Origin of the sequence: Alkalimonas amylolytica (assembly GCF_900107845.1) — a bacterium.
In the GTDB taxonomy this organism is placed as follows: domain Bacteria; phylum Pseudomonadota; class Gammaproteobacteria; order Enterobacterales; family Alteromonadaceae; genus Alkalimonas; species Alkalimonas amylolytica.
Genome location: NZ_FNRM01000001.1, coordinates 618,462 through 676,132 on the forward strand (window position 1 = coordinate 618,462; position 57,671 = coordinate 676,132).

46 protein-coding genes (2 of these 46 cut by a window edge) are annotated in these 57,671 nt (G+C 52.2%); 24 read left to right on the forward strand and 22 right to left on the reverse strand.

Annotated elements, in window-relative coordinates; genetic code table 11:
• Positions 1–402 carry the beginning of a glycine C-acetyltransferase gene (locus BLW37_RS02805; protein WP_091339087.1) on the reverse strand. 795 nt of this gene lie to the left of the window's left edge, so the window shows 402 of its 1,197 coding nt (coding positions 1–402); the start codon lies at positions 400–402; the stop codon falls past the left edge of the window.
• A 123-nt stretch (positions 403–525) separates the two neighbouring features.
• Positions 526–1,194 carry a TetR/AcrR family transcriptional regulator gene (locus BLW37_RS02810; protein ID WP_091339090.1) on the reverse strand — a complete coding sequence of 223 codons (669 nt, stop codon included), beginning with the start codon at positions 1,192–1,194 and terminating at the stop codon, positions 526–528.
• A gap of 110 nt (positions 1,195–1,304) precedes the next feature.
• Between BLW37_RS02810 and coaD the strand changes: the two genes are divergently transcribed.
• Positions 1,305–1,787 (forward strand): pantetheine-phosphate adenylyltransferase, encoded by a 483-nt coding sequence (coaD, locus tag BLW37_RS02815; RefSeq protein ID WP_091339093.1) that lies wholly within the window; start codon positions 1,305–1,307, stop codon positions 1,785–1,787.
• 20 nt (positions 1,788–1,807) lie between these two features.
• Here coaD and BLW37_RS02820 read toward each other — a convergent pair whose 3' ends face one another.
• Positions 1,808–2,290: a YehS family protein gene (locus BLW37_RS02820; RefSeq protein WP_091339582.1), complete on the reverse strand. Its 483-nt coding sequence runs from the start codon at positions 2,288–2,290 to the stop codon at positions 1,808–1,810.
• A gap of 218 nt (positions 2,291–2,508) precedes the next feature.
• Here BLW37_RS02820 and BLW37_RS02825 point away from each other — a divergent pair, with 218 nt between their 5' ends.
• Positions 2,509–3,039 carry an RNA polymerase sigma factor gene (locus BLW37_RS02825; protein ID WP_091339097.1) on the forward strand — a complete coding sequence of 177 codons (531 nt, stop codon included), beginning with the start codon at positions 2,509–2,511 and terminating at the stop codon, positions 3,037–3,039.
• Positions 3,040–3,068: 29 nt separating this feature from the next.
• The gene (locus tag BLW37_RS02830; RefSeq protein WP_091339100.1) at positions 3,069–3,431 is read left to right on the forward strand and encodes a DUF6768 family protein; all 363 of its coding nucleotides are present in this window, start codon (positions 3,069–3,071) and stop codon (positions 3,429–3,431) included.
• Here the strand turns inward: BLW37_RS02830 and BLW37_RS02835 are convergent.
• The 4 genes from BLW37_RS02835 to nagK form a co-directional block, all read right to left on the reverse strand.
• The gene (locus BLW37_RS02835) at positions 3,428–4,537 is read right to left on the reverse strand and encodes an acyltransferase family protein (RefSeq protein ID WP_091339103.1); all 1,110 of its coding nucleotides are present in this window, start codon (positions 4,535–4,537) and stop codon (positions 3,428–3,430) included. The two genes, BLW37_RS02830 and BLW37_RS02835, sit on opposite strands and share 4 nt — an antisense overlap.
• 2 nt (positions 4,538–4,539) lie before the next feature.
• A complete protein-coding gene (gene nagP / locus BLW37_RS02840; RefSeq protein ID WP_091339106.1) occupies positions 4,540–5,847 on the reverse strand; it encodes an N-acetylglucosamine MFS transporter NagP in 1,308 nt (435 codons plus the stop codon).
• A gap of 68 nt (positions 5,848–5,915) precedes the next feature.
• On the reverse strand, positions 5,916–7,100 hold the full coding sequence (nagA, locus tag BLW37_RS02845; protein WP_091339109.1) for an N-acetylglucosamine-6-phosphate deacetylase: 1,185 nt from the start codon (positions 7,098–7,100) through the stop codon (positions 5,916–5,918).
• Positions 7,055–7,960: an N-acetylglucosamine kinase gene (gene nagK / locus BLW37_RS02850; protein WP_091339112.1), complete on the reverse strand. Its 906-nt coding sequence runs from the start codon at positions 7,958–7,960 to the stop codon at positions 7,055–7,057. Before nagK ends, nagA begins: the two co-directional genes overlap by 46 nt.
• Before the next feature lie 189 nt (positions 7,961–8,149).
• On the opposite strand from nagK, the gene BLW37_RS02855 reads away from it, so the two are divergent.
• Positions 8,150–10,708 (forward strand): family 20 glycosylhydrolase, encoded by a 2,559-nt coding sequence (locus BLW37_RS02855; protein ID WP_091339115.1) that lies wholly within the window; start codon positions 8,150–8,152, stop codon positions 10,706–10,708.
• A gap of 356 nt (positions 10,709–11,064) precedes the next feature.
• Here BLW37_RS02855 and BLW37_RS02860 read toward each other — a convergent pair whose 3' ends face one another.
• Positions 11,065–11,784: a SapC family protein gene (locus BLW37_RS02860; protein WP_245785585.1), complete on the reverse strand. Its 720-nt coding sequence runs from the start codon at positions 11,782–11,784 to the stop codon at positions 11,065–11,067.
• A 292-nt stretch (positions 11,785–12,076) separates the two neighbouring features.
• On the opposite strand from BLW37_RS02860, the gene BLW37_RS02865 reads away from it, so the two are divergent.
• Positions 12,077–13,699 (forward strand): S8 family peptidase, encoded by a 1,623-nt coding sequence (locus BLW37_RS02865; RefSeq protein ID WP_091339122.1) that lies wholly within the window; start codon positions 12,077–12,079, stop codon positions 13,697–13,699.
• A gap of 48 nt (positions 13,700–13,747) precedes the next feature.
• Here the strand turns inward: BLW37_RS02865 and BLW37_RS02870 are convergent, their stop codons facing one another.
• Together BLW37_RS02870 and BLW37_RS02875 are read right to left on the reverse strand one after the other, a co-directional pair.
• Positions 13,748–15,268, reverse strand: a complete 1,521-nt coding sequence (locus tag BLW37_RS02870) for a tryptophan halogenase family protein (protein ID WP_091339125.1) — start codon at positions 15,266–15,268, stop codon at positions 13,748–13,750.
• 86 nt (positions 15,269–15,354) lie between these two features.
• Entirely contained in the window at positions 15,355–17,949 is a 2,595-nt protein-coding gene (locus tag BLW37_RS02875) for a TonB-dependent receptor (protein WP_091339128.1), read from the reverse strand.
• A 416-nt stretch (positions 17,950–18,365) separates the two neighbouring features.
• Between BLW37_RS02875 and BLW37_RS02880 the strand changes: the two genes are divergently transcribed.
• On the forward strand, positions 18,366–19,394 hold the full coding sequence (locus BLW37_RS02880) for a LacI family DNA-binding transcriptional regulator (RefSeq protein ID WP_091339131.1): 1,029 nt from the start codon (positions 18,366–18,368) through the stop codon (positions 19,392–19,394).
• Positions 19,395–19,445: 51 nt separating this feature from the next.
• Here BLW37_RS02880 and BLW37_RS02885 read toward each other — a convergent pair whose 3' ends face one another.
• Complete coding sequence (locus BLW37_RS02885) at positions 19,446–21,041, reverse strand: AbgT family transporter (protein WP_091339136.1); 1,596 nt, start codon at positions 21,039–21,041, stop codon at positions 19,446–19,448.
• A 351-nt stretch (positions 21,042–21,392) separates the two neighbouring features.
• Between BLW37_RS02885 and BLW37_RS02890 the strand changes: the two genes are divergently transcribed.
• Positions 21,393–22,142, forward strand: coding sequence for a 3-hydroxybutyrate dehydrogenase (locus BLW37_RS02890; protein WP_091339138.1), 750 nt, complete (start codon positions 21,393–21,395; stop codon positions 22,140–22,142).
• Positions 22,143–22,193: 51 nt separating this feature from the next.
• The gene (locus BLW37_RS02895; RefSeq protein ID WP_091339141.1) at positions 22,194–25,676 is read left to right on the forward strand and encodes a sensor histidine kinase; all 3,483 of its coding nucleotides are present in this window, start codon (positions 22,194–22,196) and stop codon (positions 25,674–25,676) included.
• Here BLW37_RS02895 and BLW37_RS02900 read toward each other — a convergent pair.
• Positions 25,673–26,317 carry an energy-coupling factor ABC transporter permease gene (locus tag BLW37_RS02900; RefSeq protein ID WP_091339144.1) on the reverse strand — a complete coding sequence of 215 codons (645 nt, stop codon included), beginning with the start codon at positions 26,315–26,317 and terminating at the stop codon, positions 25,673–25,675. The genes BLW37_RS02895 and BLW37_RS02900 overlap by 4 nt on opposite strands.
• Before the next feature lie 194 nt (positions 26,318–26,511).
• Here BLW37_RS02900 and BLW37_RS02905 point away from each other — a divergent pair, with 194 nt between their 5' ends.
• Positions 26,512–28,041 (forward strand): amidase, encoded by a 1,530-nt coding sequence (locus BLW37_RS02905; protein WP_091339585.1) that lies wholly within the window; start codon positions 26,512–26,514, stop codon positions 28,039–28,041.
• 76 nt (positions 28,042–28,117) lie between these two features.
• On the opposite strand, the gene lanKC is transcribed toward BLW37_RS02905, so the two are convergent.
• From lanKC to BLW37_RS02930, 5 genes are all read right to left on the reverse strand, one after another.
• Positions 28,118–30,802: a class III lanthionine synthetase LanKC gene (gene lanKC, locus BLW37_RS02910; RefSeq protein WP_091339147.1), complete on the reverse strand. Its 2,685-nt coding sequence runs from the start codon at positions 30,800–30,802 to the stop codon at positions 28,118–28,120.
• A 92-nt stretch (positions 30,803–30,894) separates the two neighbouring features.
• Positions 30,895–31,080, reverse strand: coding sequence for a hypothetical protein (locus BLW37_RS02915; RefSeq protein WP_091339152.1), 186 nt, complete (start codon positions 31,078–31,080; stop codon positions 30,895–30,897).
• 318 nt (positions 31,081–31,398) lie between these two features.
• Positions 31,399–32,991, reverse strand: a complete 1,593-nt coding sequence (locus BLW37_RS02920; RefSeq protein WP_091339155.1) for an isocitrate lyase — start codon at positions 32,989–32,991, stop codon at positions 31,399–31,401.
• A gap of 330 nt (positions 32,992–33,321) precedes the next feature.
• Entirely contained in the window at positions 33,322–33,972 is a 651-nt protein-coding gene (locus BLW37_RS02925) for a response regulator (RefSeq protein ID WP_091339158.1), read from the reverse strand.
• An 88-nt stretch (positions 33,973–34,060) separates the two neighbouring features.
• Positions 34,061–36,379, reverse strand: a complete 2,319-nt coding sequence (locus BLW37_RS02930) for a TonB-dependent receptor (RefSeq protein WP_091339161.1) — start codon at positions 36,377–36,379, stop codon at positions 34,061–34,063.
• A 138-nt stretch (positions 36,380–36,517) separates the two neighbouring features.
• On the opposite strand from BLW37_RS02930, the gene BLW37_RS02935 reads away from it, so the two are divergent.
• From BLW37_RS02935 to BLW37_RS02955, 5 genes are all read left to right on the forward strand, one after another.
• A complete protein-coding gene (locus tag BLW37_RS02935; RefSeq protein WP_091339164.1) occupies positions 36,518–37,819 on the forward strand; it encodes a GntP family permease in 1,302 nt (433 codons plus the stop codon).
• Positions 37,820–37,830: 11 nt separating this feature from the next.
• Positions 37,831–38,991, forward strand: a complete 1,161-nt coding sequence (locus BLW37_RS02940) for an E22 family MetX-like putative esterase (protein WP_091339167.1) — start codon at positions 37,831–37,833, stop codon at positions 38,989–38,991.
• A 130-nt stretch (positions 38,992–39,121) separates the two neighbouring features.
• Positions 39,122–39,922: a substrate-binding periplasmic protein gene (locus tag BLW37_RS02945; RefSeq protein WP_091339171.1), complete on the forward strand. Its 801-nt coding sequence runs from the start codon at positions 39,122–39,124 to the stop codon at positions 39,920–39,922.
• A 68-nt stretch (positions 39,923–39,990) separates the two neighbouring features.
• The gene (locus BLW37_RS02950) at positions 39,991–41,880 is read left to right on the forward strand and encodes a putative bifunctional diguanylate cyclase/phosphodiesterase (RefSeq protein WP_245785586.1); all 1,890 of its coding nucleotides are present in this window, start codon (positions 39,991–39,993) and stop codon (positions 41,878–41,880) included.
• 48 nt (positions 41,881–41,928) lie between these two features.
• Positions 41,929–42,558 carry a DUF2799 domain-containing protein gene (locus BLW37_RS02955; protein WP_091339174.1) on the forward strand — a complete coding sequence of 210 codons (630 nt, stop codon included), beginning with the start codon at positions 41,929–41,931 and terminating at the stop codon, positions 42,556–42,558.
• Here BLW37_RS02955 and BLW37_RS02960 read toward each other — a convergent pair.
• The 3 genes from BLW37_RS02960 to BLW37_RS02970 are packed head-to-tail and all read right to left on the reverse strand — an operon-like array spanning position 42,552 to position 46,320.
• A complete protein-coding gene (locus BLW37_RS02960; protein ID WP_091339177.1) occupies positions 42,552–43,616 on the reverse strand; it encodes an ABC transporter ATP-binding protein in 1,065 nt (354 codons plus the stop codon). The two genes, BLW37_RS02955 and BLW37_RS02960, sit on opposite strands and share 7 nt — an antisense overlap.
• A 12-nt stretch (positions 43,617–43,628) precedes the next feature.
• Entirely contained in the window at positions 43,629–45,254 is a 1,626-nt protein-coding gene (locus BLW37_RS02965) for an ABC transporter permease (RefSeq protein WP_091339180.1), read from the reverse strand.
• Between the two features lie 46 nt (positions 45,255–45,300).
• Positions 45,301–46,320: an extracellular solute-binding protein gene (locus BLW37_RS02970; RefSeq protein WP_091339182.1), complete on the reverse strand. Its 1,020-nt coding sequence runs from the start codon at positions 46,318–46,320 to the stop codon at positions 45,301–45,303.
• Between the two features lie 197 nt (positions 46,321–46,517).
• On the opposite strand from BLW37_RS02970, the gene BLW37_RS02975 reads away from it, so the two are divergent.
• From BLW37_RS02975 to mnhG, 8 genes are all read left to right on the forward strand, one after another.
• Complete coding sequence (locus BLW37_RS02975; RefSeq protein ID WP_091339187.1) at positions 46,518–47,570, forward strand: glycosyltransferase; 1,053 nt, start codon at positions 46,518–46,520, stop codon at positions 47,568–47,570.
• A gap of 86 nt (positions 47,571–47,656) precedes the next feature.
• Positions 47,657–50,068, forward strand: coding sequence for a putative monovalent cation/H+ antiporter subunit A (locus BLW37_RS02980; protein ID WP_091339589.1), 2,412 nt, complete (start codon positions 47,657–47,659; stop codon positions 50,066–50,068).
• Positions 50,068–50,511 (forward strand): Na+/H+ antiporter subunit B, encoded by a 444-nt coding sequence (locus tag BLW37_RS02985; RefSeq protein ID WP_091339189.1) that lies wholly within the window; start codon positions 50,068–50,070, stop codon positions 50,509–50,511. The genes BLW37_RS02980 and BLW37_RS02985 overlap by 1 nt, the downstream gene beginning before the upstream one ends.
• Complete coding sequence (locus BLW37_RS02990) at positions 50,508–50,852, forward strand: Na+/H+ antiporter subunit C (RefSeq protein WP_091339192.1); 345 nt, start codon at positions 50,508–50,510, stop codon at positions 50,850–50,852. The genes BLW37_RS02985 and BLW37_RS02990 overlap by 4 nt, the downstream gene beginning before the upstream one ends.
• A 5-nt stretch (positions 50,853–50,857) precedes the next feature.
• Positions 50,858–52,354: a Na+/H+ antiporter subunit D gene (locus BLW37_RS02995; RefSeq protein WP_171907533.1), complete on the forward strand. Its 1,497-nt coding sequence runs from the start codon at positions 50,858–50,860 to the stop codon at positions 52,352–52,354.
• Positions 52,351–52,824, forward strand: coding sequence for a Na+/H+ antiporter subunit E (locus BLW37_RS03000; RefSeq protein WP_091339196.1), 474 nt, complete (start codon positions 52,351–52,353; stop codon positions 52,822–52,824). Before BLW37_RS02995 ends, BLW37_RS03000 begins: the two co-directional genes overlap by 4 nt.
• On the forward strand, positions 52,821–53,105 hold the full coding sequence (locus BLW37_RS03005; RefSeq protein ID WP_091339198.1) for an MrpF/PhaF family protein: 285 nt from the start codon (positions 52,821–52,823) through the stop codon (positions 53,103–53,105). Before BLW37_RS03000 ends, BLW37_RS03005 begins: the two co-directional genes overlap by 4 nt.
• The gene (gene mnhG / locus BLW37_RS03010; protein ID WP_425426598.1) at positions 53,098–53,481 is read left to right on the forward strand and encodes a monovalent cation/H(+) antiporter subunit G; all 384 of its coding nucleotides are present in this window, start codon (positions 53,098–53,100) and stop codon (positions 53,479–53,481) included. Before BLW37_RS03005 ends, mnhG begins: the two co-directional genes overlap by 8 nt.
• On the opposite strand, the gene BLW37_RS03015 is transcribed toward mnhG, so the two are convergent.
• Positions 53,478–53,912, reverse strand: a complete 435-nt coding sequence (locus BLW37_RS03015; RefSeq protein WP_091339204.1) for a methylglyoxal synthase — start codon at positions 53,910–53,912, stop codon at positions 53,478–53,480. The two genes, mnhG and BLW37_RS03015, sit on opposite strands and share 4 nt — an antisense overlap.
• Before the next feature lie 116 nt (positions 53,913–54,028).
• Here BLW37_RS03015 and BLW37_RS03020 point away from each other — a divergent pair, with 116 nt between their 5' ends.
• A complete protein-coding gene (locus BLW37_RS03020) occupies positions 54,029–55,063 on the forward strand; it encodes a glycosyltransferase family 2 protein (RefSeq protein ID WP_091339207.1) in 1,035 nt (344 codons plus the stop codon).
• 131 nt (positions 55,064–55,194) lie between these two features.
• Here the strand turns inward: BLW37_RS03020 and ilvC are convergent, their stop codons facing one another.
• Complete coding sequence (gene ilvC, locus BLW37_RS03025; protein ID WP_091339210.1) at positions 55,195–56,679, reverse strand: ketol-acid reductoisomerase; 1,485 nt, start codon at positions 56,677–56,679, stop codon at positions 55,195–55,197.
• A 145-nt stretch (positions 56,680–56,824) separates the two neighbouring features.
• Between ilvC and ilvY the strand changes: the two genes are divergently transcribed.
• Positions 56,825–57,671 carry the 5' portion of an HTH-type transcriptional activator IlvY gene (gene ilvY / locus BLW37_RS03030; protein ID WP_091339213.1) on the forward strand. 44 nt of this gene lie beyond the right edge of the window, so 847 of the gene's 891 nt are visible here — the first part of the coding sequence; the start codon lies at positions 56,825–56,827; its stop codon lies off the right edge, out of view.

Consider the following 57,671-nt stretch of genomic DNA (forward strand, 5'->3'; position numbering starts at 1 on the left):
CAGCGCATCAGAAATAATGGCATCTTCCGGGCCAAGCAGGGTTTCAAACAGACCGGCATTGGCATCAAAACAGGAGGAGTACAGAATGGTATCTTCCATGCCGAGGAAACTGCTGATTTTTTGTTCCAGTTGCTTGTGAATGTCCTGGGTGCCACAAATAAAGCGCACCGAGGCCACACCAAAACCATGGCTGTTCAGCCCCTGCTGCGCGGCCTTGATCAACTCCGGATTATTGGCCAGCCCTAAGTAGTTGTTGGCGCAGAAGTTCAGCACCTCGCGATCGCCAACCTGAATGGCAGCGCTTTGCTGCGAGCTGATCAGGCGCTCTGCCTTGAACAGGCCCTCGCTTTTAACGTCATCGATTTGCTGTTGTAAGTGCTGCAAAAAAGCAGTGGCTGGCATAAAGGTCTCCTGAGAAAAACGGCATGATTAGTCATGAATACTGCATATTGTACTGACTCGGCCGGACTTCTGCAGTGTTTTTCACAGCAGACCTGTTGGCAAAACGAATGGTTGTAAAGTTCGCTATACGCTGACGCTTTCTGACTGGCGGGCCAGCCGCTGGTAGTGCTGTTGCAGCTGCAGTATTCGCGGCATCGCTGCCGGGCTGGCATAGGGCTTGAACAACAACAGGACTTTCAATACCCCCTGATAGACACTGGCCTGATCAATGATTTGCTCCGGCGCCTGAGTTTTCAGGTAGCTGATCCAAAAGGTCACCACTAGTTTAATGGTATGGGCAAACTCGCTGGTTTCCTGCTCCGGCATCTCAATCACGCCGGCCTGACGCAATGCATTCAGCACCCGGATCACCCGGGCCAGTACGTGCTCCTGCACCGACTGATACTCTTTGTGCAGCGCCGGATCGCGCGCCAGGATATCCGGCAGGTTGGCGTAGAAAAAATGAAAACGCCACATCAACTCAAACACCACATCCAGATAATTGGCCAGCGCATCCAGCGCCTCGGCGTTATCGCCCGGTGGCTGGATACGACTTTCCAGCAAACGGGTATACTCTTTAAAGATATGCCGCAGAATGTCTTCTTTATTGCGGAAATGGTAATACAAATTGCCAGGGCTGATGCCAAGGTGGGCAGCAATGTGATTGGTGGTTACCTGACGCTCGCCCTGCGCATTAAACAGCTCAATGCTGGCCTGCACGATTTTGTCTTTGGTGCGAAGTTTCTTTTCCATCCTGGCCTGTCTTTGTTGTTTTTCTTTGGACTGTTTTCTTTGTATAGTAACGCTAAACTGACTAAAAACTCTAGTCACCATTTTCCTGACCACTGGATGCCTGTTCACTGATGAATATTACCGCCATTTACCCCGGAACTTTCGACCCGCTGACCAATGGCCACGCCGATCTGGTGTTGCGTGCCGCCCGTCTGTTCAGCACCGTGCTGGTAGCGGTAGCCGCCAACCCCAGCAAGAAGCCACTCTTTACTCTGGGTGAGCGGGTAGAGCTGGCACGGGAGCTGTTTGCCCCATATACCAATGTGAAAGTGATTGGCTTTTCCGGCCTGCTGGCAGATTTAGCACGCGAACAGGATGCGCAGGTGCTTATTCGTGGGGTGCGGGCGGTGGCCGATTTCGAATACGAGTTTCAGTTGGCCAGCATGAACCGCACCCTGAACCCGAAACTCGACAGCATCTTTATGACCCCCTCGGAGAAAAACACCTTTATCTCTTCCACCCTGGTGAAAGAAGTCTGCCGCCATGGCGGCGATGTCAGCGGCTTTGTCTCCCCCAAAGTCGAGCAAGCCTTGAAAACCAAGTTTGGCAAATAGTCTTACGGATGGTGAAGGGGCTATTCAACTTCCGCAGCACTATCATTAGGTCGTAATTGCCGCTGCAGCCCCATGAGAAAGTTGCGCAGGATCTGGTTTTGGCACTCGCGGTAATTTTTATGCTCTGGCTTGCGGAAAAAGGCACTGAGTTCATGTTTGCTTAGGTTGAAATCGACCAGCTGCATAATCGCCAGAATCTCTTCCGCCTGCAGATTTAACGCAATGCGCAGCTTTTGAAACACCATGTTGTTGGTGAGTTTGGCTTCCGCTTTCGGCTGCTCACCCTCGCGCTTGCCGCGCTTTAACGCAATCAAGCCATTCAAAAAGGCGGCCAGTTCGTTATCGGCCATGGGTACAAACCCCTCGTCCTCTTCTTTTTTTAGCCAGGCAGCCACCTGTTGCTGACTCACGCTTACTTCGGCTAAAGCAAATACCTCAATCAGGGCACTGTTTTTTAAGTCAAATACATAGCGGATACGGCGCAGAATATCGTTGTTGGTCAAAATAGATCCTAGTCTTAGGTAGGCCAGCAGCATCACCGCGATGGCTGGCGAGCAGATATTTTAGCAGAAGCTGTGCACAAGCCCTATCATTGGCTGATGGCGAACTTAAACAACTTGTCAAAGCAGCTGATCCACCCAATCAGAGGGAGCATTTATTTTTCTGCGAACCAAAACGTCTTGTGTCTCGTCTTTTAACCAGTCAACAGGAGAGATTGTAGATGCATGATGCCGAGATTGAGCTGCTGGTGCTGGCGTTCCAGGAAGGTAAGCGTGATGCTTTTGCTTTCCTGTACCGCCACTTTTACCCTGGGATGCGGCGCTTTGCCGCAGCCCGCTTACCAGACGCCAATCTGGCTGATGATTTGGTGCAGAATGTCTGGCTTAAAGTGAATCAGCGTATTCGTGCTCTGGACGACCCACGGGTGTTTCGCAGTTGGTTGTACCGGGCGCTGCGTTGGGAGCTGCTGGACTGGCATAAAGCCAAAGGCAATCAACCGCACGCTGAACTCACTGACGAGCTCACCGATCAGCACTCTGCTACGCCGTCTGCTGTTGCTGAACCGCCTGCATTGCTGCCCTTGCTGCAACAACTGGCAAAAACAGAGCGCGATGTGGTCGAGCTCTATTACCTGCACGAGCTGTCTGTGCATGAAACCGCTTTGGTACTGCAACTGCCGGAAGGAACCGTGAAATCCCGGCTACACCGGGCAAGGCAGCAGCTAAAAGCGCTCTACCCGGATGACAACTGAGCACCCTGATGAAAACGAAGGAGTAACCCATGAGTATCGACGATAAAATCAAGCAAGATTTGGCCGAACAGGCCAAAGAACTGGATCGGCTGATGCAGCAACAAGATGGCCTGGCGGGTTATCTTAAAACCGGCTTTGTCTCTGGCATCAGTTGGGTGATGAAACTCAGCTATGTCATGGCCGTTGTCCTTACCGCCATTATCTTCTGGTGCGGTTACCAGTTTGTAGTGGCCAGCCCGGAGCAACAGCTGTTCTGGGGGGTCTGGCTGCTGCTGGCTTTTCAGGCCCAGGTGGCCACTAAACTGTGGATCTTTATGGAAACCAACCGCAACCACACCGCCCGTGAAATTCGCAGGCTGGAGCTGCGGTTGCGGCAAAGTGAAATGGCTTAAAGCTTGATAAAAATCCGCCGCTGATACAGCCAATAGGACAGCCCCCAGAACAGCAGCACATGCAGCAGGGCAAACAGCAGCGATGCCAGTTTGGCTGGTAGCAGCACATTGAGACTATCAAAGCCAAATTGGTACAGGCTGATGGGTTGCCCATCATGCGTAAAACGGATCAACTGACTGGCGGCCGACGCCCAGAGCCAGGACAGCATGTAAATAAACAGCGGATTGCTGCCATAGATCACCAGCGGCTGCAGCCAGTTTTTTTGCCGGATATCCATCAGCCAAACCATAGCTGCCAACAACAGCAGAATAAGGCCACTGGAAAAGACCACATAGCTGCCGCTCCAGAGCGGCTTATTGATGGGCCAAAGCAGCTGCCAAAGCAATCCAAGCACAGCAAGCGCAAGGCCCCACAAAGTCAGCAAGTAGACACTGTTGTCTTTGTGAGTGCGCCTTAACTCAACGGCGACCAGATAACCAATCAAGATCGAGCTAACCGCTGGCAGGGTACTGAGTAGCCCTTCCGGATCAAAGGCAGCTCCAAAACCCTGGTATAGATGTGCAGGGCCAAGCAGCCAGAGATCAAAGCGCTGCACGGCATTGCCACTCAGCTCATACGGGTGCTGCAACGAAAATTGCCACAGCAGCCCCCAGTAAAGCAGCGGCAACAGCAAAGTGACCAGCAACAGCGCCCGGGGTTTGCAATACAGCACCAGCAACGCGGCCAGGCCATAGCAAAGCGCAATGCGCTGCAGCACACCAGGAATACGCAGCTCCGCCAGGCTGCTGGTAAAAGGAAACCAGTGCAGCAATAAGCCACAACCAAACAGCAGCAGGGTACGCTTGCTGATTTTCAGCAAGGTCGCCGTTGACACTTGCGCTTTGGCCATGGAAAAAGCCATGGCCGCGCCAACCGCAAACAAAAACATCGGAAAGACAATATCGGCAAAGGTAAAGCCATGCCACTCCGCATGCAGTAAGGGCGCATACACCTGGCTCCAGGATCCTGGCGTATTCACCAGGATCATCAGCGCAATGGCCAGCCCCCTTAGCGCATCCAGCGCCATAAAACGTTCAGACGGGCGCTGAGCAGTTGCAACTGTCATGGTTATTTCCAGCTTTTTAGCTTATGGCCTTTGAGCGCGTAGAACAGAATAAAGGCATAGCATGGCAGCATCACAAAATAAGCCCCTTGTTGGCCCAAACCGGTGTCACTGAACAAGCCCCACAGCAGCGGGCCAAAAGCACCACCGGCGATGCCCATAATCAACAACGCCGAACCGATGCTGGTAAGGTGTCCAAGGCCAGATAAAGCCAACGGCCATACCGCAGGCCAGACAATGGCATTGGCCAGGCCCAGCAATGCAATAAACATCAGCGTATCCGGCAAGGCCACACCACCAAATGGCACCAGTACCGCATTGGCAATGGCGTAGGATTCATTGTTGCCAAAAACCACCGCCAAAGTCAGTGCCACCCCAAGCACGGCCGAAATAGCCAGCGCGGTTTGCTGCGAAAGCACCCGCGGGATCAGCGCAATGCCCAAACAATAACCAACCACCATACACACCATGGTGTAGGAGGTCATCACACTGTAGCGCTCCACACCAAGCGACAAGGCATACATGCCGATGGTATCGCCGGCTATGACTTCCACCGCTACATACACAAACAGAGCGACCATACCCAGCACCAAGGCAGGCTTAGCCAGTACCGCTTTGAGCTGGCTTTGATCGGCTGCGGCTGCATCAGGCTGCGCTTCTTCTATCAGTTCCGGCAAAGGCGAAAAGCGCACCGCCAGCGCCAGCAAGCCAAGAAATACAGCCAGCCCCAGATAAGGCAACACCATGCGATCAGCCATGGTATCAATTTGCCCCTGGGTCAGCTCTGCGCCAGCCGGAGCGTTCAGGCTACCAATCACCAAGGCGGTAAAGACAATAGGCGCCACCACACCGGCCCCTTTATTTAAGATGCCCATAATACTGACCCGCACTGCAGCGGTTTCTTCCGGCCCAAGCCGCACTACATAAGGATTGACCGCCGTTTGCAGCAAAGTTTGGCCGGCACCAATCACCAGTTGAGCAAATAAGAACACCGCAAATATCTGCGTTTTAGCTGCCGGAATGTACAGCAAGCCGGCCAGCATCATCACGCCGATCCCCAGCGCCATGCCATTTTTATAACCGACTTTACGGATCAGCCAGGCCGATGGCAGCGCTGTGAAAGTCACCGCTATGTAGAAAGAGAACAGAATGAGCGCGGCCTGCGTGGTATTCAGTTGCAGCATCTGGGTCAGATACGGCATTAAAGAACCATTTAACCAGGTGGCAAAACCCAGCACAAAAAATAAGATGGCGACAATCACCATCGGCATCAGTTGCGTGCGCCTGACGTTTTGCGTTGCTGCAGCTTCCATAGTTACCCCTTGTTGATGTATGTCCGGTTGCAACCGGATCTGGCTATAGCTGCCGATAGCAGCCTGAATTAGTTCTTTTCATTGCCAAGCCAAAGCGGCTGGCCTTGCCACCAGCTTTGCTGGCACTGCAACTCATCCGTTAGCAGCACCATATCGGCCAGGTAGCCCGGCTGCAATTTACCTCGCACATCCGCACAACCAATGGCTTCGGCCGGATAGAGTGCAGCCATCCGCAGGGCTTCACCAAGCTCCACCCCAAGCACCTGCACGGCATACTGTACTGCTGCGGCCATATCCAGCACCGAACCAGCCAGCGATCCTGTCTGATTGGTCAGTTTATTGCCTTGCCGTGTCACCTTGCCGTCAAAAAATGCAAACTCAGTGTCTGGGGTACCGACCGGCGACATGGCATCCGTAACCAGCAGCACTTTGCGGCTGGGCTTGGCCGCTAACGCCACCCTGGCCGCAATAGGATCCATATGATGACCATCCAGAATAATGCCGCACCAACTGTCGCGATCGGCAAGTGCGACGCCCACCATGCCCGGCTCACGCGAGGTCAGGGGTGACATGGCATTGTACAAATGGGTAAAGCCAGTGGCACCGGCAGCAAGTGCGGCCTGCACCGTCGCTGCATCGGCATTGGAGTGGCCTAAAAATACAATGACATCGGCATCAGCCAACTGACGAATTTGCTCCGGAGGTATGGTTTCCGGTGCCACAGTGACCATACGAATACCTAAGTCCTGACGCTGATAGATCGCCAGCTCCTGCGCAGACAATGGCCGGATCTGACTTGCCGGATGCACTCCTCGTTTTGGCACCGACAAATGCGGCCCTTCAAAGTGAATACCAATAATACCGGGCTCTCCGGCGGCCATAGCCGCGGCAACCGCATCGGCAGCCCGCTGCATGGTAGCCAGGCTATCGGTAATAACGGTAGGCAACATAGCGGTGGTCCCAAAGCGGGCATGCGCCTGCAGCATGGTGCGCAGTGTGGCTGTTGTCGGCTCTGTATTCAACAAAACACCACCACCGCCATTGACCTGAATATCAATAAAGCCAGGAACCAAGCTAGCTTGAATCACGCTATTGGACTCGCATGGCCGAATGCCGGTAACCCGTCCCTGCTCGACACTCAGAGCGACGTTGCTGTGCCAGGTATCGCCATCAAAAAGCCGTGCTACTTGAAGTTCAAAGCTGCTGCTCACGCTGTTTTCTCCTGCTGCTGTGCCAGTTGCCGAGCATACCATACAGCACCCCATTCCGGGCTGGCATCAGCGGCCACAATACGGGCTCGGATGGCTGCATCCAGGTAAGGTTCTACCTTGTAGGCCAAACCACCAATCAGCGCCAGTTTTGGTGGGGCAATACTCATCAAGCGATGCGCTATGGCATTAATATGAGCAGCTCCCTGCCGCACAATGGCCAGTGCAGCAGCATCGCCCTGCTCCGCACAGGCAAAGATCAAAGGCGCATATTTCGCATACAGGGTTGGACTGGCGTGCATAAAGTGCTGCACCAGCGCCAGCTGATCATGACAATGACTGGCCTTGAGTAACGCCTCAGTCATAGCTGTAGGAGCGGCCAGCCCATCCAGACAAAGCAATACCTGATGCACCATTTGCAGACCAAACCAGGCACCACTGCCATTATCACCGTAAGGGAAGCCATGACCTCCAACCTCCAGCACCTGCTGGCAGGATTGTGCCAGGCCGCAGGAGCCGGTACCAATAATAATCACAGCGCCATCCTGCCCATGATGAGCTCCCATGCAGGCAATGTGCAAATCACTGGTCAGGTGAAAAGCGGCAAAGGGGTGCTGCCAGTCGCGAAACAAGGCATGGTATTGGGGCACATTGACCCCGGCGAGGCCAGCACCGACGGTGAGAGCTGCCATGGCTCGCTCTGGCAAGCCCGCGCAAAGCAGCGCCTGTCTGGTCGCATCCATAATCGAAGCTGTAGCAATTTCCATACCCCGCAGCGGATTGCCTGGCCCTGAGATCCCTTCTCCAAGTACCTCAGAATCCTGTGATACCAGGATAGCGCGGCATTTACTGCCACCACCATCAATGCCCAGGTACAACTGCTGTGGCTCTGCTGTTGTGCTCATTCCCCTACCTCAATGCAAGCGGTTGCTTAGCGCTGTCGATAAATTGTGCAAAAAACCAGATTGACAGCGTTGTCATTTTTACCAAACAGCATATAATAAATCTGCAAAATGACAAGAGCCATGATGACTATTTGAGCTTATTATTTTCAGCGGTATGGTATAAGCTTATGAAAATACGGGGAATAGCAGATGATAAAAAACGTACTTTTACTCAGTCTCGGCTGGCTGAGCTGGCTGGTACTAGCCGGACCTTTTCACACTCAGCAGCAATTGAATGAGTTTACTGCCGGCACTGAATGGTTTTTTGCTGTCGAAAGCAATCTGCTGCCTGAAGCCGGGCGCTTCCGTGGCAGGATCGAGCTTCATAATGCCTCTGGTACCGCCCTGCCTGCCGGTATTTCGGATTGGGGCTGGTACTTTCATTCCATCCGCAAAATCGAAACAACCCTAAGCCAGGGCTTACAACTGGAACACATTCAAGGCGATCTGCACCGTATAGTTCCTACCAAGGACTTTGCAGGTTTGCCAACTGGCCAGTCAATTCAGCTTACCTTTACCTCAGCCCCTTGGGTGATTAGCTACTCCGACTGGATGCCCCGGGCCTTTATGGTTGCTGGTGCGCTGCAACCTGCTGTGTTTAGCAATACCGATACCGAGGATTTCAGCCGCTTCGTACGACCCATGACCCGACCAGAGCAACGGCTACGCAACATCGGTGATGGTGATAAATTTGCTACTGTTACTGCAGAACGGCGTTTTGCCACGAATGCCCAAGCCGTCCATGCCAACTTAAGTTTGACTCAGCTGCAACAACGTATTATTCCGCAGCCGGTGCAGTTGCAACATCGCAGAGGTCAGACTGCTTTTGGAACTAGCTGGCAGTTGCAAGCTCAAGGTGCTTTGGCCAATGAATTGGCCTACCTTTCCGAGCAATTAAACCGCTACTTCGGCCAACCATTAAGTGGCCAGACTAGCAGCCCCGTTATTGAGTTACGGCTGGATGCCAACCTGCCAAATTTAAAGCCGGAGGGCTATCAGCTCACTATCGAGCGCCAGCGCATTCGAATTACCGGTTTTGATGAAGCCGGTGTATTTTATGGCATCCAAAGCCTATTGGCGCTGCTGCCTGCAGTAAGCTCTGATCAGGTGCAGCTGCCACAGCTGACTATACTGGATTACCCGCGCTATCGCTGGCGTGGTATGCACTACGATATGGCGCGTAATTTCCATGGCCTGGATGTTACTTTGCGCTTGATTGAGCAGATGGGCCGCTACAAACTGAATAAACTGCATTTGCACCTGACCGAAGATGAAGGCTGGCGGCTGGAAATTCCTGGTTTGCCGGAGCTGACCGGGGTTGGTGCCAACCGCTGCTTTGACCTGAGCGAACAGCACTGCCTGCTTACCCAACTTGGTACTGGCCCCCACAGCTCCGGCTCTGGCAACGGCTACTACAGCCGGGATGATTTCATCCGGATTTTGCGTCATGCCAAAGCACATCATATTGAAGTGATCCCGGAAATTGATATGCCAGGCCATGCCCGTGCTGCCATTAAAGCCATGGAAGCGCGCTACCAGCGCTTGCAGGCGGCTGGTAAGCCAGCAGAAGCTCGACGCTATCTGTTATCAGAGGCAAATGATACTTCCGAGTACCTGACAGTGCAGAACTACAACGACAACTCGATCAATGTCTGTCTCGACTCCACCTATGCCTTTATCGATAAAGTGATGTACGAGCTGCAGCAGATGTACCGCGAAGCGGGGTTACGCCTGCGGGTCTTTCATATGGGCGGCGATGAAGTCGGCGCCGGCTCCTGGCAGGGAGCCCCCGCATGTCAGCAGCTTTTTACGGAGCCACTGAATGGGGTCGCTGGTGCGGCCGATTTAAAACCCTACTTTATTAATCGGGTGGCACAACTCGCCAATCAGCGAGGCCTGGCGATGGCCGCCTGGGAAGATGGTCTGATGGCCGACAGCACCCGGCCATTTCGCCGCGAGCAATTCGACAACAGCGAGGTGATTGTTAACGCTTGGGATAATATCTGGGAGTGGGGCTACGGCGACCGAGCGTATCGCTTTGCCAATGCAGGCTATCAGGTCGTGCAATCAGCGGGCACCAATTTGTATTTTGACCATCCGCAGGAAGCCCACCCAAAAGAACGCGGCTACTATTGGGCCGCTCGCTACACTGATACCGAAAAAGTGTTTTTCTACCGGCCGGATCACCTGTACAGCAATGCCGAATTCACCCGGGATGGCACGCCGATCACCGATCTGGAAGCCTTGCTTGGCCGTGCTCTGCCACAGCTTGAAAAACCCGACAATATGCTGGGTATTCAGGGGCAGGTATGGGGGGAAACCATTCGTACTGCCGACCAGTTGGAGCAAATGATTTATCCACGGTTAATTGCTCTGGCAGAGCGCGCTTGGCACAGAGCCGATTGGGAGCCGAATAAAGGCGCCCCAGCAGCACGCCAGAGCTGGCAGCAATTTATTCAAAGGCTGACCACGGTTGAGTTTCCACGCCTTACACAGGCCGGCGCAGGGCATTATGTACCACCACCGGGAGCTATCCGTGAGCAGGGACAGATCAAAGCCAATCATGCCTGGCCGGCCATTCGCATTGAATACAGCCTGGATCAGGGGCAAAGCTGGCAGCCCTATCAGCAGCCACTGCAACAGGAAGGCGAGGTCTGGCTGCGCAGCCGCAGCCTTTCCGATCAGCTGAGTCGCATGATCCGGCTGTAAAGCAAAATCTCAATCCAGCCCCGCAGCAGCGGGGCTTTTTTATGGCCGAAAAAAAGCCAGCAAAGCAAGCTTTGCTGGCAAGGTACCCTTGGATAAAGGATGGATAATCCACTCAACATCCGTGTCTACCGTACATGTTCATTACCAACTACCAATAACGAACATCAGGGACTTACACTCTGGATCCGGCAACATCAGAGCCCCTCGGGAGCGGGTGCGGTGAAACACCCCAACGCTACCAACCAGGATATGACAGCGCTGTCAAAATATACTATGCTGTTTTTTCGACCAATGCAAGCACCAGCCATTAAAAAAGGGCCTGACAGCCCTTTTTTATTGCTTAAAACCCAGAATAATCAGGCTTTGGCGGTTTCTTTCTCGCTCTGCCAGCGGGTCAGGCGCTGTACCTGCTGTACCGACAACATATGGGCATAAATTGGCGCCAGGTAGCCTTGCTTACGCAGCTCGACAAACTGCTCATCCGTTAGCTCATTCAGCTTTTTCTCATCGATCAGGAAAAGACCGTTGATTTCACGCTTCTGGCCATTGATCTGCACTGTCAGGGTTTTACCTTCCAGCAAGTTCAGCTCGGTCAATTTTTCAACAAAGGTGCGGGTTGCACGGCTGGTATCAAAGAAATCGGCCAATTGCTGTTTGGCGCGTTGCAGCAGCTCAGACTCTTCACCTTGCTCCGTATACAGCGCTTCGCCTTCGTCTTTACCCAGCCGCGGGCTGTTTTCATCGATACCGATGGTCAGTTGCTTGTCGTTTTCCGGATCCGGGGTCAGGAAAAATGGGTAATTACGAGCAGCTAGTGGCACGTAAGAAACCTGCATTTGATCATCTTGCAAATACAGGTTTTGACCTTGCTCCAGGCCCATTAAAGCGACAGGCTGGAAATTGCCGGAGTCGTTGTTTTTGACAAAAACAATGGGAAACACTGCCGCTGTCGGACCAAATTCATGCACCACGAGTGGCAACAAATGTTCAGAAGCAATATGCGCAAAAGGTTGTTTGAAATTAACTCGCAGCCCTTGGTGCTGCTCTTTGGAAAGTGGAACAATCTTAGCTGTCATAGTAAATCCATACGTCATGTTATGTACAAAAAAATCGCCCGCCTACCTTACTGCAGTTTGCAATGTGGCGCTAGACCTGCCTAAAAGAAATTCCAACTGAACATATAAACTTACTTAACCAAGACCTTGACAACGCTGTCATTCGGTGTTAGATATTAAAGTGCAGCAATGGTGCAACCCTAGATTAACTATTTGTCTAAATTGCTACCATTTATTGGGCAATAGAAAGATGTTTTTAATTACATTGCGGCGCAACCTACAAAATCAACCATTTTTTCATTAGGAATACAACATGAGAGCAAAAAATATAAAACTAAACGTGATAGCCTTACTCTGCTTTTTTACCTCGATATCAGTGTGTGCAGATGATGGTTTAGACAACTCAAGTGGTCCTGTAACCAGGGTAATTGTTAAATATAAAGTGGAGCTAGATAATAAACCTTACCTTGGCTCCCCAACTTTACCCAACACAAGTCAACTACAAGAACAAATGCAAATGAAAGCCGGCCAACTAAGTCAGCGTGTGGGGATGCCTATAACATTTGTGAGAATAACGGGTTTAACTAATCATGCTGTTTTCAGTACCGACCGCCGCTTGTCCGCTAAAGAAACTGAAACTTTATTACAGCAACTAGCCAAAGATGATCAAATAGAATACGTAGAAGAAGATGCATTGCATCAAATTGCCCTTACTCCAAATGATACACTGTATGCAAATCAATGGCATTATCACGAAAGCAACGGAGGAATTCGTGCGCCAGCTGCTTGGAATCATGTCAGTGGCCAAGGTGTTGTAGTTGCAGTGCTAGACACAGGTTACCGCCCGCATATCGATCTTAATGCTAACGTTCTGCCTGGCTATGATATGATTAGTAATATCTGGACAGCAAATGATGGAAATGGTCGTGATAGTGATGCACGCGACCCCGGTGATTGGGTGAATGCGGGCGATTGTGGATACGGTCAGCCAACTACTTTTCGACCATCAAGCTGGCATGGGACTCACGTGGCAGGGACTATTGCCGCAGTCACTAACAATAATACAGGCGTTGCAGGTGTGGCTTATAACGCTAAAATACTACCAGTACGAGTTCTGGGTAGATGTGGTGGCTATATGTCAGATATTGCCGATGGTATTATTTGGGCTGCTGGTGGTTCTATCGCAGGCGTGCCGACAAACCCAAACCCAGCAAGCGTTATTAATATGAGTCTTGGTGGTGCTGGTAGCTGCTCTGTGACTTACCAAAATGCCATTAACCAAGCACGTAACCGGGGTGCAATCATTGTGGTTGCAGCAGGGAATAGCAATGGGAATGCAAATGACTTTACGCCAGCAAACTGCACAGGCGTTGTTACTGTCGCCGCAACAAACCGTCAGGGAGGGCGGGCTAATTACTCAAATACTGGAACCAGTGTTGATATTGCAGCACCAGGTGGGCAGATGACCTCAACAAATGATCCTAATGGTGTCCTGTCTACCTTTAATACTGGCACTACAACCCCAGGTGCCGACAATTACGGTTACTATCAGGGAACGTCAATGGCGGCACCACATGTCGCCGGTGTTGCGGCTTTGATAAAGCAAGCCAAGCCTAATGCAACTCCGGACGAAATAGCAAACCTTCTAAAAGCAACTGCGCGTCCGTTTCCTGCCAACTGTAATAATTGTGGCACAGGTATTGTCAATGCGTTTGCAGCCGTTTCTATGGCAATGATAGAAGATGATTATACTTGGCAATATGCACCTGACTTTGTTAACTCACCTTGCCCGAGGGGCTCAATCCCAGTAAGTGCAACCTTACAGGTCCTTGGTTCAGCCTGTTCTACTCAAAATCAAATGGCCAGAACATTTGAAGCTACAACGGCGCACATCCCAACTGGCCCCAGTTGCTACAAAGCTTTGCAGTGCCGATAGATTAATTCTAAATGCCCATCCAAATCGGCTGGGCTTAACCGCCCACATTTAGAGTCTTTGCAGACCATACTGCTTAATTTTGGCCAGCAAATCCATGTGCAAACCCAGCTCTGCAGTCAATGCCATAGCCTGCTGCTGCACCTGCTTTGCAGCCAGCTCTGCCTGTGCCTGGTAGTCTGACCTGAGCAACGGCTTTTTAGTTGGGTACCTCATGCCGTATAGCACATACAGATAGTTCTCCAGATCAAACACTTCAAACTTACTGAAAAAATCTTCTCTGGTGGGGACATGGTTTCGCCAAAGTGCCAGCTTTTGCTGGAGCGATTCTGGTATTGAAGCTGGCTCCCTGTTATCGTGCCAAAAATCGGAGTCGGTACGATCGGAGATGCAGTAATGCAGCTTAATAAAGTCCAGCACCCGATCCCAGGCATGCACCATACGCTGATTAAAACGCTCTGCGACCAAGTTCATTTCATCGCGATCCGCAGGAAAGCACTGGCTTAGCAAATCGGCAGAAAAGTCAGCAAGCAAAATGGCTGTGGCCTCAAGCGGCTCTACAAAGCCCTGAGACAAACCAATCGCCACACAGTTTTTATGCCAAAACTTGGCTCTACGCCCGACCCGCATTGGTATTTTACGCACTGAAAGTGCTGCAAGCTCTGATTTACCAACATAGCGCTCCAACTTCTGGTACGCTTTTTCTTCTGCCATATGTGCCGATGAGTAGACAAATCCAACACCTCGCCGGCTGGTTAATGCAATATCCCAGATCCATCCGGCTTGATGGGCCGAAGCAAGGGTGTAAGGAGGAAGTTGCGGCTCCTGACTGTAGGGTACCTGCACTGCCAAAGCAGTATCGGTAAACAGCTGATCGGCGCAGCTTTGAAATGGGATCTTTAGCTTCTCTCCAAGCAATGATGCCTGAAACCCAGTACAGTCGACCACAAAGTCAAAGGCTAATGCTCCATGCTGCGCGGTCATTAAGTGCGTGATAAAGCCAGCTTCATCCGTGCGGATATCAGTTACATCGGCTTGCAGATACTTCACCTGAAACGATCGGGTCGCATTGGTATGGAGCAAACCAGCAAACTTACGGGCATCGAAATGATACGCATAGGGCACTGTGCACTGATATTCGGCGGTCGTAATCAACTTCGGTGCCAGTTTAGCGGCAACAACAGTGGCTTGAGGTGAAACAAAGCTGGCGTAATCGCCCCCTTGCTGCAACCACAAACTTGTTAGATCAAGCCCACGAAGCAACGGATTACTGAACAGATGATGATAGCCATTGTCTCCGTGTTTATTCCTGTCGAGCCAGTTAATGAAATGGATTGAGTGCTTGAAGGTGGCATCGCACTGGTTGAATAAGTCGGTTTCTGACACACCAAACTTCTTCAATGAATAGCGAATAGCGGGGACTGTCCCCTCACCCACGCCTATGGTCGCAATGCTGGGTGACTCTATCAACGTGATTTGATAATCAGGCAGATGCCGAAACGCTTGTCCCAGATGGTTAGCGACCAACCAGCCGGCCGTTCCACCACCCACAACAGCAATATTTCTTATCATTCTGTACCTCTTTGCTGATTCGATTGCATCCAATAAAAAACCCGGTAAGTGTGACCTTCCGGGTTTTCGTTTAGACGCACTAGTGCTTAAAACCGGTAGCTCAAGCCAAATTTAATCCGGCGCTCTCCTTCAAAGAACCAAGCCGGATAACCATTTTTCAGCTCATCTTTCACTTCAGCACCAGCAGGCGCCACCCCTAACTGCACACTGTCCTCTTCCAGCAGGTTTACCACTTCGAAAGTCAGGTTCAAATTGTCCGTGACCTTGTAGCCGGCACTCAAATCCAGGCTGCCATAGCTTTGATGCTCACGGTTACCGTAAAAACCAGGCAATTCACGCATCATAAAAGCAGAGCGCCAGTTGTAAGCCAGACGAATACTGTAGTCGTCTGCTTCATAATAACCAACTAAATTCAGTGTATGCCGTGACGAATCACTGAATTTACCAACCTGATCCGGGTAATTTCCAGCCGGTGAACTGGCATCAACGAAGGTGTAGTTGGCTACATAACCAAAACCATTGGCAAAGGCATCTTGCAATTGCAGTTCGACACCAAAAATATCGCCCCCCTTGCCATTGAGGATGGTAGCCACAGTCCAGTTATCGACACCAGAATCCGGATCGACCACACCAATTTGCTGATTCAGCAACTGCCCGGAAGTAACAAAGGTATCAACATTTTTAAAGAAGAAAGTCGCACTGGTCATACCATGACTACCAAAGTAGTACTCGACCCCCAGGTCACCTTGCGTTGCTTTAAATGGTGACAAGCCAACGTTTCCTCTGGTAACCACCTCATTTCCAGGCGTTCCATCCGCATAGCCGGAAAAAGACGAGCGGGAAAACATATCGTAGTAATTTGGTCGCGCCATTACTTTTGCCAGTGAAGCACGCACAATCACATCATCGGTCAGGTTGTAGGCAATGTTGAAACTTGGCAGAATCTCACTGTAGCTGGCTTTATCCGTCGATAAAAAGTCATCGTACACACCAGCGGTGAAATTAAAAAAGTCCGACTCGGCATTGGTACGAATATAGCGTACACCAAAGTTACCCCGAACCCGATCAGTGAAGTAATCGGCCATCAAATACAACGCCACATTGCGCTCTTTAATGGTGCCATAACCAGAACGATAATCGATGGAGGTATCCACAAAGTTGGCAATGGCGGCATTGGCATCGGCAATCATATTACTCAAATTAGCTCTGGGTAAGGTAAAGCCAGCTGCTGAGGATACAGTGCCAGAGTAATAACGACTGGCCGGGTTATTTGGAACCGTGCTGGCCATATCAACCGTAAAGGTTTCGGTCTTCACTTCATGATTGGTCCAGCTTGCCCCGGTATGCAGTTCAGAGACGATACCCATGGTGACAGGAATGGATAGATCCAACCTCGCATAGCTCTCTTTATCACTGTTAGGCTGTTTCTTCAGTGACCAGCCTTCTGGTCCAAGATTTGCCTGAAAATCATCGGCAGTGAAATACTTGTTGGCAATGTTGATATCAATGACTTTCCCGGTCGCAACATAAGTGCCGGCAAAATCAGCAGGCTGCCCCAGCCAGAAACCGTAATTTGCGGTTAAATCAGTTCCACCATCGGCTTTGGTGTGGCCCGTTCGGCCTCTTAATGTGTAGCTATCCGCCTCATATGTAAAGTTCAGATCAACCGTATCCGAGCTCATACTGGCAATCCGGGCCCAGGTTTGCCCCCAGCCTGGATTCTCGTCATCTGCACCACGGCGATAGAAAGTACAGGTCCCAGATACGTTTCGAGCTTCACAGGCCGCATCTTTGTCATCCGGGAAAATCAGGAACAAGGAGGTATTGGCATTGTTTGCTTTCATATCCAGGCTAAGCAGGTTCAGCCCAATCTCAAAATTCTGGGTTGGCCGGTACTGGAAAGTGGCATTAAGTGCGGTGCGTTCACGCTCTTGCTCAAAAGTTGTTGGAACGATATCCCCCCAACCAAGCAAGGACTCAATGCCATTGCGCTGATAACTGGTTTCGGCATAAGCGGCGGCAAACAAAAAGCCGAAAGTTTCATCGTCATTTTTCCAGCTGTACAGGCCTGAAAGCTCTGGATCCGTCTTCTTGGAAATGCTGCCATAATCCCCTTTCACGCTGAGAAAAGCCGTATTGGCATCCAAACTGAGTGGTTTGCGGGTATTCACAATCACAGTACCACCCACGCCACCTTCAGGCAGATTGGCTTGCGAAGACTTGTACACTTCCACCTCACCCACCAGCTCTGGCGGTAATAACGAGTAGTTGAAGCTCCTGTCAATCGACTGTTGGTCATACCAACCTGTCGAGGCAATCGAGTGCCCATTTAATAAGGTAGAGGTTAACTGGCTGGAAGCGCCCCGGATAGACACCTGCTGCCCCTGACCGAACTGGCGACTAACAGCAACGCCAGAGATGCGCCCTAGAGTTTCACCAACATCACTATCCGGAAACTTACCAATATCTTCGGCTGTAACCACATCCACCGTGGCATCACTGAAGCGCTTGGCATTCATACTGGCGACTTGCGATGCACGAATACCCCGCACCTGAATCACTTCGACATTATCTTCAGTGGCACCCTCGTTGGCCATCACCGGCATGCTGAAGCCAAAGGCCCCAACCATCAACCCCAGTTTTACCGCCAAGGCACATTTATTTAGTTTATTGCTGGACATAAGCCTCTCCCGTTCCTCTTATTGGTCTTGTGCTGTCTATTGGTCTGATCCTGAATGACAACGCTGTCATTGAAATTTAACTTACACAAAAAAATCCGGTATTGCAAACCAAAATCGATGAAAATTTCAACTATTTTGCTGACAACATGGCTATCCATAGCTCTGGAGCCTTGCTGAAAGAGCCAATTCACCTTGAAGTTACCGAGTAAAAGCGACTTTCCGAGAGCAAAAAATCTGCCACAAAATCCAGGCTGGATGGCCAGATTGCTTGCGATTTTGCCAAAAAAAGCGTATCACTATCACACGAATGCTAATTTTTTGACCAGCGCTGTCATCATTTAAGGCCCACAGTAACCTTACTGACCGGCTATCGATACTGCGAGCTGTCAACGCAACCTACCAATCAAGGAAGCTGCATGAAAGTCACCATCAATGATGTAGCCAAACAGGCCGGGGTGTCGATTAAAACGGTGTCCCGGGTGATGAACAATGAGCCATCCGTTCGCAAAGACACCTTTGATAAAGTGATGGCAGCCATCAATGAGCTGCATTACCAGCCCAACTCTGCCGCCCGCAACCTGGCCAGTACCCGCTCCTACAGCATTGGTTACATCTATGATAACCCCAATGCCTATTACATTATTGATATGCAAAAAGGCTTGCTGGACAGCTGCAAAAAGCACGGCTACGAGCTGCTGATCCACCCAACCAATGCAAAATCACCCGGTATTGTCGAGGAAGTTAAAGAGCTGGTGAGTAAATCGCGGCTGGCCGGTTTGATTTTGACGCCGCCTTTTTCAGAAATGCCACATATCGCGCAGGCACTCGAAGAAATGAAGGTCGACTTTGTCCGTATTGTCTCGGGCTCTACCCCCTCGCCTGGCGTGCATAACTGCGTATTGATTGATGATTTTACCGCCGCTTTTAAAATTACCAACCACTTGCTGGAGCTCGGCCATACCGAGATTGCGTTTTTATGTGGTGATGAGGAACACAGCTCCAGTGGCGAGCGTTTGGCCGGCTTTAAAGCCGCTTTAACCAAACGCGGTTTGCAGGTAAATCCAAAATTTATTGTGCCGGGCCACTACTCCTTTGAATCAGGAGTGGAGGGTGCGAAAAAGCTGATGACACTGCCCAAAAAACCGACCGCTATTTTTGCTTGTAACGATGAAATTGCGGCCGGTGCCTTGTTCAGTGCCCGGCTGATGAATATCCGGATCCCGGAACAATTATCTATTGCAGGCTTTGAAAACAGCCCGTTTTCGCGTCAGACCTGGCCGCCGCTGACCACAGCGCACCAGCCAAACAGCATCATTGCCTCACAGGCGGCTGAACTGCTGTTTAAACACACCCGGCCCAATGCCAATAAAGCGCAGATCAACGCCCAGCCGGTATTTATTCCGGAGCTGCTGGTAAGGGAGTCCACCTGCCCAGCCAGTTGCTAACCCACCCGGCATGCAGCTTTCATGCTGCATGCCTTGCCAAACTTGCGTAGCTTAGCCTTCGAAGCTGTAATAGGTCGGTGAACCCGGCCCGACCGGCAAGCCCAACACAAAGACCCAGACACAGAACAACGTGACCCAGCCAATAAAGAACACCATGGTGTAAGGCAGCATGGTCGCAATCAAGGTGCCAATACCCATGTCTTTTTTGTAACGCGCCGCCACCGCCAGAATCAAACCAAAATAGCTCATCATTGGTGTGATCAGGTTAGTGACCGAGTCACCTATGCGGTAAGCTGCCTGAACGACTTCAGGTGAATAGCCAATAATCATCAGCATAGGCACAAAGATAGGCGCGGTAATGGCCCACTGCGCCGAAGCCGAACCCAGCATTAGATTGACGAAGCCGCACATAGCAATAAACAGGATAAACAGCAAGGGACCGGTCAACCCCATCTCCTGCAGGAAAGTGGCTCCTTTCACCGCAAAGATAGTGCCCAGGTTGGTCCAGCCAAAGAAGGCGACAAACTGGGCGGCGAAGAACACCAACACGATATAAAGCCCCATCGAGCCAATACTTTTCGACATGGCGTTGATGACGTCTTTGTCGTTTTTCATGGTGCCGGCAATTTTGCCGTAAACAAAGCCGGGAATGGCAAAAGTAATAAAGATATAGACCACAATACCGCGTAAAAAGGGCGAACCCAATACACCACCAGTATCCGGGTTACGCAAGACGCCATTTTCCGGCACCACGGTCAGTGCCAGTAAACCCAGCAAGGCTGCCAGCGTCAGACCGGCACCAATCAGGCCGCGCTTCTCTTCCGGGCGCAGTGGCTCTAACCCCTGGCTTTCCAGATCAATCGATGCTTCCGAGCGATCGTATTTGCCAAGCTTCGGCTCGACAATTTTCTCGGTCACAATGGCACCTAAAATCGCAATCACAAAGGTGCTTACCACCATAAAGAAGTAATTCGCTTCCGGGCCCACGGTATACTCAGGGTCAATCAAGTGAGCGGCAGCTTCGGTAAAGCCGGCCAACAGCGGATCAATGGTGCCTATCAGTAAGTTGGCGCTGTAGCCACCGGATACACCGGCAAAGGCTGCAGCCAGGCCTGCCAGGGGATGACGCCCTAAAGAATAGAAGATAGCGGCCGCCATCGGGATCAAGACCACATAACCAAGCTCTGAAGCGGTATTAGAGACAATGCCGGCAAAGACGATAGTTACCGTGACCATGCGCGGTGACGCATTCATCACCATGCCGCGCATAGCAGCTGAAATCAAACCAGAGTGCTCTGCGACACTGACCCCCAGCAGTGCCACCAGCACCACACCGAGCGGTGGAAAGTTGGTGAAGTTGGTCACCAGGTTGGAGACGATACGCTGCAGACCATCAACACTGAGCAAGCTGACCACGGTAATAACACCATCAGGCGCTCGACCGGCAGCCCCTTCAGGCCGGGGATCAATGGCACTTAACTCAAAAAATGACGCCACACCACTGCCCAGAATCACCGCCAGAGCAAAGAGCGCGAATAAAGTTACCGGATGCGGCAGGAGATTACCCAGCCATTCAACCGTATCTAAAAAGCGGGTAAACCAACCACGCTTTTCGGTTGGGGTAAAGGATTGCTGTGAACCAGCCATAAAAGCCTCTTCTTTTATTTATTGGTCATTCCGCTACAGCCTTGCGCATGCCTGAACTGATGAAAATGATACTTTTAACACCTTATCGCTAAAAACAGGTAAAACAGCGCAAATTCAGCATTAAAATCAGCAAGAAGCAAGCGGAAACGACACTTTAATCGTGATAAACCGCCAGACTGTACCATAAATTAAGCAAGCCAGAAAAGCCAACCAGCTGAATCCGGCCATCACAGACCTCCAGATGGCTAAGACGGCCTGAGCGACAGGCACGAATAGCACTAAAGTACCGTTGTCGAACCCACTGCTTCTGCCTAGCATAAGTGGTGATCAATTATGAAAGGAGCCACCGCCATGCGCGTTGTAATTACCGGAGCGACCGGTGGAATTGGTTTTGCCGTTGCCGAGCATTTTGCCCGCCAGTCCCATCAAGTGATACTGGCAGATTTGTTGCCAGAGCGCATCGAGCAATGTGTCGCGCAATTACGCCAACAAGGCCTGGCTGCAGAAGGTTTTGAGCTGGATGTGACCGATGCCGATGCCATCGCCCGCTGCGCCGCAGACTTTCCGGCCGATGTGTTGGTGAACAATGCGGGCATTCAGCATGTCGCCCGCTTAGAAGATTTCCCTGCCGATAAATGGCGCCTGTTGCTGGAAGTCATGCTGACCGGTCCGGCTATGCTGAGCAAAGCCATGCTACCTGGCATGCAGCAGCGTAATTTTGGCCGTATTATCAATATTGGCTCCATTCATGCGCTGGTTGCTTCGCCGTTTAAATCGGCTTATGTCGCTGCCAAGCATGGGCTGATTGGCTTTAGCAAGGTGGTCGCATTGGAAAACGCCAGCCATAACATCACCATCAACACCATTTGTCCCGCTTACGTCAAAACACCTTTGGTCGAGCAGCAAATTGCCGCCCAGGCCAAAGAGCATGGCATCAGCGAGCAGCAGGTGATCGATACCATTATGCTGGCACCCATGCCACAAAAAGCCTTTATTGATGTGGCAGAAATTGCCGCCAGTGCTGCCTTTCTGTGCTCAGATGCGGCCCGCCATATCACGGCCCAAACCCTGGTACTGGACGGTGGCTGGACCGCACGGTAAGCTCAACAGCATCAGAAACTGGCGCACCACTGTGCTGCCACCGGAGCCTGCATGAAAGAACCAGCCGAATTGATTGCGGAGCAAGGCCATATTGGCCTTGGTACCATCGCTGCCATTTCGGTGCTCTACCTGGTGGTGTTGTTCAGTGTCGGCTATTTTGGCCGGCGTATCGATGGCAAGCATCCGCTGGCCCCCTGGGTGTTCAGCTTTGCCTTATCGATTTACTGCACTTCCTGGGCTTTTTATGGGGTCACCGCTCAGGCGGCCGTGAATGGCTGGTGGATCCCACCGACCTACATCGGCTCTTTTATACTGTTCTGGTTTGGGTTTCAGTTGATGGCGCGCATCGCCATTGCCTGCCGGCGTTATCGCATTACTTCCATTGCCGACTTTATCGCCACCCGCTTTGGCCACTCGCGCCTGCTGGCTGTAAGCATTACGCTGATTTTATTTCTGGCGGTGATCCCCTACATCGCCTTGCAACTGCATGCGGTATCAACCAGCATCAATGTGCTGGTGGCTTCTGAGCAAGCCAATGACTGGTTTCGTGATACCGGGCTTTATGTCAGCCTGTGGATGGCGGTGTTTGCGCTGCTGTTTGTCAGCAAAAGCGCCAAGGCCCACCAGCCCAATCCTGGCCTGATGACCGCCATTGCCTTTGAGTCCCTGGTGAAACTACTGGCGCTACTGGCCATCGGCGCTTTTGTCTGTTTTGGCATTTACGATGGCGTCCAGTCCATTTTTGCAGCCGCCCGCGAGCATCCGGGCTTGCTTGAACTGCAACGCCAGGCACTGCCTACCCACACCTACTGGGTGCATGTACTGCTGGGCTTTACCGCTACGCTTTGTTTACCACGGATGTTTCATGTGTCTTTCGTCGAGAACCAGCGGCTGGGACATTTACGCAGCGCCCGTTGGATTTTCCCGCTGTATTTGCTGCTAATGAGTATCTTCACGCTGCCGCTGGCCATGGCCGGTGTGATGCTGCTGGGGCATGAGGTCAATATTGATCTGGTGGTGTTGCAACTGCCGCTGGCAGCAAATCGCACCGATATCGCACTATTGGCCTATTTGGGCGGCTTCTCCGCTGCGACCAGCATGGTGGTGGTGGCCACTGTGGTGCTGGGCATTATGATCACCAACGAACTGCTGACCCCACTGCTGTTTCGCGCCCGCCAGACCGAACTGAGCCCGCCCAGCCTGTTAAAAATTGCCAACCTGCGGCGCGGTTCCATGCTGCTGGTGCTGATGCTGGGTTTTGTCTATTACCGCTGGATAGGCACCGATACCGGGCTGGCCCAGCTTGGGCTAATGGCTTTCACTCTGGTGGCTCAGCTGGCACCGGCACTCATTCTGGGCCTGCTGTCACGCCGGGTTAACCAGCAAGGCGCCCTGGCAGGCTTGCTCAGTGGCGCAGTGGTCTGGGCTTACATCCTGCTGCTGCCTGAACTCAGCCGGGCTGGCTGGCTAAGTACTCAATGGCTAACTCAGGGCCCCTTTGGCATTGGCTGGCTGGCGCCGCATCAATTGTTTGGCTGGCAGGTCGATGCTATTACCCTTGGCGTCTTGCTCAGCCTCACCTGCAACCTGCTGATGGTACTGCTGGTCAGCCAGTTCACCCAAACCCGGGTTGGCGAATGGCTGGAAAGTGGTCGTTTCTTACAAAAACAACAAAGCGCCCCAATAGCCAGTCGCCAGGCACGTTTGTCGGTGCAGGATTGCTATTTGCTGCTGCGCCGCTTTGCCGGTGAGTCTGAAGCCAACCGGGTATTGCAACGCACCGTGCGCACCACTCAGCTGGAGCAGTATGCGCCGGCACCAGCCAATCTGGTGCAGGCATCCGAGCGGGCTTTATCGGCAGTGATTGGTGGTGCTTCAATGCGGCTGGTGATGGATGCAGCCAGCCGGCACAGTCAGTTGCCGCTGGAGACGGTAGCCCGTTTTGTTGATGAAGCCAGCCAGGTGTTTCAGTTTAACCAGGCTTTGTTGCAAGCCACCATCGATAACATCAGTCAGGGCATCAGTGTGGTGGATGCCGATTTGCGGCTGATTGCCTGGAACCAGCGTTATCTGGATATGTTTACCTACCCGCCAGGCCTGGTGGATGTTGGCAGGCCGGTGGCCGATTTGATCCGTTTTAACGCCGAGCGCGGCCTTATTCACAGTGCCGATGTCGATAGTGAGGTTGAAAAGCGCCTTAGTTACCTGCGCCAGGGCAGCAGTTACAAGTTTCAGCGGCCACAAAAAGATGGCCGGGTGTTCGAGATGCAGGGTAATCCGTTGCCTGGCGGCGGCTTTGTGACCACCTTTACCGATGTCAGCTCCTTTATTGAAGTGCAGCAGGCGTTGGAGCAAAGCAATCTGACACTGGAACAAAGGGTAGCGGATCGCACCCGCAAACTGGAAACCCTGAACCAACAACTGCAGCAGGCACAGCAAAAAATTGAAGCCAGCACCCAGGCCAAAACCCGCTTCTTTGCCGCCGCCGGCCACGATTTGATGCAACCCTTCAATGCCGCCGCGCTGTTCGCCGGCCTGCTGCGGGAAAAAGCCGATTCGGTGGAACAAAAGCAGCTGAGTGAGCATTTGATAAGCTCACTGGATTCCGCTGAAGAGTTGCTGACCTCTATCCTGGAACTGACCAAGCTGGACGCCGGGGTGATAAAAGCCAATCATCAGCCGGTAGCACTGAGCGAATTGCTGGACGACAGCGCCCGCGATGCAGCTGCACTGGCCGCCGAAAAGGGCCTGGACTTTCATTACCTGCCAAGCAAGTTGGCGGTGCTGACCGATCGAAAATTGCTTAAGCGGGTGGTGCAAAACCTGCTGGCCAATGCCATTCGCTATACCGATCACGGCCGCATTGTACTCGGCTGCAAGCGCTATGGCCAAGCACTGGAAATTCGGGTAATCGATACCGGTATCGGCATCGCCCAGGAGGATCAACAGCGGATATTTGAAGAGTTTCAGCAAGGTGACAGTCAGCATCACAAAGGGCTGGGGCTGGGGCTGGCTATCGCCCACCGCATCACCGGCATGCTGCAACACCCGCTGACGGTGCGCTCCGCTCCAGAGCGTGGCAGCTGCTTTAGTATCCGTTTATCCCAGTGTGCGCTGCCTGCCGCCCCCATCAAACCGGCCAGCAGCCCGGATATCAAAGCCAGCTTCGCCGGCAAAGCCGTATTGCTGCTTGATAACGATGAGCAGCTGCTGCAAGCCGTTACCGAGTTGCTGCGCAGCTGGGACTGCATCGTGCACCCCATAAGCCGGCCAGAGCAGGCGCTGCAGGCCATTCGTGACGGTTTAAAACCCGATGTGCTGCTGTTTGATTACCATCTGGATAATGGCGCCACCGGCGTGATGGTGGCCGAACAACTGAGCAACCATTTCTCGCTGCAACTGCCAGTCGTTATCCACTCCGCCGATCACAATGAGCAGATCCGCGAACACGCGCTGAACGCCGGCTTCCACTTCCTGCTAAAACCACTAAAACCGATGGCACTAAAGCGCCTGTTCCAGCGTTTACTGCGCTAACCGCTTGTTTTTAAATACTCGTTTTCGTAAAACGTCCGCAGCCAGTGCGGTCGATACAGCGCCATCAGGGTGACGGCCATGCCATTAAGCAACGCTTCGGGGAAGCTGATTAGCAGCGACAGCACCAGGTAGTTGTCCAGAATTATGTGCCAGGGGTAGCGGCCGTCCAGGTAAAACCAGGCGGATGTCAGCCCCATATGCAGCAGCATGGTCAGGGCACTGGCAAAAAACGCCGCCACAAAGATGTAAATAAACAGATGGCGTGGCAGGAAGTAATAACTAAACCAAAAGATACCGGCACTAAACAGCGCTGGCAGCACAAAAGTGCAGATGGCATAAAGGCCGCCATCGGCCAGCGCTAGCTGCCCCAGCGCCAGCAATACCAGCAGCGGCAACAAACAGATCCAGACCGCAATACGCCAGCCATGGCAAAGAGTCACCAGGGTAATACCCAGAAAGTGCACCGCCAGCCCATCGACGATGCTGGCCTGCAGCAACCAAAGCAGCAGCAACACCGCTGCCGAGCCAAACACCAGATGCTGGTACTCCAGCTCGGCTTTCAGCTTAGGCCAGAATTCACGTGGAAAGCTGAACCAAAGCACAGCCAGCAAAGCCCCCCAGCCTAATCCGCTTAGTACCATTGCCGCTTCCTCATCCCATCGCTACGCCCTGCTATGGTAGCATCTTGCGCAGCGATCTGCTTTGAGCTTGTCAGAGATCCGGCAATGGCGCTTAATACCCACTGCGATAAACAGCAGGATTCAGTCCATGCAATCACTGGCTTCCGGTCAGCAGCTGGATTATGCTGCTGTTTTGGCCACCCACAGAGAACTGTATGAAGTCCTTCATTGCCCTAATAGTAAGCTGTTCCCTCCCTTTGCAGGCAGCAATCAACCCTGCCTGGCTGGATGCCAAAACCGCCCAACAGGCACTTAAGGATGGCAGCCTGAGCAGTGAGCAACTGGTGCAGCATTACCTGAACCAGATTGAGCAGCACAACCAGCAGGGCCATCAACTGGCCGCTATCATCGACGTCAACCCTGATGCCCTCACCATTGCCCGCAAGCGCGACCAAGAGCGCGCTGCTGGTAAAGCGTTATCCCCGCTGCATGGTCTGCCCGTAGTGCTAAAAGCCAATATCGCCACCGCCGATGCGATGCCAACCACAGCCGGAGCGCTGGCATTGCAAGGCTTTATCACCGAGCAAGATGCCGAGCTGGTGGCGCAGCTACGGGCGGCCGGGGCGGTGATCCTGGCCAAAACCAACTTATCGGAATGGGCCAATTTTCGTGGCACTGGCTCGGCCAGTGGTTGGTCGGCACTGGGCGGCCAAACCCGCAACCCGCATGTACTTAGCCATACGCCCTGCGGTTCCAGCTCCGGCTCTGGTGTAGCCGTAGCTGCCGACTTCGCCCTATTGGCAGTGGGTACTGAAACCGATGGCTCCATCATTTGTCCTGCAGCCATCAATGGCGTGGTGGGCATCAAACCCACCCGTGGCAGTGTATCCGGCCATGGCATTATTCCGATTGCCAGTGCGCAGGATATTGCCGGGCCCATGGCCAGAAAGGTCTACGATGCGGCCTTGCTGCTGGATGCCATGCTAACCACTGAAGCCAAACAACAGTTTGCTACCCCCTTAAGTGCAGCCAGCCAGCAAGCAGCAGCAACGCAGCAGGTAGTTGTGATCCGGGCTTATGACGATAGAGACGAGGCAATTGGCCCTATGCTGGACCAATTGGTAGAGCAACTGCTCGATGCCGGCATTGCCGTGCAGCAAGTCGATTCATGGCCTGTACCGGCAGAGCTTTATCAGACCGAGCTGGAAGTGCTGGTGTATGAATACAAACGCGATCTGGAGCAGTGGCTGCGTGATTTTAACGTGCCGGCGCCGGTCAACAGCCTGCAAGGCATTGTCGATTTTAACCATGGCAAAGGAGAAGAGGCGCTGGCATTTTTTGGCCAGGAATACCTGCAACAGGCCGCTGCAGTGAACCTGAGTGAGCAGGCGCCTTATTATCAAAAAGCATTGGTTCAAAGCCGCGAGCTGGCTGAAGCTTTGCTCGACGAGCATTTGACCAGCGCCAGCGCGATTATTTTACCCTCGTATGGCCCAGCCTGGCCTATAGACCACCAACAAGGCGATCAATTTAACTTTGGCACCTCAACCGCCGCCGCTGTGGCTGGCTATCCGTCCATCAACCTGCCGGCGGGTTTTAGTGGCCCTTTCCCGCTGGGCGTCAGTCTGATTGGCAGCCCCTGGAGCGAACCCGAGCTATTGGCTCTGGCCCAGCTTCTGGAGCAGAAGCTGGGAGCCTATCGTCAACCTGCATTCTTACCAGATGTTGCGGTATCTGCTGATTAGCTCCCATGCTTAAACACCTGCAAAAAATACACTGATTGTGCCAGCTGAGGCCGGCACGGGCAGTCGCTGAAAACAGCTAGACAGTGCTTGGCTGCCTGCTAGCTGCAATCTGTTTTTCTGCTAACTGCAAACTCAGCCTGGCTTGTATCACTTGATCCAACATGCCTAATGGATTGCAACCACCATAGACCAGACGATGCAGAAATAACCCCACTCCGGTTGAACCAGCAGCAAAGTCACAACTTACTTTAGTTCTGTTATCGTCCGGGAAAGCCAGCCCTTCGCTTTTTGGCAAGGCAAAAAGTTTCAGGCCATCGGCAACGTGCCAGGCCAACTGCAGACTGTGATCATCGTTAAGAAAAAAGTGTGCATCCAATAAAAAGTGGCCAATCCCTGCCAGACCTATCATCAGGCCAGACGTTATCGCATATTTCTGCGCAACCGAGGCTTTGGTTTTTGTGACAACCTCCAAATAGTCTGGGTTGCTTGTAACCAGATAATAGCGCATAGCCACACTGGCAACACCTGCACTGCCGTAAGCAAAATAGGGGTAGAGTATGTTGTCTTCACTGTGCCGGGGAAATCCATAAGAGCCTTTGGTTTCCCTGCCATGAGCTATATCGAACTGCAAGGCGGATTCACCGACAGCCAAGTACTCTGCTTTCTCTGTTTCACAGTACATACAGAGTAAGAACAAAGCCACACCACTGGAGCCTTCAAGAAAGCCAATGTCATGCCCAAGGTCTTCAGCCTGCCCCCAGTAACAACCATGTTCACTGTGCTGCGCTGTGTAGCAAAGCGCTTCCGCCATTTGCTGCGCCAATTCCAAACAACCCGGCTCAGCGGTTTGCAACCAGAGCTTCAGTGCAGCCTGGCCTATACCTGCCACACCATATCCCAGCGACATCGATTGAAACAAGTAGCGGTGATGCTTTACCAGCGGCAGTAATTGCAACGCTTGCTCATGCATGCCCAGCTCTGACAGAGCCCAAACAGCACCAGCCAAACCATCCATCAAACCTACCGGTGCCTGCCCATTTTGAAAGCGAACCTGTTGTTCAATCCAGCGTTTCAACTCAGCCGGAATGCTACCGTGCATTAATTGCCAGCCATAAGCCACACCAGCTATGCCATAATCCAATGCCAAAGGGTAGTCCAGACCAGCGCCAAGTGGCAGCAATCGCTTGGTTTTAGTGCAATCCAGCAGAGTACTGTGGTAACGCAGAATGTCAGCAATACTTTGGGTGACATTCTGACGCGCGGAGGCACTAACCTTCATCGTAGAGACCGTTTTCGCTTGAAAGCGCAAAGCGTATTGCAAAAGCTCAATGCAAGGCTTTAACGATGTTAACTCGCCAGATAACAGCTGCAAAGTACAATCCATGTAAGCCTGCGGTAAGCCTATATCCTGCTGCAGCTCCTGTAAAAAGACCCTGGGGTATTCTGGTCGAAGGTTTATTAACGTCGTATTCGGCACCAGCATCGCCAACAGCACGCAACCTAACGCATAATAATCATCCTGCCACGAGACTTCGTCCGCACCGGTTCTTTCCCATCGGGCATAACCAGGCGTGCAAATGTTGATAGAAGCATCAACCCCTGGTTCAAATGCTGCTTCAAAGTCAATCAGCTTTAATTGCTTGGTATCAAGATCGATCATGATATTGTTGAGGGATAAGTCACCAAACAAAATATTCGACTCATGCAACTGCTCCACCATGTTCAGGAGCTGTTTAGCAAGCAAGATAAGCTCTTCCAACCAAGCCTGCATCTCCTCCCGGCTACTTCCAGTATGGATCAGCTTGTTCTGGCGAACTTGATAAACCCGTAAAGTTTCCCCGGATAGAAACTCTTGAGCTAAAAAGGTGTGCTGCCACTCACTAAATAATTTCAATGGCTTAGGTGCAATATTCAACGAAGAAATTTTATCTAGTAGGCGATACTCTTTTTGCAGCAAGCTAATGCAATCTGTGTTCTGACCATGACCGACGTAAGGCCGGGCTTCTTTAATTAAGGCTTTGCACTTGGCTTTCGGATAATCGGCCTGATAGACACCACCAGCATTTGAAAACTTAATAGCGCCTTCCATGACAAAGTCACCACCAAACAACTCGTCATCCTCTTCGAACTGTATTTGCTCATGCAACTGAGGGAATACTTCCGTGATGAATTCCGGTCGCCAGTAGTGCGGTACACGCTGATCCTCTACAAAGTGATAGTTATCATCCAGGATTTGAGCAACACGTCCCTTACGGCTGCGCTTTTCGGATAAGCTTTGGAAGCCTCCGTAACGATAAAATACGATGGAAGAATCTTTGTACTGGGTGTCTGAGAAGATGTAAGGGCCAGGCTCCCCATCTACAGCCATGGCGAGTGTCTGGATCAATTGCTCGAATTGGTCCTTATCACGAGGATACACAGTGATAAACTTTCCTGAAGAAGCTCGACTGCAATTTTTGCTGAGTAGCTTCTTCAAAATACCATCGTCACTGGCGAACTTGAACTCCACCTCGGCAGCCAACAAGACTGGAACCACTTTGCCAAGGATCCTTACAGCGGACTCCTGCGTGGCGGAAAGATGAATTTTCCAACCTTGCACGATTTCGGATGGAGAAGGAGGGCGAGCATAGATCCAAAAATAATCTTGCTGCAAGCGCCAGGTGGGAGGTAACAATGATGCAACGGCATCCCGATAAATTTTCCCAGGCTTGCGCCACTCATAGGGGATGTAGAAGTCCTGATGGGCATTCAGATCTTGCATGCAGTATCCTCTGCAGGTAATTTGACAGACAACAGTCGAAGACTAAAAGCACTGGCTAAAGACTAGCTTTAGCCAGCAAGCTTCCTGCCAGCTTATGACTTAACCACCTCACCACGGCAGTCATTACTGCGAGTGCTCCACTCGTTTGATTTGACTCCACCACAGCCATTGCTCCAGGTACTCCAGGCTGCTGGCGCTAAATCAGCTGCAGTACGACCACCATGAACTTGCTTTAACTCTTGCAAACCCAATACTTTCATTTTGTTGTTCTGTTTCATAATGCTTCCTTAAACGTATTCATTTGATTGAAATAAGTAAGATTGTTAGCAACGCATGGGATGAGTTCAGATGGCAATTCAAGCGATTAACAACGTTCATCTCAGTTCATCCACATCAATGATTCTCACTTAAAAAACAATTAATACAACAAGGAAGCTTGAATATCACAACTTAATCATTAAATAATAACCATTATATCAGTCGCTAACTTGATGACTTTGCAAAGCAGTCAATTTCTGTGCAAAAAACAGACGATTGCTATCGCAGCCATAAAAAAGGGCAGCCCGAAAGCTGCCCAATCAAGCCCCAACCAAGGCCTAGAACTGGTTCATGGTGTTGTCTTTACCAGAGGCTTTTAGCGCTGCATCACCCGAGAAGTACTCTTTGTGATCGTCACCCATGTCCGAACCGGCCATATTCTGATGCTTAACACAGGCGATTCCCTGGCGGATTTCTTTGCGCTGCACCCCTTCGACATAACCCAGCATGCCAGCTTCACCAAAGTACTCTTTCGCCAGGTTATCGGTCGAAAGGGCTGCCGTATGGTAGGTTGGCAAGGTGATCAGGTGATGGAAAATTCCGGCCTCGCGGGCACCATCGGCCTGGAAAGTCTGAATACGACGGTCGGCTTCAATCGCCAGCTCTGTGCTATCGTATTCAGCGCTCATCAGTTTGACGCGATCATAGGCCGACACATCTTTGCCTTCCTGCTGCCAGCCATCGAACACCTGCTGACGGAAGTTCAGCGTCCAGTTAAAGGATGGGCTGTTGTTGTACACCAGCTTGGCATTAGGCACCACTTCACGGATCCGGTTTACCATGGCTGCGATTTGGCCAACATGTGGTTTTTCGGTTTCAATCCACAGCAAGTCGGCACCGTGCTGCAAAGAGGTAATGCAATCCAGAACCACCCGATCTTCGCCGCTGCCTGGGCGAAACTGGAACAGACCACTGGCAAGGCGTTTTGGCTTTAACAGCTTGCCATTGGCTTTTACCACCACATCGCCATTGGCAATGTCATCGGCGCTTTGCACGTAGTCGCCATCCAGGAAACTGTTGTACAGATCACCCAGATCACCCGGCTCTTTGGTCACGGCGATTTGCTTGGTCAGACCGGCACCCAAAGAGTCGGTGCGGGCCACAATGACACCATCCGGTACGCCAAGCTCTAAGAAGGCGTAACGCACAGCGCGGATCTTGGCCAGGAAATCAGCATGTGGCACCGTCACCTTGCCATCCTGGTGACCACATTGTTTTTCGTCCGACACCTGGTTTTCGATCTGAATGCAGCAAGCACCAGCTTCAATCATTTTCTTTGCCAGCAGGTAAGTGGCTTCTTCGTTGCCAAAGCCGGCATCAATATCGGCAATGATAGGCACGATATGAGTTTGGTGGTTATCGATTTGCTGCTGCAACTCTGCCGCTTTGGCAGTATCACCAGCGGCTTTGGCAGCATCCAGCTGACGGAATAAGCCACCCAGCTCACGGGCATCGGCCTGGCGTAAGAAGGTATAGAGTTCTTCAATCAGCATTGGCACTGCGGTTTTTTCATGCATCGACTGATCCGGCAATGGACCGAACTCCGAACGCAGCGCTGCAATCATCCAACCCGAAAGGTACAGGTATTTTTTATGGGTATTGCCAAAATGTTTTTTGATGGCAATCATCTTTTGCTGGCCAATAAAGCCATGCCAGCAGCCCAGCGACTGAGTGTACTGACTGCTATCAGCATCGTAGTCAGCCATGTCGCGGCGCATAATGCCGGCAGTGTAACGGGCAATATCCAGCCCGGTCTGAAAACGGTTTTGCAGTGCCATACGGGCGGCATATTCCGGGCTGATTTCCTGCCAGCTGCTGTCTTTGCTGCCGATCAGGGTGGCGAATTGGTCCAGGGTGCTTTGGTAAGTCATGGGATCTTCCTCAGGGCTTTTGGCTGTTGTGATTTTAATCTAGCCCTGTTCGAACCATAAATGAAATCAATAAATACCATCCCTGACATTCATTAGAAATATGGCGCTAAAGTGATTTAAAGCCTGTAGCTTCATCAGCCAAAGATAGTGCAAGTAGTTGATGATAAATGAGAAAACAAATATAAGCGTGAGCGCTCCTCTCGAAGCCATGTCGTTAAACATAGCTCACGCCAAGCAACGGCGGTCTGGGACAGCATTTTTACCGTGAAAAGTGACGATTGCCATAATTTTGCTGAATGCATAGCATCACCGACATTGATTGTAAGAATATCAGGAGTGACTGTCAGGCAGCTTGAGCTTTTCGAATAGAATACCGGCCTGGGTGCGGTTATTGACATTGAGCTTGCGCAAAATGGCAGACACATGCTGCTTGATGGTGGTTTCCTGCACATTCATCTCATAAGCGATTTGCTTGTTTAATAAGCCATCGGCGATCATCTTCAGCACCCGAAACTGCTGCGGCGTTAGTTGCTCCAGCCGGTTGGCAAAATCATCATCAATCAAACTGGTGGCATCGGCCACTTCCTGACTAAGCTCGGCAGGTAACCAGGTATCGCCCTGCTGCACAGCGTCGATGGCAGCAGACATCAGCTCCAGCGGTGCCGACTTGGGCACATAGGCAGCAGCCCCTAGTTGCATCGCCTGCTTGATCACCGCAGGCTCCTCAACCGCCGACACCATCAGCACGGTCACATCCGGGTACTCGGTACGCAAAGCCGTTAACCCGGCAAAACCATCGGCGCCAGGCATTTTTAAATCAAGGAAAATCAGGCTGGTATCCGGGTGCTGGCGCAATAAAGCCCAGACCCTTTCCATGTTCTCGGCCTGCAGCAAAAGCGCCTGGTCGCCCAAAATGGTTTGGGCAGCCTGTGACAGGGCAACACGAAACAACGGGTGATCATCAGCAATGATGGCAATCATGGCAGCTCTTGGTTCAGGTTCATGAGAAGGTAAAGCTATCATAGCCGGAACTGCCCTTAGCAGTACAGTTCCGGCCATCGTTGCAGGCTTAGAAACGGTAACCCACCGTCAGACTGATGGTGCGAGGCGCGTCGTAGTAACCAATCAGGGTGTTGTCACCACCCAGGCCGGGTACAAAGCTGCCATCATCCGCCACCGAGATAAAGGCATAGTTCCCCACCAGATACTGCTTATCGGTCAGGTTTTTACCATGCAGACCGACGGTCCAATGACCATCGGCACTCAACCAGTTCACCGACAGGTTCAGCAAGCCATAGCTGCTTTGCTCCAGCAGGTTGTTCAGCTCGGTCAGGGCGTACTTGCTGCGGTAATGGTAGTTGCCGTTAAAGATCAGATCACCACCGGAGGCCAGCTGCATTTCATAGCTAAACCCCAGATTCGCAGTGGTTTTCGGCGTATTGGTCACCACAAAACTATCGGTAATATCTACCTGGCCGCCTGTGCTTGGATCAAAACTAAACACATTTTTAAACTTCGCATCAATCAAGCCCAAACTGCCATACACTTGCAAGTTACGACTGGCCATCCAGGTAAACTCAAACTCAGCACCGGTGGCATCGGACTGACCGACGTTACCCAGCCGCTGATTCAGCACCGAAGCATCGTTCGGATCCGGGATCACCGAGATGTACTGGCGATCTTTGTGATCCAGCATAAACAAGGTGGCGTTCAGACGGAAGGTATTGGTTAAATCGCTTTTCATGCCAATTTCGTACGACAGCACATCTTCCGGGTTGGCTGCAGGTTCCGCCCTTTCGGCCCGAGGATTAAAAGTACCGGATTTAAAGCCCTGACTGAAGCTGGCAAAAAACATGGTGTCCTGGCTGTACTGATATTCCACGCCAAGCTTCGGTGTCCACTTGCTCCAGCTGGCGCTGTCATCCAGCACGATCGGGGTTTGTAAACCATCCGGGCGCACATAACCTGGGATCCAGCCGGACTCCGGGTACACGGTATCAAAAATCAAACCATTGCGGACCAGCGCATCTTTTTTGTCCTTGGTGAAGCGCAGGCCTGCGGTAAGCGACCACTGATCGTTCAGTTGGTAGGAACCCTGGGCATACGCAGCCGAGCTATCACTGTCGCTGCAACCGGCCACTTCCCGGGTTAAACCCGGGGTGCCAAAGGCGGTTTGACCCAACACTTCCAGAATGGCATCAAAAACACCGCAGGATTCAGAGGTGTAGTAATACAAACCTGACACCAGATTGAGGTTGTCGGTACGGTAATTCAGCTGCAGTTCCTGGGTAAACCACTTATCCTCGTAGATAGCCGGCACATCGAAAATCCGCAACGGCGTATTATCAAAGTCAATATTTACCGGTGAGTAGTTTTCACGGCGCGACGTAATGGATTTCAGGCTCAGGCTGTCGTTGACGGTCCAGTCCAACAACAAGCTCACCCCTTCGGTTTCTACCCTGGTCCAGGTTGGCAAGCTGGTGTACGAATCGTACACGCTATCCGGTACAGGCGCATCCGTCAGTAAGCTTGGCAGCAAGCGGAAGCCCCCTTTGGAGTTCGACTTATCATCGGTCTTATCGTAGCTCAGCCGCATAAAGAAATTATCGACCGGGCGATACTCCAAAGTGGCACGGAAAGCCTGGATGTCTTTGTTGTAGTTTTCTTTATCCTGGTTGGCTAAATCAGAAATCAGAAACTCACCATAGCCATCGCGTTGCAGATTGGCATAGCCGATGCCCAGATAGAGCTGATCCTGGATCAGTGGCAATTGGCCCGTCACTTTCACATCGCGCTGATTAAAACTGCCAACGGTGCCACTGATAGCAAATTCGGTATCGCCGGTCATTTGCTTGGTCACGTATTTCACGGCGCCACCTATGGTGTTCTTACCATACAGCGTGCCTTGTGGGCCGCGCAGTACTTCCACCCGCTCAATATTCAGAATATCCAGTACAGCGCCTTGTGGCCGCGCAACATAGACATCATCGATGTAAATACCGACTCCAGGCTCATACCCCCACAGCGGATCCTCCTGGCCCACACCACGGATAAAAGCGGTTAAAGTCGAGTTGGTTCCCCGGCTTTGCTGCAAGGTGGTATTGGGTGAGAACTGCTGAACTTCAATAATGGTGGATAGACCACGCTGCAAAATATCATCTTCACCAATCGAGGTTACCGCCACCGGCACCCGCTGTAAATTCTCGACTGTGCGACGTGCTGTGACTTCGATGCGCTCTAACCGCAGCTCAGTCTCTGCTGTATTTTCGTCGTCTGCAGCGATAGCTGTTGTGGCGATAATTCCGGTACTCACCGCCAAAGCCAAAGCGCTCAATGTAAATCCCCGTCTTGCTGCAGTGCTGTTTTTTAGTTTTTCGTTCGTTGCCATCATGGCTCTCCTGCTGAGTCGTTAACAATACGCTTCTACTGTAGGCCTAAATGCAGAATTTTTAACCTGTACCTTAGTACTATGGCTTGAGGGCTGTTGTTGTATCACACTGAATCAAAATACAACGAGGAATTTTGCATGCTGGGGTTATTCGGCTTGATCCTTGGGTTGCTGCTGCTGATCGTGTTAACCATGCGCGGCTTCAACCTCTTTATTACCGCACCACTGTGTGCCTTGCTGGTGGCCGCTACCAATGGCATTCCTTTTTGGGATATCGCCGACAAAGTGGACTTTGTTCATGGGTACATGACTGGTTTCTCCGGTTTTGTTGCCGCCTGGTTTTTGATGTTTTTGCTTGGCTCTTTGTTCGGCAAGCTGATGGAGCACACCGGTGCTGCCGATGCCGTAGCGCTTGCCATTGTCAAACGTATTGGACATACCCGGGCTGTGCTGGCCGTGGTAATGGCCTGTGCAGTACTCACCTACGGCGGCGTCAGTGTCTTTGTGGTGGCCTTTTCTGCCTACCCAATGGCAGTCAGTTTATTTAAAGGTGCCAACCTACCCAGACGCTTTATTCCGGCAGCACTGGCACTTGGCTCAGTCACTTTTACCATGACCTCGGCCGGCTCACCGGAAATTCAGAACTGGATCCCTATCCCTTATCTTGGCACCACCCCTTATGCCGGCTGGGAAGTCAGCCTGGTGGTAGCTGTTATTATGGCCATCAGCGGTTACATGAGCCTGATGTGGATGATTCGAAAAGCCGTGGCCAAAGGCGAGCACTTTATTCAGCGCGCCAGCGATCCTGTGGTCGAAGATCGCAGTCTGCCTAATCCGATCTTTGGTATTATCCCACTGCTGGTGGTGCTAACACTATCGTTCTTTTTGCATGAATCTCTGCAGCAAGCAGCGCTGATTGTCGCCCTGGCTGGCGGAGTCAGCAGTTTGTACCTGCTGAATATGAAGTTTTTACGCAATCCGGCGGCCGCCACCAATGAAGGCGTACTGGGCGCCTTGCTGGCTATTGGCAACACAGCAGCGGTGGTGGGCTTTGGTAGCGTTGCCAGGCTAACACCTGCCTTTGCCGGCGTGGTGGACACCATGACTCATCTGCCTGGCCCTGAACTGCTCGGGGCCGCGGTAGCGGTCAGTGTGATCGCAGGTCTGACCGGCTCGGCCTCTGGCGGCCAAGCCATAGCGCTACCGGAAATCGCCCCAACCTATCTTGATCGTGGCGTTGATCCTGAGCAGCTGCACCGGGTAGTCGCGATTTCATCCGGCGCGCTCGATTCTTTGCCGCATAATGGCTACGTGGTCACTACCATCCGTGCTATCTGTGGTGAAACGCACCAGAATGCCTACTGGCCGGTTGCTGTCGTCAGCGTACTGGTGCCTTTGGTCGGTGTCTTTATCGCCATTGGCCTGTTTCAGTTATTTTAAGGAGAAACCCCATGCTGTTACGGATTCTGTTCCTTAGCGCTTTGTTGTTCAGTGGCCTTACGCAGGCCATGTTGGTAGAAAAGCAGCGTTTTGAAATTGCTAAGTTTACCACCGAGAACGGCCAGCTGATTGCACCGGTTCAGGTTGGCTGGGAAGCTTATGGTCAGCTGAACGAAGCCAAAGACAATGTGATCTTAATTACCCACTTTTTCTCCGGCAGCTCGCATGCCGCCGGCAAGTACAGTGAAGAGGATGCCCTGCCCGGCTACTGGGACAACATCATTGGGCCAGGTAAAGCCATTGATACCGATCGGTTTTATGTCATTAGTGTCGATACTTTGGTCAATGCCAATGTGTTTGATCCCAATGTGATTACTACCGGGCCCGCCACCATCAACCCGGCCACCGGCAAGCCTTGGGGGCTGGACTTTCCGGTGGTGACCATTGGTGACTTTGTCGAAGTACAAAAAGCCCTGCTCGACAGTCTCGGCATTGAGCGCCTGTACGCAGTGATTGGCGCATCGATGGGTTCCTTTCAAGCCATCGAATGGGCCACCCGCTATCCGGAGCGGGTGGAGCGATTGGTACCGGTCATTGGTACTGCCTTTATCGATGCCTGGGCTGCAGTGCGGCTGGAGCGCTGGGCTTACCCGATTAAAGCCGACCCGGCCTGGAAAAACGGGGATTATTATGCCACCGGGCAACCCACTGAAGGCCTGATCACTGCCCTCTCCTACATTATTCAGGATGCGGTCTACCCGACCGGCTTTAACCTGCGCTACCCGGCACCTTTCACCGATGCAGCACCCCATCAGGATATTCGGGCCAGCTTCTCGGCCTGGCAGCAACTGCGCGAGCATGCTGCGGTCCGGGCGGCCTATCAGGATGCCAATCATATTCTGTATCTGGTACGCGCTTCCCAGCTGTTTCGTGCCGGCATGGGCGACAACTGGCAGGCGGCCCTGAAGCGAGTACAGGCCCGCACCTTGCTACTACCAGCTACCGGTGATCAACTGCTGCTGCCACAAATGAGCCGAACCACACAGCAGGCGCTGGAAGCGGCCGGCAAAGAGGTGCACTACCATGAGATCCCGGGCATCTGGGGCCATCTGGATGGCGTAGTCGGCATGCCAGCCGTAGCGGAGGTACTCAGCGAATTCCTGCAGCAATAATTGTTCATCATATTTTTTCACTGCTTTGCCCACTTTGACGCCCTTCGGGGCGTCTTTCTTTATCTGCCCTCAAAAACACCTTGGCGAACTTCTGCCATACTTACGGCATGTTCAGTCTTTGGTGCTGTGAATGAAATCACTCTGTGCAGGCATTGTGCTACTGCTATCCAGTTGGTTGCTCTGGGCTGAGCCCATTCTGCTGGCCAGTTCAGATTACACGCCCCATACCGGAGAGCATTTACCGGAGGGGGGCGCTCTTACGGCCATTGTGCAGGCAGCCTTTGACATTATGGGTCAAGAGGTGGAGATCCATTACATGCCCTTTGCACGAGCCATGCAGGCTACCCGGCTGGGACAATACGCCGGCATCATTGGTGTTAAATATACCCCTGAGCGTGAGCTGGATTTTTATTTTCCTGAGCCTGTTTATGACACTTCCATTGTATTTTTTAAACGGCGCAATCAGGATTTTGACTTCGAGTCCTATCTCGATCTGGTGCATCTAGGCGTTCGTTATGGCTCTGTGCTGGGCTATTCACATCCGGAGGGCTTGCTGGAAACCCGCATCCGCCATTACCAGGTGGCCACTGAAGAACAATTATTCCGCTTACTCAGTGCTGGCCGGGTCGACCTGATGGCAGGCGACAAATTAAACGGCATTTATCTGCTGTTGCATGAGTTTCCGGAGTTCAGCGCTCAGATTGATTGGCTGGAGCCACCCATTGAAACGCAGCCCTTGTACTTACTGTTCTCCCGTCAACATCCAAAGGCGCCTGAGCTGAACAAAGCCTTTAGTGCCGCCATTACTCAGTTAAAGCATTCCGGCGAGTTGGAGCGGATAAAAGATCGTTTATTACCCAGTCTGCAGCAGTTGCAACAAAGCGGAACTTCAGTAAAGCCCCCCCAAGCCAACCAGAGCCAGGTACAGTGATTGCACTTAACCGCCGCTTGCCTTACTCTTGGTTGCTCAACTTTGCTTTGCCGGAGTAGCCTTCCCTAATGAGTTCAGACTGGCAACCCAATGCCATTCAAGCCCAAGCCTCTGAACCGCAGAGCATCCAGTTACTGCGTGTTCGGCGTTTACTGCAAATCTCTGGTGCAACCTTGTTTGGCTTGCTGCTGGCAATGTCAGTAGCTTCAGGCATGACGCAATGGATGCTCCTGCTAGGCAGCAGCTGTCTTGCCATCGCCTTTTTGGCCGCTTGGAAGCAGCGTCCCTTGCTTGCTGCTTATGTCCTGCTTTGGTCGATGGCACTAATGCTCACAGGTCTGGCCCTGGTATCCGGGGGGATCCGAGATCTGGCGGTGGTCGGTTATCCCGGCGTACTGGTATTTGCCGCTATTTTAGGCAGCCGCAACCTGTTTCTGTCCTTGCTAAGCTTTATCCTCCTTGCTGCCGTCAGTATGGGATATGCCAGCATGCAAGGCTGGTTCACCCCGTTTTTACCCGATGACAGCTGGCGTCAGGTGCTGTATGTGAGCTTAATTCTCAGCATCACCGGATTTAGTGTGCTATTGATGGCGCAGGATCTGCACCGCTCACTAAGGGCGCTACAGGCAGAAAATAAGCGCGTGCGAGATACCCAGCAACAATTACAGCGTCTGGCAATGCACGACAAACTGACCGACTTACCCAACCGTACACTCTGTGAGGAGCTGTTTCGCACCATGCAGGCACAGTGCCTGCAACAACAACAGCGCCTGGCGTTGTTATTCCTGGATCTGGATAACTTTAAACCCGTAAATGACGCCCTGGGTCATGCTGCCGGTGATGTATTGTTACAGCAGCTGGCTGAACGTTTGCAGTCGGAGCTTAGCACGCAGGCGGTACTCTGCCGTTTTGGCGGGGATGAATTTATGGTGCTCTGCCCGGCAGATGCGGATGATGCGCCTTTGGCCGATCTGGCCGACCGTTTGCTTAAGCAGACTACCGAGCCATTTACCCTGATGCAAACCAAAGTAGAAGTTTCAGGTTCTATTGGAATTGTCAGCGCACCAACCGATGGCATTGAGTTCCATGTCTTGTGTCGCAAAGTGGATCTGGCCATGTACAGCGCCAAAGAGCAAGGGCGTAATACCTGGCGCTTTTACAGTGATGTGATGGATCAAGCCAATACCGACAAGTTTAATTTGCTGCAGCGCATCCGCGATGCGCTGAAAAACAACGAATTTAAGCTCTATTACCAACCAAAAATCGACCTGCAACATCAACAGGTGCAGGGTGCAGAAGCCCTACTGCGCTGGCCTCAGAATGATGGCAGTTTTATCAACCCGGCAGAAGTCATCGAGCTGGCAGAATACAGTGGTCTCATTCTTGAACTGGGTGCCTGGGTTTTGCAACAGGCTTGCAACGACTGCCAGCAATGGCGACAACTTGGATTTCCAGATGTAAAAGTAGCGGTCAATTTATCACCGATTCAGTTTCGCGACGGCAGGCTGGAGCACACGGTGCTGGATGCACTGCGACAAAGCGGCTTACCACCCTCAGCGCTGGAGCTGGAGCTTACCGAGTCCTTGTTGATTGACAACAGTGACTTTGTGCAGCAACAACTGAGCAGCCTCGGCGCTTTAGGCATTAGCTTCGCCATTGATGACTTTGGCACCGGCTACTCCAACTTGGGGTATCTGCGTCAGTTTAATGCCTCCAGCCTGAAAGTGGATAAATCCTTTATCAGCTCTTTGTCGATATCGCTGCGGGATGAGCCCTTGGTACGCGCCATCATTCAACTGGCAAAAAGTCTGGAGCTAAGCACGGTGGCAGAAGGAGTGGAAGATGATGCCACCTTTCAGCTGTTAAAACAGCTGGGCTGCGATGCAGCTCAGGGATATTTGTGGTCCGCGGCTTTACCACCCGATCAATTTACCCGCTATCTGCAAAAGCAGCGTTAAAATCTGTTGTCGGTAATCACCGGATATTTTAAGGTAGGACAAAATTCAATGTCAGAGAAAACCATGCGCTTAGTTGCTGTGTTCTTTACCGGGCTGTTGCTGTCAGGCTGCGCCACTTTAAGCAAAGATGAGTGCCTGCAAGCCGACTGGCAGACGCTGGGCTATGCCGATGGCGTTCAAGGTCGCTCGCCAGCGCGTATCGATACCTACCGCCAAGACTGTGCTAAACACCAAATTGTACCGGATCTGGCCCTGTATCAGCGTGGTCATCGACAGGGTTTGCAACTATTTTGCCGCACCAGCAATGGTTATGAGTTTGGCCGCAAAGGCCAGAGCTATCAGGGCGTTTGTCAGGGGGAGGCCGAAGTCGACTTTTTACTGGGTTTTGATGCTGGCAGACGAATTTTCCTGCTGGAGCAACAAGCGCAGCAGACCGAACGCAGCCTGGCACAACATGAACGGGACCATCAGCAGCTGGCACAGACTATCACAGAAAAAGAAGCGCTGATGTTTGGCGATGGGCAAACCCCGGAAGGCCGCCAGCAATTGTATCGGGAAATCAGTCAGCACCGCCAGCAACAGGCGGAGCTACTGCGAACGCGCACCCAGCTTGAGTACCAACTGGCGGGCTTGCAACACCAGATCCTGGAGCTGGAGCAGACTTTTAGCTTTTACTGAGCCATGGCCTGGCTGGCAGATGCCAGCCGTGGGTACACCACCATGTGATCCAGATCGAGCCGGATGCCAATCATCTCGCCAACCGCGTGGTTGTGATGGCTCAAAGCCAGACAGTAGACCTGATCACCGCTTTGTAGCTCCAGGCTGTACAGGATATGCGAGCCACGAAAGGACTTTTCCAGCACCTTTGCGGTAACGCCACTGTCATCATCGTGCACGATATCATCCGGTCGAATCAACACGTCAACCAAATCGCCCTGCTGCAAGCCTGGCTGGTAACTCTGGCGAAAGATGCCAAACGAGGTTTTCACCTGCTGCGTATCCAGCATCTGGCCAGCCAGCAGCACGCCGCGGCCAATAAAGTCGGCTACGAAGCGATTCACCGGTTTATGGTACAACTCATAGGGCGTGGCCCATTGTTGCATGCGGCCATGTTCCATCACACCGATCAAGTCCGCCATGGTAAAGGCTTCAAATTGATCGTGTGTCACCATCACGGCGGTCATCTGTTCGTGCTTTAAGATCTGGCGGATATCCCGCGCCAGAGACTCACGCAGGTCTGCATCCAGGCTGGAGAAGGGCTCATCCAGCAGCAAGACTTCTGGCTTAGGTGCAATGGCACGTGCCAGTGCAATACGTTGCTGCTGGCCACCGGAGAGCTGGTGAATGTAGCGCCCGGCTAAGTCGGGCAAGCCAACCAGTTGCAATAACTCCCGAATGCGCAACTGACTCGCGCTTCGGCTTAAATGCTTTAAGCCAAAACCAATATTCTGTGCCACCGTTAAATGGGGGAATAAAGCAAAATCCTGAAACACCATACCCAGCTGCCGCTGCTCAGGTGGGCACTGCACACCGGGCGCACTGACCACCCCCTGCGCTAAACTAATTTTTCCACTGGCGACCGGCTCAAAACCAGCAATGGCACGCAGTAAGGTGGTTTTTCCACAGCCAGAAGGACCAACCAGACAACCGATTTGGCCCTTTGATAACGACAGATTGATGTCTTTCACCACGGTATGGGGGCCATAGGCCACCGCAAGTTGTTCCAGTACCAGCATTTTTGGTCCGCTTTAGTGGACCCGCTCCATCGAACGGGCCAGAATAATCACAGGCAATAACCCCACCAACACGATGGCCAGTGCCGATAAGGAAGCATCGGCCAAGCGCTCATCCGAGGCCAGTTCAAACGTCCTTACAGCCAAAGTGTTGAAATTAAAAGGCCGAAGGATCAAGGTAGCTGGCAGCTCCTTGAGCACATCAACAAACACCAGCAATAACGCCGTTAATACACTACCACGCAACAAAGGCACATGCACCCGCCATAGCACCTGGCGCGGTGAGCAACCAAGCGAGCGGGCCGCTTGATCCATATTGGGCCGGATGCGCTGCAAACCGGCCTCCACGCTGTGCAGCGACACCGCCAAAAACCGGACGCTGTAAGCCAGCAGCAATGCGAACAAAGTGCCGGAAAACAGCAAACCGGTCCGCACACCAAACCACTGCTCTGCCAACAAGTCGATATGGCGATCCAACAAAGCCAGTGGCAGCATTACGCCAATGGCAATTACAGTACCAGGAATAGCGTACCCCAGTGCCGCCAGCCGAACGGGCACCAGCACTAGCCAGTCGCGACGCAAGCGTCTGGCATAGGCAAAGATCACCGCCAGCAGCACAGCCAACAAAGCTGCCAAGGCCGCAAGCGAAAAGCTGTTCCACACCAACTGCATAAAACGCTCATCCAAGGTCTGCTGCCAGGTGGCCCAGGCCCACCAGCTCAATTGCACCGCAGGCACCACAAAGCCAAACAGCAATGGCAGCAAACACAGCGCCAGCACCATCAGTCCTCGCCCACCTCTTAGCTCTTTACGCGGAGCCCGGCTGTCTTTTTGTCCTTGATGATAATAGCGAATTTTGCGGCGGGACCATTGCTCAAGCACCAGTAAAAACAGCACAAAACTGGTCAGCATGGCCGCCAACTGAGCCGCTGCCAGGCTGTTATTGAGGCCAAACCAGGTACGGAAAATGCCGGTAGTAAAGGTATCGACACCAAAATACTGCACGGTGCCGTAATCAGCAAAGGCTTCCATCATTGCCAGGGCCGTCCCGGTTAAAATGGCCGGCCGGGCCAATGGCAAGGCCACCTGCCAGAAATGCTGTCGGGTGGTGAGGCCTAGGGTGCGACTGGCTTCCTGCAACGAGGCAGCCTGCTCACGAAAACCATTGCGTGCCAGCATATACACATAGGGATACAGCACCAACGACAACATCAGAATGGCGCCGCCTAACGAACGGATTTCGGGAAACCAGTAATCGCCATAGCGCCAGTCAAACCAGGCACGTAATTGCGTCTGCACCGGGCCGGCAAAGTCCAGCAAACCGGTGTAGGTATAGGCGATGATGTAAGCGGGAATGGACAGTGGCAACAACAGCATCCACTCAAGCAAGCGGCGGCCGGGGAACTCGTACTGCGACACCAGCCAGGCGCTGCCAGTGCCCAGAAATAGCGCACCGAAACCCACGCCAAAAGCCAGCAGCAGCGAGTTGCTGATATAGAGCCAGAGCACAGTCTGACGCAGATGCGACCACACCTCCCACTGCGGTTGCAGCAGACTTAGTAGAATCACCAGTACCGGCACAGCAAGCAGGCTGGCGGGTAACAACACCAGCCAGCGCCAGGGGTCTGGTCGCCACTTCATCGGGTTCAATACTGCTCGCACTTAGGCCCTCGGTTCGAGATAGGCACTAGCGCCAACGAGCCCGATCCATTAAACGCAGAGCTTCTGCATTCAACTCACCCAAACGCTCAAGTGGCAAAGTATCGGCTGTAAAATCACCATAGGACTGCAAGGCTTCGCTGTATGCTACCCCGGGACGCACCGGGTATTCATGGTTGGCTTCGGCATACCATTGCTGCGCGTTTTCACCGAGCATAAACTCCAGTAGTTGCAGTGCAGCAGCAGGATTGGGGGCATGCACAGCGACGCCTGCGCCAGAAATATTAATGTGTGCACCTCTTCCGTCTTGCTCTGGCCAGTAGACCCCAATGCTGGCTGCCGCTTGTTGATCGCGCGGATCATTTATCATTCCAGCCAGATAATAAGTATTGGCAATCGCCAGATCGCAGACGCCAGCAGCCAGGGCCCGAATTTGGTCGCGATCGCCACCACGCGGTGGTCGGGCAAAGTTTTGTACCAGGCCACGCACCCACTGCTCGGTCGCAGCGGTACCATCATGCGCCAGTTTGGCAGCCACCATCGACTGGTTGTAAATATGGCCAGAGCTACGCACACAAATCCTGCCACGCCACCGTTCTGCCGTGAGATCCGAAAGCTCTGCTTTATCGGCTTCACTCAGACGCCCCTTGGCATACATCACCGGCCGGGCCCGCACGGTTAAGCCAAACCAGTAGCCGGCTTCATCACGCAAGTGGGCCGGGATAGCTTGCTGCAACAGCTCAGAGCTTTGAGGCTGCAGTAGTTGCTGCTGTTTAGCGCGGTACAAACGGCCAACATCGGTGGTGATCAGTAAATCGGCCGGGCTGTTACGTCCTTCGCTGGCAATACGGGTGATCAATTCATCGGCATTGCCGGTTATCAAATTAACCCGTATCCCTGTGCTGGCATTAAACTCATCCAGTACCGGCTTAATCAGCTCCTCCTGGCGCGCTGAATAGACATTAACTTCAGCACTGAACACCGCAGCACTCTGGCTGGCAAGCGACAACAAGGCACTGCAACACAACACCATCGAAACAAGACGCATAGGAAGCTCCGTTCTGAACAAACTGACAGCACAAACAATGGCGGCAAGTATAAACCTAATGAGAACCATTCTCAATATTGTTTTGATACTCTATTGGTGTTACTCAGCGATGTTTTTATTGCATTAATCGCGGTACCTTACGCTAAGTCCGATAGCTGTGGTAGGCTGCTCATTGTTGATGATTGACGTGAGTTTGCATGAAGATAGTTCATTTGATCCTGACCACCCGCTTTGCTGGCAGCGAACGCTATGCAGTCGAGCTGGCCAATGCCCAGGCCGAGCAGCATGAGGTCTATCTGATTCTGCGTAAGGTAGCAGCTGAGCAAAGACCGGATGCTATAGCGCACCGGGTCAGCCAAAACGTGCGGATCATGCTGGTGCATGACTTTGCGCTGTTCTCGCACTTTCAAATCCGCGCTTTACTCAAAAAAATCCAACCCGATGTAGCCCATGCCCATTTAAGCCGCGGTTGCCGGGCACTGGCCAGCTTGCCAGCCAGTGCCATGCTGCGTACCGCCACCTTGCATATTCATTACAAACCGCAGCAACATGCCAAACTGGATGCGCTGATTGCGATAGCCCCGGCGCAACTGGATACATTGCCTGCTACACTGCGCAAACACAGTTGCCATCTTGATAACTGGACGCACGCTTTGCCGGTAGACCGACAGCAAGGACTGCTCCTGCGTCAGCAACACCAGATCCCGGATCAGCATCTGGTCTTGGGTAGTTTAGGCCGGGTCGAGGCCAGCAAAGGTACTGAAACCCTGATTAAGGCCTTTCTAAATACCAGACTGGACAATACCACTCTGGTCATAGTGGGCCAGGGCAAGGACTGGTCCGTATTGCAACAAAAATATGGTCAGCAGCCAAATCTGCGGTTGGTTGGTTTTAGCGAACAGCCGCAAGCCTGGCTGGCGGGCTTTGATTGCTTTGTCAGCGCAGCCCGTTCTGAGCCTTTTGGCCTGGTGTTTCTGGAAGCTATGGTCGCAGGCCTGCCAATCATCGCGACCAAAACCCAGGGAGCCTGCCATCTGGCAGATTACTTTCCCTACCCATTAGTTGAGGTGGATGATGAAGCTGGCCTTGGCGCCGCATTACACCACTTTGCTGAGAAGCCACTGCCACGCCTGCAGTACGATATGCTGGCATTTAATTATGAGGCTCAGGTTGCCAAGGTTGAGCAGTTTTATCAACAGCAGCGGGCTCGTCTTGCTGAGGTCCGAGGCGGTAAAGCTCTGCCGGGCTGAGTTCGGCATAGCTAGCAAGCCTATAGAAATTAAGCCATAATACAATTCGTTATACACTGTGTGAGTGTTTTAAGGAGCGACACATGATGCTGATAGCCGTGCTGTCATGCTTTATTTTAGCCTGTTTTGCCCCCTGGCTGCATCGGCTGGGTGGTCGTCATAGCGGCTGGTTGCTGGCACTTTTGCCAGCCACTCTGTTTGCCTATTTCGCCAGCATGTTGCCGACGATTAGCCAAGGTCAAAGCCTGCAATTTGCCTACGCCTGGTTTCCTGGCATGGGTATTCAACTGAGCTTTCTGGTCGATGGCCTATCCTTACTCTTTGCCCTGCTGATCACCGGCATTGGCTTCTTTATCCTGGCCTACGGTGGTCGCTATCTGGAAAAACACAAGGATCTGGGGCGCTTTTTCGTGTTTTTGCTCGGCTTTATGGGTTCCATGCTGGGTGTGGTGTTATCCGATAACCTGATCAGTTTGTTCGTGTTTTGGGAGCTGACCACCGTCACCTCCTTTATGCTGATTGGCTTTAACCATGAGCAGGAAGACGCCCGCAAAAAAGCTCATCAGGGATTAATGATCACTGTGATGGGTGGCCTGGCGCTGATGACTGGTTTTATTATGCTGGGCATGGCCGCGGGCAGTTATGAGCTCAGCACCATTCTGAACAGCGATGGCTTGACCGAGCATGCGCTTTATCTACCTATGTTGCTGCTGATATTGCTAGGCGCTTTTACCAAGTCGGCCCAGGCACCGTTTCATTTCTGGCTGCCCAACGCAATGGCAGCGCCTACACCGGTATCGGCTTATCTGCACTCAGCCACCATGGTGAAAGCCGGAGTTTACCTGCTGGCACGGCTCAATCCTGGTCTTGGCGGTACTGATACCTGGCTGCTGATGCTGACCCTGTTCGGTGCTTTAACCATGTTGACCGGCATTTTCCTCGCCAGTCGCGCTACTGGCGTCAAAAAGGTGCTGGCCTACTCCACTGTGATGGCCCTGGGTACGCTAACCATGTTGCTGGGCCTTGGCACCGAAACGGCTGCATTAGCCGCAGTGACCTTTTTACTGGCGCATGCGCTCTACAAAGGGGCGCTCTTTATGGTGGCTGGCATTCTGGATCACTCCGCCGGGGTCAAAGACTTTACCCAGGCTGGCGGCTTACGCCACAGCATGCCAAAAACCACGGTAGTGGCGGTATTGGCCTCCCTCTCCTTGGCAGGCATTATTCCGCTATTTGGCTTTGTTGGTAAAGAGTTGCTGCTGGAAGCCGTGCTCAGCGCTTCCAAATGGCACATTGGCCTGACCATCGCTACGGTGATTGCCAATATCCTGGTGGTTCTGGTCGCAGCCATCGTTGCGTTACAACCCTGGTTTGGTGCCGTGGTTGAAACCCCTAAAAAACCGCACGACCCGGATATTGCTTTATTGATTGGACCGGCCGTACTTGCCACTTTGGGACTGGTGTTTGGCCTGATGCCTTTTATTGCCGATAAGGGCCTATTGGCAGCAGCCGCTGGCGCTGTCTATGGTCAACCGGTTGAGCTCTACCTGGCGCTCTGGCACGGTATCAATCTACCACTGATGCTCAGCCTGAGCAGTCTGCTGCTTGGCTTGTTGCTGTTTAAAGTCTGGAGCGGCTGGCGTCAGTTGACCAACTTTATGCACAGTGCCGAAAAAATTGGTCCTGAAGTGGTGTATGAGCGCCTGATGCTTGGCATGACCCAGTTTGCCGCCTGGCAGACGAATACGCTGCAAAACGGCTACCTCCGTAACTACCTGATCACCACCCTTGGCACCGTGATTATTGTGGTGGGCTGGGCTTTATTGCGGGTCAACCAACTGGAGTTAAACATCAGCTTCCAGGACATGCGGGTACATGAGGTTGCCATTGCAGTGCTGCTTATTTTCTCGGCTCTAATCGCTGTGCTGGTACGCTCTTTCCTGGCGGCAGTGGCCATGTTGGGAGCTTTGGGTTTTGGTGTTGCGTTGCTCTATGTCTTCTTCAGTGCCATCGATGTCGGCATCACCCAGGTATTGGTAGAAACCATCACCGTGCTGTTGTTGGTGCTGGTGCTGTACCGGCTGCCAGAGTTCCGTAGCCTGTCTTCTACTGCCAACCGGATCCGTGATGCCATCATCGCCGGTATGACCGGACTGCTGATGACCATCCTTATTTTGGCGATCACTGGCGCCCGCCAGCTGGAAGGAATTTCTGATTACTTTCTGCAAAACAGCGGACCTCTCGGCCATGGGCGCAACATAGTCAATGTTATTTTGGTGGACTTCCGGGCACTCGATACTCTGGGCGAGATTTTCGTGCTGGCGCTGGTGGCCATCGGCGTTTATGCCATGATCCACTTGCGCACCGGGGCCCTGCCGGTGACCAACTCGGACCGCCGGGCCGCTTTTAATCTGCGTCGAACGCAAAAGGACAAAGCCAAAGCCGATGCAAAAGCAGAAGCAGACGCAAGCGCTGTAGCTAGTAAGGGAGAGGAATGATGAAACCACGTCGCTTTAACATGCGCTCCTTAATTTTGAATACCGGTAGCTCCTTGCTGCTGCCCTTGCTGGTGTTGTTTTCACTGTTCCTCCTGTTGCGCGGTCATGATGAGCCAGGAGGTGGCTTTATCGGCGGTCTGGTTGCTGCCGCAGCGGTCGCTTTAAAGCTATTTGCAGAGGATTACAAAGCCGCCCGTGATATGTTGCGAGTCCACCCATTGCAGTTGGTCGGTATTGGCCTGGTGCTGGCGGCTGTGGCTTCCTTACCACCTTTGTTTGTCGGGGAGTCTTTCTTTACTGCTCAGTGGTGGAGTCTGGATTTGCCGATTTTTGGTGAGTTAAAGCTAAGTACGCCCTTGCTGTTCGATATTGGTGTCTTTCTTGGCGTGATAGGCACCGTGCTGACGGTCGTTTTCACTCTGGCGGAGGCAGAACACTCATGACAACTTTAATGGCTATTTTAATTGGCACCTTCTATGCGGCTGCCATCTACATGATGCTGCGTCGCTCTGTGGTTAAGTTGGTGATTGGATTAATTTTACTTTCCAATGCCGCCAACCTGTTGATCTTTACCGTAGCAGGCATGGACAGAGGCATTCCGCCTCTTATCCCAAAAGGGGAACTGCTGATTGAAGGCCCGGCGGCGGATCCGTTGGCGCAAGCGGTCATTCTGACCTCCATTGTGATTGGCTTTGGTGTACTGGCTTTTGCTGTGGTGTTGATCCACCGGGCTTGCGAGGTGGTGCAGACCGATGACATGAACGAAATGAAAGGAACCGATTGATGGATCTGGAAGTATTGGTTGCACTCCCGATTATAATTCCGTTACTGCTTGGTGCCCTTTCGCTGACGGTGCTCAGTAATCACAGTGCTCAGCGCTGGTTAGGTGCCATTGGTACAGCTCTGTTGCTGCTTTGCTCAGTCTGGTTATTGCTGCATACCCGCGAGGTTGGCATTCAGGTGTTGGAGGTTGGCTCCTGGCCTGCGCCTTTTGGTATCGTGCTGGTATCCGATATGCTGGGTGCCATTATGGTGGTGCTGGCTTCGATTACCGGCTTCGCGACTGCCCTGTACAGCTTAAAAACCGTCCGCAAGCGCTTTGAACGTTTCGGTTATTACCCGCTGCTGCACTTGCTGTTGGCCGGGGTGAACGGTGCTTTCTTAACCGGCGATATTTTTAACCTCTATGTTTGGTTTGAAGTCTTGCTGGTTGCATCCTTTGCCCTGTTGATCTTAGGTGGCGAGCGGGCGCAGATGGAGGGGGCCATCAAGTACGTCACACTAAACCTGCTCTCTTCCGCCTTATTCCTCACCGCCATCGGTCTGACTTATGGCTTGGTGGGTACTCTGAATATGGCCGATATCGCTGTGAAAATGGCCAGCCTGGAAGATCAGAAGATGGTGACGGTGATCGCCAGCCTGTTCCTGATCGCTTTTGCCATCAAAGCCGCTGCCTTCCCACTGTTTTTCTGGTTACCAGCTTCCTATCACACGCCGCAGGTGGCGGTGTCAGCTATTTTTGCCGGCTTGCTGACCAAGGTAGGTGTCTATGCGCTGTACCGGGTATTCACGCTGATTTTTACCGCTGATACGGGCTTTACCCATGAAATTTTGCTGTGGATTGCTATTTTCACCATGTTGACTGGTGTACTGGGTGCTGCCGCTCAATTTGAAGTGCGACGGATTTTAAGCTTTCATATCATCAGCCAAATTGGTTACATGATTCTGGGCTTGGCACTCTTTACCCCGCTGGCATTGATCGGTGGTGTCTTTTACATCATGCACCACATCATTGTGAAAGCCAATTTGTTCCTGGTGGCCGGTTTGATGTATCGCTTGGGTGGCAGCTTTGAGCTGAAAAAACTCGGTGGCCTGTACCGTAATCATCCTGGTTTGGCCGTGTTGTTCCTGATCCCTGCGTTATCACTGGCTGGTGTGCCGCCTTTGTCTGGTTTCTTTGCCAAGTTTATTCTGATCAAAGCCGGTGTTGAGGCTAGCGCTTGGTGGGCCGTAGGGGTTGCGTTGCTGGTTGGCCTGCTGACACTGTTCTCCATGATTAAAATCTGGAATGAAGCTTTCTGGAAAGCCTCGCCAGAACCCAACCCAGCGGTCCCAGCACCAACCAGGAATGCTCTACTGTACTGGACTATTGGTTTGCTGGCAGCCATGACAGTGTGCATAGGTCTGTTTGCTCAGCCGATTTACCAGATGGCCGAAATGGCGGCAGCACAGCTGCTCAATCCGGCGGGCTATATTGAAGCAGTATTGGGAGGCACCACACCATGAATGTATTGCTTTCAAACCTGGTTTTGGCCCTGATTTGGGCTGCACTGACCGACACCATGAATGCTGGCGGTCTGGTGATTGGTTTCTTGATTGGTTATCTTGTGCTGGTATTGGTGTTTCGTCAGCACCCTGATGTTCGCCAGTACCGCCTGCGGGTTCCTCGCATGTTCAGCTTTGTGGTGTTCTTCACCAAAGAGCTGATTATGGCGAACCTGAAAGTTGCCTACGATGTGCTCACGCCGATTCACCTGATGAAACCTGGTGTAATTGCCATGCCGCTGCGGGCAGAGTCTGACCTGGAAATCACCATGCTGGCCAATGCAATTTCGTTGACGCCAGGCTCACTCAGCCTGGATGTTTCTTCTTATAGAAAGGTACTTTATGTGCACATAATGTACCTAGACAATGAAGAAGATGTGATGAATGAGCTCAAACGAATGGAAACTAAAATTTTGCGGGTGATGCGATGAATCCAGTACTCGATTATACACTCTGGCTCTGTTTTGCTGTGCTGAGCGTGGCCATATTTCTGGCACTTTGGCGTTTATTTAAAGGGCCGACCCTGCCCGACCGAGTGGTAGCACTGGAGCTGATTGCCTCGATGACGGTTGGCTTGATTGGTCTTTACGCTATTCGTACCGGCCGCGACGCCTTTATCGATGTGGCCATGGTACTGGCGCTGACCGCCTTTCTGGCTGCAATTGGTTTTGCCCGCTATTTAGAAAAAGGGAGTCACCGCGATGATCATTGATATTCTGGCTGCCCTGTTCATAGCAGCAGGTAGCTTCTTTATGCTGGTAGCATCTTTAGGTGTGTTCCGTATGCCCGATTTGCTGACCCGGATGCACGCCACCACCAAGTCGGGTGTACTGGGTGCTGGCCTTATTATGTGCGGTGTGATGCTGTTTTTTGTTGATAGCGGTGTCACCTTAAAAGCACTGGCAGTGATGGCCTTTACCACCCTGACTTCGCCCATTGCAGCACACGCTATTGGCCGGGCTGGCTACTTTATTGGCGTGCCCCTGTGGGATAAAACCGTGAAAGACGAACTGCATGGCCGCTATGACGAAGAGACCCATGTCCTGCGCAGCCCCGGGCAAATGCGCGATAAAAAAGACCAACCTTAGCCTTTTGACTTAAAGCGGTTCTGATAAAGATTAAAGTCCGGTACGTCACGTTGATAGTCTTGCTGCAACAAAGTTGAATGCACAATAAAATCTGCGGTGGCCCTGTTACAGGCCACCGGGATATTCCAGACGACGGCCAGACGGATCAGCGCTTTGACATCCGGATCATGGGGCTGTGAACTTAGCGGATCCCAGAAAAACACCAGCCAATCGACCTGTTGCTCGGCAATTAAAGCGCCTATCTGTTGATCGCCACCCAGTGGACCGCTGGCAAAGCAATGCACACTTTTACCAAGCGTGGCTGCCAGTAAAGAGCCCGTGGTGCCAGTGGCATAAAGCGCTTTATCGGCAAAAAAATCAGCATGAGTTTTCACCCAGTCCAGCAAATCCTGCTTCTTACCATCGTGTGCAACCAGTGCAATTGTTTTCATGTTGACCTCCTTTTGCATAAATCACCAGCAAACTGTTAACTTATTGACACTTTATTACAGTTATTTACAGGCATAAAGCGTAACATCAGATTTTCATTTTTACCGGAAATCCACGAATGACGCCCTGGTTAAGCATTCTTATCCCTGCCTACAAAGTCGCTGACTACTTAAACGAATGCCTTGCTTCCATCATGCCGCAATTAGACAGCGGCTGTGAAGTGCTTCTTTTGGATGATGCTTCACCGGATAACTGTTATGCCATCATGCAACATTGGCTGCAGCAATACCCGGGGCAACTCAGGGTCTTCAGGCACGAACACAACCAGGGCCTCAGCGCTGCACGGAATACGTTGTTACAGCATGCCTGCGGTGATTACCTTTGGTTCTTCGACTCCGATGATGTGATGACGTCAGGTGCCATTGGGCAATTGAAATCGATCCTCACCACGCATGCTCCCGACCTGGTGCTTTGTGATTTTGAACTGCTCAGAAGCAAACGCTCATTGAAGCATTACCTGCGTGGTGAGCATCACCGGAGTAGTTTTCATGGTATCAAACAACAACTATGCACCGATAAAGAAGCTTTAATCGCTGGCCTTTTCGCCGCCGGGCAAATGCATATCTGGTCTAAAGTCTCCAGGCGCAGCCTCTGGCAGCAAGGGTTACTCTTCCCTGTTGGCCGTTATTTCGAAGACATTCATGTCAGTCCTAAATTGGCCTTAAACGCAGCCAGTTACTACTATCAACCCGCTACCTGGGTGAAGTACCGCCAACGTGCGGGCAGCATTTTATCCAATAAAACACCTGCGATGCAGCAAAAGAAAGCCACAGATCTGGCAGAAGCACTGCTGGGTTTTGAGAGCAGCCTGCAGCAGATCTTGCCCCATCGGCAGGCTCGTACCAACTTTTACATCAGCTATTTTTGTAGTCGTAACTTTATTGGCGCGTGCAAAGCAACCACGGCAAGCCAGGAGGCTCCTAACCAACAGCTGCAACAAAATCTTGCCGCCCTCAAAGCATCCATTGCAATGCCCTTGCCTGCCCTGCTACTTGCCTGTTGCCGTCAAGGTTGGTTGGTGCGCGCGCTCAAACTTGGTTATTGGCTGCATAAAGCGCAAGGCTCAGCGCGCAATACGGCCTGGCAACACTAGGTAAAAAAAAGCCCTGCAAAGCAGGGCAAACAACCAAGGTCCACGTATAACATCGTTATTGGTCCGGTAGTTGCTGCGCTTCTGGCGCTGTGCAACTCACCGTTGACCACATCATTCGTTGACGGCTGAGCTTATTGCTCGGCCGCGACAATTTTCTTCATCGCCGTCATATAACCACGCAGTGCTTTACCCACCACTTCGACCGGATGGTTGCGGATCGACTCATTGATAGCAATCAGCTCCAGGTTATCCACGCCAGCCTGCGGTGACGCTAGCCCCTTACCGACCAGCTCAGCTGGTAAGCTATTAACAGTGTCGCGCAGCAGTGGGATAGCAGCGTTGGCAAATAGATAGTTGCCATACTCCGCGGTATCCGAAATTACCACATTCATTTCGTACAAGCGCTTACGAGCAATGGTATTGGCAATCAATGGCGTTTCATGCAATGACTCGTAGTAAGCAGACTCAGCAATGATGCCAGCATCCACCATGGTCTCGAATGCCAGCTCAACCCCAGCTTTAACCATGGCGACCAGCAGGATCCCCCGATCAAAGTAGCTCTGCTCTGCAATGTGCTCATCCGACACCGGTGCTTGCTCAAAACCAGACTGGCGGGTTTCTTCGCGCCAGCGCAGTAAGTTGGCATCATCGTTGGCCCAGTCAGCCATCATGGTGCTGGAGAACTCACCACTGATGATGTCATCCATATGCTGCTCAAACAGAGGACGTAACTGCTGCTTCAATTGCTCGGCCAGCCGGTAAGCTTTCACTTTGGCCGGGTTAGACAGCCGATCCATCATGTGACTGATACCGCCATGCTTCAATGCTTCGGTGATGACTTCCCACCCCTGCTGTATCAGTTTGCCGGCGAAGCCTGGCTCGATACCATCCGCCACCATGCGATCGAAGGCCAGGATAGAACCGGTTTGCAGCATACCGCACAGAATGGTTTGCTCACCCATCAGATCCGATTTCACTTCGGCAATAAAGGATGAGTGCAGCACGCCGGCACGGTCGCCACCCGTCGCAGCCGCATAGGCTTTTGCGATGCTCAGCCCCTGGCCTTTTGGATCATTCTCAGGATGAACAGCAATCAGGGTTGGTACTCCAAAGCCACGCTTGTATTCTTCACGGACTTCGGTCCCAGGGCACTTCGGAGCCACCATAATCACCGTTAGGTCCGGACGAATCTGTTTACCTTCTTCAACAATATTAAAACCATGGGAGTAAGCTAGGGTAGCGCCTTCTTTCATCAGTGGCATGACCGCATCGACCACAGTACTGTGTTGCTTATCCGGCGTCAGGTTCAGTACCAGATCCGCTGTAGGGATCAGCTCTTGATAGGTGCCAACCTTGAAGCCATTGCTGGTCGCTTTCTGATAAGAAGCACGCTGTTCACGAATCGCCTCTTCACGCAGGGCATAGCTGATATTTAAGCCAGAATCGCGCATGTTCAGGCCCTGATTCAGGCCCTGAGCACCGCAACCAACAATGACAATGTTCCAGTCTTTGATGGCATTGCAGCCATCGGCAAACTCACTGCGCTCAATAAAGCGGCATTGTTTTAGCTGCTTCAATTGTTGCCGTAAATTCAAGCTGTTAAAATAATTACTCATAGTTTGTCTCTAAATTCTGGTACGCTGGCCAGCCACTCTGGCTCCGGCAGCCGGGGCTGCTGCGTTAATGAAGTCATTTTAAGCTGGTGCATGAGTTGCGTGAAGTGATATATTTACAACTCTGTATTGCAGATTATGAAACACTATGGATATCAAACAAGCCCAATTATTTATGCATTTGGCGGCAAGTCTGAACTTTGCCCGTACCAGTGAGCAGATGTTTGTCAGTCCATCCACCCTCAGTCGAGCTATCCAACGACTGGAGCAGGAACTGGGTGTCCAGTTGTTTCTGCGGGATACCCGCTCAGTTGAGCTGACCCGGGAAGGCAAAACGGTGCTGACCTTTGTACGGCAGTATCTGGATGCATGGCATCAGCTACAGTCGGATTTATCGAGTGGTCAGGCCGAATTGCAGGGCAGCATCCGCTTGTTTTGCACCGTGACAGCAAGTTACAGCCACCTGCCGGCCATTCTTGATAAATTCCGTGTCCTCTGCCCCAAAGCGGATATTCAACTGACCACAGGCGATGCTGCCTCGGCGCTGGAGCGGTTAAAACAGGATGAAGTCGATATTGCACTTGCGGCCAGGCCTGAGCATCTACCTGCCAGTATGCTGTTTCATAGTATTGCCAAACTACCTGTATCGCTGGCTGCACCAAGTATTGCTTGTAAGGTAAATGATTTGCTTGGTATGAATCCAATTCCCTGGTCCGAAGTGCCGCTGATTGCCCCAGCACATGGCCCTGCCGCCGAACGCTTTGAGAAGTGGCTCCACTCCAAGGGGTTTCGTCCTAATATTGTGGCCATGGTTGACGGACATGAGGCCATGGCTAGTATGGTAGCACTTGGCAGTGGTGTTGCCGTACTGGCGGATGTGGTCGTGCAACATAGTCCGGTCGTCGACAGGGTCCGCCTGCTCGACAGCCACTACCAGTTTGAACCCTTTGATCTGGGCATATGCTATTTGGCTAAACGTGTATCCGATCCTTTGC

Bases quoted from the DNA above. Each gene is read 5' to 3' on its own strand.
- BLW37_RS02900 (WP_091339144.1), bottom strand. From the start codon at position 26,317: ATGGTACTAAGCGGATTAGGCTGGGGGGCTTTGCTGGCTGTGCTTTGG.
- nagA (WP_091339109.1), bottom strand. From the start codon at position 7,100: ATGGTATGCTCGGCAACTGGCACAGCAGCAGGAGAAAACAGCGTGAGC.
- BLW37_RS02880 (WP_091339131.1), top strand. From the start codon at position 18,366: ATGAAAGTCACCATCAATGATGTAGCCAAACAGGCCGGGGTGTCGATT.
- BLW37_RS02895 (WP_091339141.1), top strand. From the start codon at position 22,194: ATGAAAGAACCAGCCGAATTGATTGCGGAGCAAGGCCATATTGGCCTT.
- BLW37_RS02990 (WP_091339192.1), top strand. From the start codon at position 50,508: ATGACAACTTTAATGGCTATTTTAATTGGCACCTTCTATGCGGCTGCC.
- lanKC (WP_091339147.1), bottom strand. From the start codon at position 30,802: ATGCAAGATCTGAATGCCCATCAGGACTTCTACATCCCCTATGAGTGG.
- BLW37_RS03020 (WP_091339207.1), top strand. From the start codon at position 54,029: ATGACGCCCTGGTTAAGCATTCTTATCCCTGCCTACAAAGTCGCTGAC.
- BLW37_RS02855 (WP_091339115.1), top strand. From the start codon at position 8,150: ATGATAAAAAACGTACTTTTACTCAGTCTCGGCTGGCTGAGCTGGCTG.
- BLW37_RS02825 (WP_091339097.1), top strand. From the start codon at position 2,509: ATGCATGATGCCGAGATTGAGCTGCTGGTGCTGGCGTTCCAGGAAGGT.
- BLW37_RS02940 (WP_091339167.1), top strand. From the start codon at position 37,831: ATGCTGTTACGGATTCTGTTCCTTAGCGCTTTGTTGTTCAGTGGCCTT.
- BLW37_RS02810 (WP_091339090.1), bottom strand. From the start codon at position 1,194: ATGGAAAAGAAACTTCGCACCAAAGACAAAATCGTGCAGGCCAGCATT.
- BLW37_RS03015 (WP_091339204.1), bottom strand. From the start codon at position 53,912: ATGAAAACAATTGCACTGGTTGCACACGATGGTAAGAAGCAGGATTTG.
- BLW37_RS02875 (WP_091339128.1), bottom strand. From the start codon at position 17,949: ATGTCCAGCAATAAACTAAATAAATGTGCCTTGGCGGTAAAACTGGGG.
- BLW37_RS02905 (WP_091339585.1), top strand. From the start codon at position 26,512: ATGAAGTCCTTCATTGCCCTAATAGTAAGCTGTTCCCTCCCTTTGCAG.
- nagP (WP_091339106.1), bottom strand. From the start codon at position 5,847: ATGGAAGCTGCAGCAACGCAAAACGTCAGGCGCACGCAACTGATGCCG.
- BLW37_RS02970 (WP_091339182.1), bottom strand. From the start codon at position 46,320: ATGCGTCTTGTTTCGATGGTGTTGTGTTGCAGTGCCTTGTTGTCGCTT.
- BLW37_RS03000 (WP_091339196.1), top strand. From the start codon at position 52,351: ATGAATGTATTGCTTTCAAACCTGGTTTTGGCCCTGATTTGGGCTGCA.
- BLW37_RS02830 (WP_091339100.1), top strand. From the start codon at position 3,069: ATGAGTATCGACGATAAAATCAAGCAAGATTTGGCCGAACAGGCCAAA.
- BLW37_RS02980 (WP_091339589.1), top strand. From the start codon at position 47,657: ATGCTGATAGCCGTGCTGTCATGCTTTATTTTAGCCTGTTTTGCCCCC.
- BLW37_RS02975 (WP_091339187.1), top strand. From the start codon at position 46,518: ATGAAGATAGTTCATTTGATCCTGACCACCCGCTTTGCTGGCAGCGAA.
- coaD (WP_091339093.1), top strand. From the start codon at position 1,305: ATGAATATTACCGCCATTTACCCCGGAACTTTCGACCCGCTGACCAAT.
- BLW37_RS02960 (WP_091339177.1), bottom strand. From the start codon at position 43,616: ATGCTGGTACTGGAACAACTTGCGGTGGCCTATGGCCCCCATACCGTG.
- BLW37_RS02865 (WP_091339122.1), top strand. From the start codon at position 12,077: ATGAGAGCAAAAAATATAAAACTAAACGTGATAGCCTTACTCTGCTTT.
- BLW37_RS02955 (WP_091339174.1), top strand. From the start codon at position 41,929: ATGTCAGAGAAAACCATGCGCTTAGTTGCTGTGTTCTTTACCGGGCTG.
- BLW37_RS02885 (WP_091339136.1), bottom strand. From the start codon at position 21,041: ATGGCTGGTTCACAGCAATCCTTTACCCCAACCGAAAAGCGTGGTTGG.
- BLW37_RS02985 (WP_091339189.1), top strand. From the start codon at position 50,068: ATGAAACCACGTCGCTTTAACATGCGCTCCTTAATTTTGAATACCGGT.
- BLW37_RS02965 (WP_091339180.1), bottom strand. From the start codon at position 45,254: ATGAAGTGGCGACCAGACCCCTGGCGCTGGCTGGTGTTGTTACCCGCC.
- BLW37_RS03005 (WP_091339198.1), top strand. From the start codon at position 52,821: ATGAATCCAGTACTCGATTATACACTCTGGCTCTGTTTTGCTGTGCTG.
- ilvC (WP_091339210.1), bottom strand. From the start codon at position 56,679: ATGAGTAATTATTTTAACAGCTTGAATTTACGGCAACAATTGAAGCAG.
- BLW37_RS02950 (WP_245785586.1), top strand. From the start codon at position 39,991: ATGAGTTCAGACTGGCAACCCAATGCCATTCAAGCCCAAGCCTCTGAA.
- nagK (WP_091339112.1), bottom strand. From the start codon at position 7,960: ATGAGCACAACAGCAGAGCCACAGCAGTTGTACCTGGGCATTGATGGT.
- BLW37_RS02920 (WP_091339155.1), bottom strand. From the start codon at position 32,991: ATGACTTACCAAAGCACCCTGGACCAATTCGCCACCCTGATCGGCAGC.
- BLW37_RS02870 (WP_091339125.1), bottom strand. From the start codon at position 15,268: ATGATAAGAAATATTGCTGTTGTGGGTGGTGGAACGGCCGGCTGGTTG.
- BLW37_RS02930 (WP_091339161.1), bottom strand. From the start codon at position 36,379: ATGGCAACGAACGAAAAACTAAAAAACAGCACTGCAGCAAGACGGGGA.
- BLW37_RS02945 (WP_091339171.1), top strand. From the start codon at position 39,122: ATGAAATCACTCTGTGCAGGCATTGTGCTACTGCTATCCAGTTGGTTG.
- BLW37_RS02890 (WP_091339138.1), top strand. From the start codon at position 21,393: ATGCGCGTTGTAATTACCGGAGCGACCGGTGGAATTGGTTTTGCCGTT.
- BLW37_RS02925 (WP_091339158.1), bottom strand. From the start codon at position 33,972: ATGATTGCCATCATTGCTGATGATCACCCGTTGTTTCGTGTTGCCCTG.
- BLW37_RS02835 (WP_091339103.1), bottom strand. From the start codon at position 4,537: ATGACAGTTGCAACTGCTCAGCGCCCGTCTGAACGTTTTATGGCGCTG.
- BLW37_RS02935 (WP_091339164.1), top strand. From the start codon at position 36,518: ATGCTGGGGTTATTCGGCTTGATCCTTGGGTTGCTGCTGCTGATCGTG.
- BLW37_RS02915 (WP_091339152.1), bottom strand. From the start codon at position 31,080: ATGAAACAGAACAACAAAATGAAAGTATTGGGTTTGCAAGAGTTAAAG.
- BLW37_RS02860 (WP_245785585.1), bottom strand. From the start codon at position 11,784: ATGACAGCTAAGATTGTTCCACTTTCCAAAGAGCAGCACCAAGGGCTG.